59 protein-coding genes (1 of these 59 cut by a window edge) are annotated in these 55462 nt (G+C 60.6%); 44 read left to right on the forward strand and 15 right to left on the reverse strand.

Annotation, left to right across the window (positions count from 1 at the left end):
- Positions 1-195 precede the first annotated feature (195 nt).
- From rpsJ to bfr, 30 genes are all read left to right on the forward strand, one after another.
- On the forward strand, positions 196-507 hold the full coding sequence (gene rpsJ, locus HX881_RS07925) for a 30S ribosomal protein S10 (RefSeq protein ID WP_003186070.1): 312 nt from the start codon (positions 196-198) through the stop codon (positions 505-507).
- An 80-nt stretch (positions 508-587) separates the two neighbouring features.
- Complete coding sequence (gene rplC / locus HX881_RS07930) at positions 588-1223, forward strand: 50S ribosomal protein L3 (protein ID WP_017123246.1); 636 nt, start codon at positions 588-590, stop codon at positions 1221-1223.
- 12 nt (positions 1224-1235) lie between these two features.
- On the forward strand, positions 1236-1838 hold the full coding sequence (gene rplD, locus HX881_RS07935; RefSeq protein WP_042934176.1) for a 50S ribosomal protein L4: 603 nt from the start codon (positions 1236-1238) through the stop codon (positions 1836-1838).
- Positions 1835-2134 carry a 50S ribosomal protein L23 gene (rplW, locus tag HX881_RS07940; RefSeq protein ID WP_002555488.1) on the forward strand — a complete coding sequence of 100 codons (300 nt, stop codon included), beginning with the start codon at positions 1835-1837 and terminating at the stop codon, positions 2132-2134. Before rplD ends, rplW begins: the two co-directional genes overlap by 4 nt.
- 14 nt (positions 2135-2148) lie before the next feature.
- Positions 2149-2973: a 50S ribosomal protein L2 gene (gene rplB, locus HX881_RS07945; protein WP_003317104.1), complete on the forward strand. Its 825-nt coding sequence runs from the start codon at positions 2149-2151 to the stop codon at positions 2971-2973.
- Positions 2974-2989: 16 nt separating this feature from the next.
- Positions 2990-3265, forward strand: a complete 276-nt coding sequence (rpsS, locus tag HX881_RS07950; protein ID WP_002555486.1) for a 30S ribosomal protein S19 — start codon at positions 2990-2992, stop codon at positions 3263-3265.
- Positions 3266-3276: 11 nt separating this feature from the next.
- Positions 3277-3609, forward strand: a complete 333-nt coding sequence (rplV, locus tag HX881_RS07955; protein WP_003103908.1) for a 50S ribosomal protein L22 — start codon at positions 3277-3279, stop codon at positions 3607-3609.
- A gap of 13 nt (positions 3610-3622) precedes the next feature.
- Complete coding sequence (rpsC, locus tag HX881_RS07960) at positions 3623-4309, forward strand: 30S ribosomal protein S3 (RefSeq protein ID WP_007924192.1); 687 nt, start codon at positions 3623-3625, stop codon at positions 4307-4309.
- Positions 4310-4321: 12 nt separating this feature from the next.
- Entirely contained in the window at positions 4322-4735 is a 414-nt protein-coding gene (gene rplP, locus HX881_RS07965) for a 50S ribosomal protein L16 (protein ID WP_003228729.1), read from the forward strand.
- A complete protein-coding gene (gene rpmC, locus HX881_RS07970; RefSeq protein WP_002555481.1) occupies positions 4735-4926 on the forward strand; it encodes a 50S ribosomal protein L29 in 192 nt (63 codons plus the stop codon). Before rplP ends, rpmC begins: the two co-directional genes overlap by 1 nt.
- A 2-nt stretch (positions 4927-4928) precedes the next feature.
- Positions 4929-5195, forward strand: coding sequence for a 30S ribosomal protein S17 (gene rpsQ / locus HX881_RS07975; RefSeq protein WP_003176419.1), 267 nt, complete (start codon positions 4929-4931; stop codon positions 5193-5195).
- Between the two features lie 23 nt (positions 5196-5218).
- Positions 5219-5587: a 50S ribosomal protein L14 gene (gene rplN / locus HX881_RS07980; protein ID WP_002555479.1), complete on the forward strand. Its 369-nt coding sequence runs from the start codon at positions 5219-5221 to the stop codon at positions 5585-5587.
- 11 nt (positions 5588-5598) lie between these two features.
- Entirely contained in the window at positions 5599-5913 is a 315-nt protein-coding gene (gene rplX / locus HX881_RS07985) for a 50S ribosomal protein L24 (protein ID WP_007896770.1), read from the forward strand.
- 20 nt (positions 5914-5933) lie between these two features.
- A complete protein-coding gene (rplE, locus tag HX881_RS07990) occupies positions 5934-6473 on the forward strand; it encodes a 50S ribosomal protein L5 (RefSeq protein ID WP_017123249.1) in 540 nt (179 codons plus the stop codon).
- A gap of 13 nt (positions 6474-6486) precedes the next feature.
- Positions 6487-6792: a 30S ribosomal protein S14 gene (gene rpsN, locus HX881_RS07995; RefSeq protein ID WP_017123250.1), complete on the forward strand. Its 306-nt coding sequence runs from the start codon at positions 6487-6489 to the stop codon at positions 6790-6792.
- Between the two features lie 212 nt (positions 6793-7004).
- On the forward strand, positions 7005-7397 hold the full coding sequence (rpsH, locus tag HX881_RS08000) for a 30S ribosomal protein S8 (protein WP_007955638.1): 393 nt from the start codon (positions 7005-7007) through the stop codon (positions 7395-7397).
- A 12-nt stretch (positions 7398-7409) separates the two neighbouring features.
- Positions 7410-7943 (forward strand): 50S ribosomal protein L6, encoded by a 534-nt coding sequence (gene rplF, locus HX881_RS08005; protein ID WP_007896774.1) that lies wholly within the window; start codon positions 7410-7412, stop codon positions 7941-7943.
- Positions 7944-7953: 10 nt separating this feature from the next.
- Entirely contained in the window at positions 7954-8304 is a 351-nt protein-coding gene (rplR, locus tag HX881_RS08010) for a 50S ribosomal protein L18 (RefSeq protein ID WP_010443919.1), read from the forward strand.
- A 3-nt stretch (positions 8305-8307) separates the two neighbouring features.
- Positions 8308-8808: a 30S ribosomal protein S5 gene (rpsE, locus tag HX881_RS08015; protein ID WP_010443918.1), complete on the forward strand. Its 501-nt coding sequence runs from the start codon at positions 8308-8310 to the stop codon at positions 8806-8808.
- Positions 8809-8810: 2 nt separating this feature from the next.
- Positions 8811-8987 carry a 50S ribosomal protein L30 gene (gene rpmD, locus HX881_RS08020; protein WP_003176408.1) on the forward strand — a complete coding sequence of 59 codons (177 nt, stop codon included), beginning with the start codon at positions 8811-8813 and terminating at the stop codon, positions 8985-8987.
- A gap of 3 nt (positions 8988-8990) precedes the next feature.
- Positions 8991-9425, forward strand: a complete 435-nt coding sequence (rplO, locus tag HX881_RS08025) for a 50S ribosomal protein L15 (protein WP_007924183.1) — start codon at positions 8991-8993, stop codon at positions 9423-9425.
- Positions 9426-10754 carry a preprotein translocase subunit SecY gene (gene secY / locus HX881_RS08030; RefSeq protein ID WP_017123252.1) on the forward strand — a complete coding sequence of 443 codons (1329 nt, stop codon included), beginning with the start codon at positions 9426-9428 and terminating at the stop codon, positions 10752-10754. It abuts the gene before it with no gap.
- Between the two features lie 28 nt (positions 10755-10782).
- Positions 10783-10899 carry a 50S ribosomal protein L36 gene (gene rpmJ, locus HX881_RS08035; RefSeq protein WP_002555468.1) on the forward strand — a complete coding sequence of 39 codons (117 nt, stop codon included), beginning with the start codon at positions 10783-10785 and terminating at the stop codon, positions 10897-10899.
- Positions 10900-11028: 129 nt separating this feature from the next.
- A complete protein-coding gene (rpsM, locus tag HX881_RS08040) occupies positions 11029-11385 on the forward strand; it encodes a 30S ribosomal protein S13 (RefSeq protein WP_003186020.1) in 357 nt (118 codons plus the stop codon).
- A 30-nt stretch (positions 11386-11415) separates the two neighbouring features.
- Positions 11416-11805: a 30S ribosomal protein S11 gene (rpsK, locus tag HX881_RS08045; protein WP_007924177.1), complete on the forward strand. Its 390-nt coding sequence runs from the start codon at positions 11416-11418 to the stop codon at positions 11803-11805.
- A gap of 18 nt (positions 11806-11823) precedes the next feature.
- On the forward strand, positions 11824-12444 hold the full coding sequence (gene rpsD, locus HX881_RS08050; protein ID WP_017123253.1) for a 30S ribosomal protein S4: 621 nt from the start codon (positions 11824-11826) through the stop codon (positions 12442-12444).
- Between the two features lie 22 nt (positions 12445-12466).
- On the forward strand, positions 12467-13468 hold the full coding sequence (locus HX881_RS08055) for a DNA-directed RNA polymerase subunit alpha (RefSeq protein WP_003176403.1): 1002 nt from the start codon (positions 12467-12469) through the stop codon (positions 13466-13468).
- A gap of 42 nt (positions 13469-13510) precedes the next feature.
- Positions 13511-13897 carry a 50S ribosomal protein L17 gene (gene rplQ / locus HX881_RS08060; RefSeq protein WP_017123254.1) on the forward strand — a complete coding sequence of 129 codons (387 nt, stop codon included), beginning with the start codon at positions 13511-13513 and terminating at the stop codon, positions 13895-13897.
- Positions 13898-14088: 191 nt separating this feature from the next.
- Entirely contained in the window at positions 14089-15537 is a 1449-nt protein-coding gene (locus HX881_RS08065) for a catalase (protein ID WP_017123255.1), read from the forward strand.
- 156 nt (positions 15538-15693) lie between these two features.
- Complete coding sequence (gene bfr / locus HX881_RS08070) at positions 15694-16158, forward strand: bacterioferritin (RefSeq protein WP_017123256.1); 465 nt, start codon at positions 15694-15696, stop codon at positions 16156-16158.
- 180 nt (positions 16159-16338) lie between these two features.
- Here the strand turns inward: bfr and uvrA are convergent, their stop codons facing one another.
- On the reverse strand, positions 16339-19173 hold the full coding sequence (gene uvrA / locus HX881_RS08075; RefSeq protein ID WP_177083861.1) for an excinuclease ABC subunit UvrA: 2835 nt from the start codon (positions 19171-19173) through the stop codon (positions 16339-16341).
- Between the two features lie 190 nt (positions 19174-19363).
- Between uvrA and HX881_RS08080 the strand changes: the two genes are divergently transcribed.
- From HX881_RS08080 to HX881_RS08100, 5 genes are all read left to right on the forward strand, one after another.
- Positions 19364-20761, forward strand: coding sequence for an MFS transporter (locus tag HX881_RS08080; RefSeq protein WP_017123258.1), 1398 nt, complete (start codon positions 19364-19366; stop codon positions 20759-20761).
- Between the two features lie 9 nt (positions 20762-20770).
- Positions 20771-21295 (forward strand): single-stranded DNA-binding protein, encoded by a 525-nt coding sequence (locus HX881_RS08085; protein WP_017123259.1) that lies wholly within the window; start codon positions 20771-20773, stop codon positions 21293-21295.
- 153 nt (positions 21296-21448) lie between these two features.
- Positions 21449-22546, forward strand: coding sequence for a site-specific integrase (locus HX881_RS08090; RefSeq protein ID WP_246356475.1), 1098 nt, complete (start codon positions 21449-21451; stop codon positions 22544-22546).
- A gap of 327 nt (positions 22547-22873) precedes the next feature.
- A complete protein-coding gene (locus HX881_RS08095) occupies positions 22874-25471 on the forward strand; it encodes an AAA family ATPase (RefSeq protein WP_177083865.1) in 2598 nt (865 codons plus the stop codon).
- A 643-nt stretch (positions 25472-26114) separates the two neighbouring features.
- The gene (locus HX881_RS08100) at positions 26115-26585 is read left to right on the forward strand and encodes a hypothetical protein (protein WP_177083867.1); all 471 of its coding nucleotides are present in this window, start codon (positions 26115-26117) and stop codon (positions 26583-26585) included.
- Between the two features lie 1973 nt (positions 26586-28558).
- Here HX881_RS08100 and HX881_RS08105 read toward each other — a convergent pair.
- Positions 28559-28849, reverse strand: a complete 291-nt coding sequence (locus HX881_RS08105) for a hypothetical protein (RefSeq protein WP_017123260.1) — start codon at positions 28847-28849, stop codon at positions 28559-28561.
- A gap of 102 nt (positions 28850-28951) precedes the next feature.
- Between HX881_RS08105 and HX881_RS08110 the strand changes: the two genes are divergently transcribed.
- Entirely contained in the window at positions 28952-29914 is a 963-nt protein-coding gene (locus tag HX881_RS08110) for a GlxA family transcriptional regulator (RefSeq protein WP_177083868.1), read from the forward strand.
- 79 nt (positions 29915-29993) lie between these two features.
- On the opposite strand, the gene HX881_RS08115 is transcribed toward HX881_RS08110, so the two are convergent.
- Positions 29994-30866 carry a hypothetical protein gene (locus HX881_RS08115; protein ID WP_246356476.1) on the reverse strand — a complete coding sequence of 291 codons (873 nt, stop codon included), beginning with the start codon at positions 30864-30866 and terminating at the stop codon, positions 29994-29996.
- 74 nt (positions 30867-30940) lie between these two features.
- A complete protein-coding gene (locus tag HX881_RS08120) occupies positions 30941-32830 on the reverse strand; it encodes an MAC/perforin domain-containing protein (RefSeq protein WP_017123263.1) in 1890 nt (629 codons plus the stop codon).
- 285 nt (positions 32831-33115) lie between these two features.
- Between HX881_RS08120 and HX881_RS08125 the strand changes: the two genes are divergently transcribed.
- Positions 33116-36442 carry an ATP-binding protein gene (locus HX881_RS08125; protein WP_177083870.1) on the forward strand — a complete coding sequence of 1109 codons (3327 nt, stop codon included), beginning with the start codon at positions 33116-33118 and terminating at the stop codon, positions 36440-36442.
- A gap of 8 nt (positions 36443-36450) precedes the next feature.
- Here the strand turns inward: HX881_RS08125 and HX881_RS08130 are convergent, their stop codons facing one another.
- Positions 36451-37371: a LysR family transcriptional regulator gene (locus HX881_RS08130; protein WP_177083872.1), complete on the reverse strand. Its 921-nt coding sequence runs from the start codon at positions 37369-37371 to the stop codon at positions 36451-36453.
- Positions 37372-37477: 106 nt separating this feature from the next.
- Here HX881_RS08130 and HX881_RS08135 point away from each other — a divergent pair, with 106 nt between their 5' ends.
- Positions 37478-37690 carry a tautomerase family protein gene (locus HX881_RS08135; protein WP_017123266.1) on the forward strand — a complete coding sequence of 71 codons (213 nt, stop codon included), beginning with the start codon at positions 37478-37480 and terminating at the stop codon, positions 37688-37690.
- 89 nt (positions 37691-37779) lie between these two features.
- Here the strand turns inward: HX881_RS08135 and HX881_RS08140 are convergent, their stop codons facing one another.
- Positions 37780-38991, reverse strand: a complete 1212-nt coding sequence (locus tag HX881_RS08140; protein WP_017123267.1) for an MFS transporter — start codon at positions 38989-38991, stop codon at positions 37780-37782.
- 271 nt (positions 38992-39262) lie between these two features.
- On the opposite strand from HX881_RS08140, the gene HX881_RS08145 reads away from it, so the two are divergent.
- Positions 39263-41341 (forward strand): mechanosensitive ion channel family protein, encoded by a 2079-nt coding sequence (locus HX881_RS08145; protein WP_177083875.1) that lies wholly within the window; start codon positions 39263-39265, stop codon positions 41339-41341.
- A gap of 11 nt (positions 41342-41352) precedes the next feature.
- Here the strand turns inward: HX881_RS08145 and HX881_RS08150 are convergent, their stop codons facing one another.
- Positions 41353-45654 (reverse strand): DEAD/DEAH box helicase, encoded by a 4302-nt coding sequence (locus tag HX881_RS08150; RefSeq protein WP_177083877.1) that lies wholly within the window; start codon positions 45652-45654, stop codon positions 41353-41355.
- Between the two features lie 181 nt (positions 45655-45835).
- Between HX881_RS08150 and HX881_RS08155 the strand changes: the two genes are divergently transcribed.
- Together HX881_RS08155 and HX881_RS08160 are read left to right on the forward strand one after the other, a co-directional pair.
- Entirely contained in the window at positions 45836-46720 is an 885-nt protein-coding gene (locus HX881_RS08155; protein ID WP_083875227.1) for a sugar nucleotide-binding protein, read from the forward strand.
- The gene (locus tag HX881_RS08160) at positions 46713-47642 is read left to right on the forward strand and encodes an NAD-dependent epimerase/dehydratase family protein (protein ID WP_177083879.1); all 930 of its coding nucleotides are present in this window, start codon (positions 46713-46715) and stop codon (positions 47640-47642) included. The genes HX881_RS08155 and HX881_RS08160 overlap by 8 nt, the downstream gene beginning before the upstream one ends.
- Positions 47643-47704: 62 nt before the next feature.
- Here the strand turns inward: HX881_RS08160 and HX881_RS08165 are convergent, their stop codons facing one another.
- The 5 genes from HX881_RS08165 to HX881_RS08185 all read right to left on the reverse strand — a co-directional run bounded on the left by HX881_RS08165 (position 47705) and on the right by HX881_RS08185 (position 51744).
- Positions 47705-48403 carry an OmpW/AlkL family protein gene (locus HX881_RS08165; protein WP_017123271.1) on the reverse strand — a complete coding sequence of 233 codons (699 nt, stop codon included), beginning with the start codon at positions 48401-48403 and terminating at the stop codon, positions 47705-47707.
- A gap of 95 nt (positions 48404-48498) precedes the next feature.
- Positions 48499-49032 carry a DUF3299 domain-containing protein gene (locus HX881_RS08170; protein WP_017123272.1) on the reverse strand — a complete coding sequence of 178 codons (534 nt, stop codon included), beginning with the start codon at positions 49030-49032 and terminating at the stop codon, positions 48499-48501.
- A gap of 11 nt (positions 49033-49043) precedes the next feature.
- Positions 49044-50309: an ABC transporter permease gene (locus HX881_RS08175; RefSeq protein WP_017123273.1), complete on the reverse strand. Its 1266-nt coding sequence runs from the start codon at positions 50307-50309 to the stop codon at positions 49044-49046.
- A gap of 1 nt (position 50310) precedes the next feature.
- Positions 50311-51021 carry an ABC transporter ATP-binding protein gene (locus HX881_RS08180; RefSeq protein ID WP_177083881.1) on the reverse strand — a complete coding sequence of 237 codons (711 nt, stop codon included), beginning with the start codon at positions 51019-51021 and terminating at the stop codon, positions 50311-50313.
- A 129-nt stretch (positions 51022-51150) separates the two neighbouring features.
- Positions 51151-51744 carry a DUF2796 domain-containing protein gene (locus HX881_RS08185; RefSeq protein WP_177083883.1) on the reverse strand — a complete coding sequence of 198 codons (594 nt, stop codon included), beginning with the start codon at positions 51742-51744 and terminating at the stop codon, positions 51151-51153.
- 147 nt (positions 51745-51891) lie between these two features.
- Here HX881_RS08185 and HX881_RS08190 point away from each other — a divergent pair, with 147 nt between their 5' ends.
- Complete coding sequence (locus tag HX881_RS08190) at positions 51892-52236, forward strand: hypothetical protein (RefSeq protein ID WP_042934366.1); 345 nt, start codon at positions 51892-51894, stop codon at positions 52234-52236.
- Between the two features lie 175 nt (positions 52237-52411).
- Here HX881_RS08190 and trxA read toward each other — a convergent pair whose 3' ends face one another.
- From trxA to HX881_RS08205, 3 genes are all read right to left on the reverse strand, one after another.
- On the reverse strand, positions 52412-53284 hold the full coding sequence (trxA, locus tag HX881_RS08195; RefSeq protein ID WP_177083885.1) for a thioredoxin: 873 nt from the start codon (positions 53282-53284) through the stop codon (positions 52412-52414).
- A gap of 74 nt (positions 53285-53358) precedes the next feature.
- Positions 53359-54015: a class I SAM-dependent methyltransferase gene (locus HX881_RS08200; RefSeq protein WP_177083886.1), complete on the reverse strand. Its 657-nt coding sequence runs from the start codon at positions 54013-54015 to the stop codon at positions 53359-53361.
- A complete protein-coding gene (locus tag HX881_RS08205) occupies positions 54012-54467 on the reverse strand; it encodes a YbaY family lipoprotein (protein WP_042934186.1) in 456 nt (151 codons plus the stop codon). Before HX881_RS08205 ends, HX881_RS08200 begins: the two co-directional genes overlap by 4 nt.
- 139 nt (positions 54468-54606) lie before the next feature.
- Between HX881_RS08205 and nrdR the strand changes: the two genes are divergently transcribed.
- Positions 54607-55071: a transcriptional regulator NrdR gene (gene nrdR, locus HX881_RS08210; protein WP_177083888.1), complete on the forward strand. Its 465-nt coding sequence runs from the start codon at positions 54607-54609 to the stop codon at positions 55069-55071.
- Positions 55068-55462, forward strand: the beginning of a protein-coding gene (ribD, locus tag HX881_RS08215; protein WP_177083890.1) for a bifunctional diaminohydroxyphosphoribosylaminopyrimidine deaminase/5-amino-6-(5-phosphoribosylamino)uracil reductase RibD. It continues 745 nt past the right edge of the window; the window shows 395 of its 1140 coding nt (coding positions 1-395); it begins with the start codon at positions 55068-55070; its stop codon lies off the right edge, out of view. Before nrdR ends, ribD begins: the two co-directional genes overlap by 4 nt.

A 55462-nucleotide genomic window follows, 5' to 3' on the forward strand; every position in this document is an offset into this window, starting at 1 on the left:
CCGTCGGCGCCGGCGTCGTAGCCAAAATCATCGAGTAAGCTTCTCATTGAGATAGCTTCGATGCTTTGAAAAAGCCCCCGCCTAGCGGGGGCTTTTTTATTAGGTTGACACCTATCAGGGGCGTCTATAGAATTGCGCCTCCTTTTAACGGGCGTATTGCGCCCGGTGGGAATAGCAGCCGGAGTCTGAAATCCAATGCAAAATCAGCAAATCCGTATCAGGTTGAAGGCTTTTGACCATCGCCTGATCGACCAATCCACCCAGGAAATCGTGGAAACCGCGAAACGTACTGGTGCTCAAGTGCGTGGTCCAATTCCACTGCCTACCCGTAAAGAGCGGTTCACCGTTCTGGTCTCCCCGCACGTCAACAAAGACGCGCGTGACCAGTACGAGATCCGTACTCATAAGCGTGTCCTGGACATCGTCCAGCCAACGGATAAAACCGTTGATGCGCTGATGAAGCTTGATCTTGCGGCAGGTGTGGAAGTGCAGATCAGCCTCGGCTAAGACTCGGTCTTAGTCGTGTAACGCTCTGAAATGGGCGGCCATAGCGGGTGAAAGCCCCGTACACTCATGAGGTTTACAACATGACTATTGGTGTAGTCGGTCGTAAATGCGGTATGACCCGTATTTTCACCGAAGAAGGTGTCTCCATTCCGGTCACGGTCATTGAGATCGAACCGAATCGCGTCACCCAGTTCAAGACTGAAGAAACTGATGGCTACCGTGCAGTGCAAGTTACTGTCGGCGAGCGTCGTGCTTCGCGTGTTACAGCCGCTCAGGCTGGCCACTTCGCCAAGGCGAACGTTGCCGCTGGTCGTACCGTAATGGAATTCCGCCTTGAAGAAGGCGAGTACCAGGCCGGCGATCTGATCAACACTGAAATCTTCGCCGCTGGTCAACTGGTTGATGTAACCGGTCAGTCCAAGGGTAAAGGCTTCCAGGGTACGATCAAGCGTTGGAATTTCCGCGGGCAAGATAACACCCACGGTAACTCCGTATCCCACCGCGTTCCAGGCTCTATCGGCCAGTGCCAGACTCCTGGTCGTGTATTCAAGGGCAAAAAAATGTCCGGTCATATGGGCGCTGAGCGCGTGACCGTGCAGTCCCTGGAAGTAGTGCGCGTGGACGCTGAACGCAATCTGTTGTTGGTCAAGGGCGCTGTTCCTGGCGCTACTGGCGGCAACCTGGTTGTACGTCCAGCAGCCAAGGCTCGCGGTTAAGGGGAAGCTGACATGCAATTAAATGTAAATGACGCTCAAGCGATCGAAGTTTCCGAACTGACATTTGGCGGCGATTTCAACGAGACGCTGGTTCACCAAGCAGTCGTGGCCTACATGGCCGGCGGCCGTCAGGGTAGCAAGCAGCAAAAGACCCGTTCCGACGTTTCCGGTGGCGGCAAGCGCCCATGGCGTCAGAAAGGTACTGGCCGTGCTCGTGCCGGTACTATCCGTAGCCCAATCTGGCGCGGCGGCGGCACCACTTTCGCAGCTCGTCCTCAGGATCACTCCCAGAAGCTGAACAAGAAGATGTATCGCGCAGCAATGCGTTCCATCCTTGCTGAGCTGGTGCGTACTGATCGTCTGGTCGTTGTTCAGGATTTCGCTGTTGAAACCCCGAAAACCAAAGACCTGCTGAGCAAACTGAACAACATGAGCCTGACCGACGTTCTGATCGTGTCGGATGCTGTTGATCAGAACCTGTACCTGGCTGCTCGCAACCTGCCACACGTTGATGTCCGTGACGTGCAAGGTTCCGATCCAGTTAGTCTGATCGCATACGACAAGGTGTTGATCACCGTGTCGGCCGTGAAGAAATTCGAGGAGCTGCTGGGATGAACCAGGAACGCGTATTTAAAGTTCTGCTTGGCCCGCACGTTTCCGAGAAGGCTACGGTTCTGGCAGACAAAAAAGGTCAGTTCGTTTTCAAGGTTGCTACTGACGCAACCAAGCTGGAAATCAAGAAGGCCGTCGAAAGCCTGTTCAGCGTGAAAGTAGAGCGTGTGACTACCCTGAATGTTCTGGGTAAAAGCAAGCGCACTGCTCGCGGTCTGGGCAAGCGTAATGACTGGAAGAAGGCAGTTATCTCCCTTCAGCCAGGCCAAGATCTCGATTTCAGCAGCAGTGCTGAGTAAGGAAGGGGTGCATCATGGCAATCGTTAAATGCAAACCGACTTCCCCTGGCCGCCGTTTTGTGGTCAAGGTGGTCAACCAGGAGCTGCATAAAGGCGCTCCTCACGCACCGCTGCTCGAGAAAAAATCGAAGTCTGGTGGTCGTAACAACAATGGCCGTATTACCACTCGTCACATCGGTGGTGGTCATAAGCAGCATTATCGTCTGGTCGACTTCCGTCGCAACGACAAAGATGGCATCGCTGCCACTGTCGAGCGTATCGAATACGATCCAAACCGTACTGCTCACATCGCACTGCTGCTGTACGCAGACGGCGAGCGTCGCTACATCATCGCCCCTAAAGGCGTGAGTGCTGGTGACCAGCTGATCGCGGGCGCTCTGGCTCCAATCAAGCCAGGTAACGCTCTGCAACTGCGCAACATCCCAGTGGGTTCCACCGTACACGGCATCGAACTGAAGCCAGGTAAAGGTGCACAGATCGCTCGTTCCGCTGGTGCTTCGGCTCAGCTGATCGCTCGTGAAGGTGTCTACGTGACCCTGCGTCTGCGTTCCGGTGAAATGCGTAAAGTGCTGTCGGAATGCCGTGCAACGCTGGGCGAAGTCTCGAACTCCGAGCACAGCCTGCGTTCCCTGGGTAAAGCCGGTGCCAAGCGCTGGCGTGGCGTTCGCCCAACCGTTCGTGGTGTTGCCATGAACCCGGTTGACCACCCACATGGTGGTGGTGAAGGTCGTACCTCTGGTGGTCGTCATCCGGTATCGCCGTGGGGCTTCCCGACTAAGGGCGCGAAGACTCGTGGTAATAAGCGTACCGACAAAATGATCGTCCGTCGTCGCAAGTAAATAGAGGGATACGACAGTGCCACGTTCTCTGAAAAAAGGTCCTTTTATCGATCTTCACCTACTGAAGAAGATCGAAGTGGCGGCGGAAAAGAACGATCGCAAACCAGTGAAAACCTGGTCGCGCCGTTCGATGATCCTGCCACAAATGGTCGGTCTGACCATCGCAGTACACAACGGTCGTCAGCACGTCCCAGTTCTCGTGAACGAAGACATGGTCGGCCACAAACTGGGCGAGTTCGCCGGTACCCGCACTTATCGCGGGCACGTGGCAGACAAGAAAGCCAAGCGTTAAGGGGTTAGGAAATGGAAGTAGCCGCTAAGTTGTCGGGCGCTCGAATCTCCGCCCAGAAAGCCCGCTTGGTCGCCGACCAGATCCGCGGGAAGAAGGTGGGCGAAGCGCTCAACCTGTTGGCTTTCAGCAGTAAGAAAGCCGCCGAGATCATGAAAAAAGTGCTGGAGTCGGCCGTAGCCAACGCCGAGCATAACGAAGGCGCAGACGTTGATGACCTGAAGGTCAGCACCGTTTTCGTCAACGAAGGGCGTTCGCTGAAGCGTATCATGCCGCGTGCCAAAGGCCGTGCTGATCGCATCGTCAAGCGGTCTTGCCATATCACTGTCAAGGTTGCTGACAAGTAACGGAGTCGAAGAGATGGGTCAGAAAGTACATCCCATTGGCATTCGCCTGGGAATCGTCAAGGAGCACACCTCCGTCTGGTACGCAGACGGTCGGACTTATGCGGACTATTTGCTCGCAGATCTGAATGTGCGTGAGTACCTCCAAGACAAACTAAAAAGCGCGTCCGTAAGCCGTATCGATATCCATCGTCCGGCCCAAACTGCACGCATCACCATCCACACCGCTCGTCCAGGTATCGTTATCGGGAAGAAGGGTGAAGATGTTGAGAAACTGCGTCAGGACCTGACCAAGCAAATGGGTGTGCCTGTGCACATCAATATCGAAGAGATCCGCAAGCCGGAGCTCGACGGTATGCTGGTTGCGCAGAGCGTAGCTCAGCAGCTGGAGCGTCGTGTAATGTTCCGTCGCGCTATGAAGCGTGCCGTACAGAACGCAATGCGCATTGGTGCCAAGGGCATCAAAATCCAAGTGAGCGGTCGTCTCGGCGGTGCTGAAATCGCACGTACTGAATGGTATCGCGAAGGTCGTGTGCCACTGCACACCCTGCGTGCCGATATCGACTATGCCACCTACGAAGCTCACACCACCTACGGTGTGATCGGTGTGAAGGTTTGGATCTTCAAAGGCGAAGTAATTGGTGGTCGCCAAGAAGAACTGAAACCACAAGCACCAGCGCCTCGTAAAAAAGCTGCTAAGTAAGGGGTACGCCAAATGTTGCAACCAAAGCGTACGAAGTTCCGCAAGCAGATGACCGGCCACAACCGTGGTCTGGCACTGCGCGGTAGCAAAGTCAGCTTCGGCGAGTTCGCGCTGAAGTCTGTTGCTCGTGGTCGTCTCACCGCTCGTCAGATCGAGTCAGCACGTCGTGCTCTGACCCGTCACGTAAAACGTGGCGGCAAGATCTGGATCCGTGTATTCCCGGACAAGCCTATTTCCAAGAAGCCACTCGAAGTTCGGATGGGTAAAGGTAAGGGTAACGTGGAGTACTGGGTTGCCCAGATTCAGCCAGGCAAAGTCCTGTATGAAATCGAGGGTGTTTCTGAAGAGCTGGCGCGTGAGGCTTTCGCCCTGGCTGCTGCAAAGCTGCCGCTCGCCACCTCCTTTGTTAAACGGACGGTGATGTGATGAAAGCGAATGAACTTCGTGAAAAATCCGCACAGCAGCTGAACGAGCAACTGCTCGGCCTGCTGCGCGACCAGTTCAATCTGCGCATGCAGAAAGCAACTGGCCAGTTGGGGCAGTCTCATCTGCTCTCGCAAGTTAAGCGTGACATCGCTCGCGTGAAGACTGTGCTCAACCAGCAGGCAGGTAAGTGATCATGGCTGAAGCCGAAAAGACTGTCCGTACGCTGACTGGCCGTGTTGTCAGCGACAAGATGGACAAAACCATCACCGTTCTGATCGAGCGTCGCGTAAAGCACCCGATCTACGGTAAATACGTTAAGCGTTCGACTAAGCTGCACGCGCACGACGAAACCAATCAGTGCCATATCGGCGACAAAGTCACTATTCGTGAAACTCGTCCGCTGGCCAAGACCAAGTCTTGGGCACTGGTTGATGTTCTCGAACGCGCTGTGGAAGTCTAAGGACTAGGGGTCGGAGAAATTATATGATTCAGACTCAATCCATGCTCGATGTGGCCGATAACAGCGGCGCTCGCCGCGTTATGTGCATCAAGGTGCTGGGTGGCTCCCATCGTCGTTACGCTGGTATCGGTGACATCATCAAAGTTACCGTCAAGGAAGCAATTCCTCGCGGTAAGGTGAAAAAAGGCCAGGTGATGACTGCTGTTGTAGTCCGCACCCGTCACGGCGTACGTCGTGCTGACGGCTCCATTATCCGCTTTGATGGCAACGCTGCTGTTCTGTTGAACAACAAGCAAGAGCCGATCGGCACCCGTATCTTTGGGCCAGTGACCCGTGAACTTCGTACCGAGAAGTTCATGAAGATCGTCTCGCTCGCCCCAGAAGTGCTGTAAGGAGATCCGACATGCAAAAGATTCGTCGTGACGACGAGATCATCGTGATCGCCGGCAAAGACAAAGGTAAGCGCGGTAAGGTGCTTAAGGTTCTCGCTGACGACCGTCTGGTCGTTGGTGGCTTGAACCTGGTCAAGCGTCATACCAAGCCTAACCCGATGTCGGGCGTACAGGGCGGTATCGTCGAGAAAGAAGCGCCACTGCACGCTTCCAACGTCGCCATTTTCAACGGCGAAACCAACAAGGCTGACCGCGTTGGTTTCAAAGTAGAAGACGGCAAAAAAATTCGTGTCTTCAAGTCGACCCAAAAAGCGGTTGATGCTTGAACACTGCTAGGTAGAAGACCATGGCACGACTGAAAGAGATTTACCGGAAGGAAATCGCTCCGAAGCTTAAGGAAGAACTTAAGCTGGCGAACGTGATGGAAGTTCCGCGCATTACCAAGATCACCCTGAACATGGGTCTGGGCGAAGCGATCGGCGACAAGAAAGTCATCGAGCACGCTGTTGCTGACCTGGAAAAGATCACCGGCCAGAAGGTCGTCGTGACTCACGCTCGCAAATCCATCGCAGGCTTCAAAGTCCGCGAAGGTTGGCCGATCGGTGTCAAGGTGACCCTGCGTCGCGATCGTATGTATGAGTTCCTGGATCGTCTGCTGTCGATCTCCCTGCCTCGGGTTCGCGACTTCCGCGGCCTGAATGCCAAGTCCTTCGATGGTCGTGGCAACTACAGCATGGGCGTGAAAGAGCAGATCATTTTCCCGGAAATCGATTACGACAAGATCGATGCTCTGCGCGGTCTGGACATTACCCTGACCACCACTGCCAAATCGGATGAAGAAGGTCGCGCACTGCTGCGTGCTTTCAAATTCCCGTTCCGCAACTGATTGGAGTAGGAAAATGGCCAAGAAGAGCATGAAAAACCGTGAGCTGAAGCGTCAGCTCACCGTTGCCAAGTACGCCGTCAAGCGTGCAGCGCTCAAAGCAATCATCGTTGATCTGAACGCAAGTCCAGAAGCGCGTTGGGAAGCTTCCGTAGCCCTGCAGAAGCAGCCACGTGACGCAAGCGCCTCGCGCATGCGTAACCGCTGCCGCATCACCGGTCGTCCGCACGGCGTTTACCGCAAGTTCGGCCTCGGCCGTAACAAGCTGCGTGAAGCTGCAATGCGTGGTGACGTACCAGGTCTGGTCAAAGCCAGCTGGTAAGCCATACCGCCCAAGTCACTGCGGTCGGGGTCGCAAGAACCTGACCGCCGGTGACCTTGAGTATGAATCAAGCCCCTTTTGGGGCTTGATTCATTTCTGGTGTGTGTCTAGAATGACCGGCTCGCCTGAGCCCGCACTTTTTGCGTGCGGAGTACCTCGGCGACAGTTGCAGCCGCAAGGCTCATTTTTTTTGTATCAGGAGCGTCTAGCCCATGAGTATGCAGGACCCGTTAGCGGACATGCTAACTCGAATCCGTAATGCCCAGATGGCTGAAAAGTCCGTCGTAAGCATGCCGTCTTCCACGCTGAAGGTGGCTGTAGCAAAAGTCCTGAAGGACGAAGGTTACATCGCGGGTTTTCAGATCACCACCGACGCCAAGCCGTCGCTGTCCATCGAGCTGAAGTACTTCGAAGGCCGTCCGGTCATCGAGGAAGTGAAGCGCGTTAGCCGTCCAGGCCTGCGTCAGTACAAGTCCGTCGAAGACCTGCCGAAAGTTCGTGGCGGTCTGGGCGTGTCTATCGTCTCCACCAACAAGGGTGTGATGACTGATCGTGCTGCGCGCGCTGCCGGTGTCGGCGGCGAAGTTCTTTGCACTGTGTTCTAAGGGGGGATAAGCATGTCTCGCGTCGCTAAGAACCCCGTTAAGCTGCCAGCTGGTGTCGAAGTAAAATTCGCCGGCCAACAGCTTTCGGTGAAGGGTGCCAAGGGCACTCTCGAACTGAACATCCATTCGTCCGTTGAGATTGTTGAAGAAGCTGGTGAGCTGCGTTTCGCTGCTCGCAACGGCGATCAACAGACTCGCGCAATGGCTGGTACCACTCGTGCGTTGGTAAACAACATGGTCCAAGGCGTAAGCCAAGGCTTCGAGCGCAAGCTCCAGCTGGTCGGTGTTGGTTACAAGGCGCAAGCAAAAGGCACAGTGCTGAACCTGGCTCTTGGCTTCTCGCACCCAGTGGATTACGAACTGCCGGAAGGCATCACCGCTGAGACTCCTAGCCAGACCGATATCCTGATCAGGGGCATCGACAAGCAGCTGGTAGGTCAAGTGGCCGCCGAGATCCGCGACTTCCGTCCACCAGAGCCGTACAAAGGCAAAGGTGTGCGCTACGCGGACGAAGTCGTCCGTCGTAAAGAAGCCAAGAAGAAGTAGGGCATAGCAAATGACCGACAAAAAAGTTACTCGACTGCGTCGCGCTCGCAAAGCACGCCTGAAAATGCACGAACTCGAAGTCGTGCGTCTCTGCGTGTTCCGCTCTTCGCAGCACATCTACGCCCAGGTCATTTCGGCCGACGGCAACAAAGTCCTGGCAAGTGCCTCGACTTTGGATAAAGAACTGCGTGATGGTGCCACCGGCAACATCGACGCGGCCACTAAGGTTGGCCAGCTGGTCGCTTCGCGTGCTAAAGCCGCAGGCGTCTCGCAGGTGGCTTTCGACCGCTCTGGCTTCAAGTACCACGGCCGCGTCAAGGCGCTGGCTGATGCTGCTCGTGAAGCTGGGCTGGAGTTCTAAGTTATGTCAAATAACGACCAAAAGCGCGACGAAGGCTACATCGAGAAGCTGGTTCAAGTTAACCGCGTAGCCAAAACCGTTAAAGGCGGCCGTATCTTCACTTTCACCGCGTTGACCGTGGTAGGTGATGGTAAGGGCCGTGTAGGCTTCGGCCGTGGCAAGTCGCGTGAAGTGCCTGCTGCGATCCAGAAGGCTATGGAAGCTGCTCGCCGCAACATGATCCAGGTGGACCTGAACGGCACCACTCTGCAGTACGCCATGAAGTCCGCCCACGGCGCTTCCAAGGTTTACATGCAGCCTGCTTCTGAAGGTACCGGTATCATCGCTGGCGGCGCTATGCGTGCTGTCCTCGAAGTTGCTGGCGTTCAGAACGTTCTGGCCAAGTGCTACGGTTCGACCAACCCGGTAAACGTGGTTCACGCCACTTTCAAGGGTTTGAAGGCCATGCAGTCCCCTGAGTCCATTGCTGCCAAGCGCGGCAAAACTGCAGCGGAGATCCTGTGATCATGGCAACCGTAAAAGTAACGCTGATCAAAAGCATGACCGGCCGCATCCCTAACCACAAACTGTGCGTTAAGGGTCTGGGTCTGCGTCGCATCGGTCACACTGTAGAAGTCCAGGATACTCCCGAGAATCGCGGGATGATCAACAAGGCTTACTACATGCTGCGTGTCGAGGGTTAATCGATGAAACTCAATGATCTGAGTCCAGCGCCGGGTTCCCGTCGCGAAAAGCATCGTCCGGGCCGTGGTATCGGTAGTGGTTTGGGTAAGACTGGTGGCCGTGGTCACAAAGGTCAGACTTCCCGCTCCGGTGGCACCATCGCTCCAGGCTTTGAAGGCGGTCAACAGCCGCTGCATCGTCGCCTGCCGAAGTTCGGTTTCGTTTCCCTGAAAGCCATGGACCGCGCAGAAGTGCGTCTGTCCGAGCTGGCCAAGGTGGAAGGCGACATCGTTACCGTGCAGTCCCTGAAAGATGCCAACGTGATCAACCAGAACGTACAGCGTGTGAAAATCATGCTGTCGGGCGAAGTGACTCGCGCTGTAACTATCAAGGGCATCGCCGCCACCAAGGGTGCGCGTGCGGCTATCGAAGCAGCTGGCGGCAAGTTCGAGGAATAAATGGCTAAGCAAGGTGCTCTCTCAGCGCTCAGCAAAGGCGGGTTATCCGAGCTCTGGGCTCGACTGCGTTTTCTATTCCTGGCGATTATCGTCTACCGGATAGGCGCACACATCCCAGTTCCAGGTATCAACCCGGACCGGCTGGCGGACCTGTTTCGACAGAATGAGGGGACCATTCTTAGCTTGTTCAACATGTTTTCCGGCGGCGCGCTGGAACGGATGAGCATTTTTGCACTGGGGATCATGCCGTACATCTCGGCATCGATCATCATGCAACTGATGACCGCCGTCAGCCCGCAGCTGGAGCAGTTGAAGAAGGAAGGTGAGGCTGGTCGTCGCAAGATCAGCCAATACACCCGCTATGGCACCGTCGTCCTGGCCCTTGTTCAAGCCATTGGCATGTCCATTGGTCTGGCTGGTCAGGGCGTCGCTTTTACTGGTGACTTCGGCTTCCATTTCGTTGCAGTGTCCACCTTCGTGGCCGGTGCGATGTTCATGATGTGGCTGGGTGAGCAGATTACAGAGCGCGGTGTGGGTAACGGTATCTCGATGTTGATTTTTTCGGGTATCGTCGCCGGTCTTCCGAGAGCGATCGGGCAGTCTTTCGAGTCTGCACGTCAGGGTGATATCAACATCTTCGCCCTGGTTGCCATCGGTTTGCTGGCAGTAGCGATTATCGGTTTCGTGGTGTTCATTGAGCGTGGCCAGCGTCGTATTGCTGTTCACTACGCCAAGCGTCAGCAGGGCCGCAAGGTTTTCGCTGCACAGACAAGCCACTTGCCGCTGAAAGTGAATATGGCCGGTGTAATTCCTGCTATCTTCGCGAGCAGCATTTTGCTGTTCCCGGCTTCGTTGGGTGCCTGGTTCGGTCAGTCTGAAGGTATGGGCTGGTTGCAGGACATCTCGCAGTCGATCGCTCCTGGTCAGCCGTTGAATATTCTGCTGTTTAGTGCAGGGATTATTTTCTTCTGCTTCTTCTATACGGCGTTGATGTTCAATCCGAAAGACGTAGCGGAAAACCTGAAGAAGTCCGGTGCCTTTATTCCGGGTATCCGTCCAGGCGAGCAGTCGGCGCGCTACATTGATGGCGTTCTGACCCGTTTGACCATGTTCGGTGCTCTTTATATGACGGCCGTGTGCCTGCTGCCCCAGTTCCTGGTGGTTGCAGCAAACGTTCCGTTCTACCTTGGCGGGACCTCGTTGCTGATCGTGGTCGTGGTTGTGATGGACTTTATGTCCCAAGTGCAATCGCACCTCGTTTCGCACCAGTACGAATCCCTGATGAAGAAAGCCAACCTGAAGGGCTACGGCAGCGGCATGCTGCGCTGAAGCACCCATAAGGTTCGAGGAGTTGGTGATGAAAGTTCGTGCATCGGTGAAAAAGCTGTGCCGTAACTGCAAGATTATTCGCCGCGAAGGTGTGGTTCGAGTAATTTGCAGCGCGGAACCGCGTCACAAACAGCGCCAAGGCTGAGTGTGATCTGCTTGAAGCCCAGCAGCTAGTGCGCTGCTGGGTTGATTATTTGTTATTACAGCGATATTATCTCGCGCCCTATTTCTTGGCTTCCGGGGCGTAGGTAGCTGTCAATTGGAGTCCCACTGAATGGCCCGTATTGCAGGCGTTAACATTCCAGATAACAAGCACACTGTTATCTCGCTGACCTACATCTATGGTGTTGGTCGCACTACTGCACAGAAAATTTGTGCAGTGACTGGGGTCAACCCAGCCGCAAAGATCAAGGATCTGAGCGACGAGCAGATTGAACAGCTGCGTGGCGAAGTGGCGAAGTTCACCACTGAAGGTGACCTGCGTCGCGAAATCAACATGAAAATCAAACGCTTGATGGACCTGGGCTGCTACCGCGGTCTGCGCCATCGTCGTGGTCTGCCAGTACGCGGTCAGCGTACCAAGACCAACGCGCGTACTCGCAAAGGTCCGCGTAAGCCGATCCGCAAGTAATCGCACCAGCGAATCGACAGGAATCTAGTCATGGCAAAACCTGCTGCTCGTCCTCGTAAGAAAATCAAAAAGACAGTGGTTGATGGCATCGCCCACATCCACGCGTCTTTCAACAACACCATCGTGACCATCACCGACCGTCAAGGTAACGCTCTTTCCTGGGCTACCTCCGGTGGTTCGGGTTTCCGCGGTTCCCGCAAGTCCACCCCGTTTGCTGCTCAGGTAGCTGCTGAACGTGCTGGTCAAGCTGCGCTGGAATACGGCCTGAAAAACCTCGACGTCAACGTCAAAGGTCCAGGTCCAGGTCGTGAGTCCGCTGTCCGTGCATTGAACGGCTGTGGCTATAAGATCGCCAGCATCACCGACGTGACGCCAATCCCGCACAACGGGTGCCGTCCGCCGAAGAAGCGCCGCGTGTAATCCAGGAGATTGTAAAGAATGGCTCGTTACATTGGTCCAAAATGCAAACTGGCTCGTCGCGAAGGCACCGATCTCTTCCTGAAGAGCGGCGTGCGCGCTATCGAATCCAAGTGCAACATCGAAGCAGCACCTGGTATCCACGGCCAACGCCGCGGTCGCCAGTCCGACTACGGCACCCAACTGCGTGAAAAGCAGAAGGTCCGTCGTATTTATGGCGTTCTTGAGCGTCAGTTCAGCGGCTACTACAAAGAAGCTGCCGGCCGTAAAGGCGCAACCGGTGAAAACCTGCTGCAACTGCTCGAATGCCGTCTGGACAACGTTGTATACCGTATGGGTTTTGGCTCGACTCGTGCCGAATCCCGTCAACTGGTATCGCACAAGTCGATCAGCGTTAACGGCAAAACCGTCAACGTCCCGTCCTACCAGGTTCGTGCTGGTGACGTGGTAGCTATTCGTGAGAAAGCTAAGAATCAACTGCGCATTGTCCAGGCTCTCGATCTGTGTGCCCAGCGTGGCCGCGTAGAATGGGTAGAAGTGGACACTGAGAAAAAGTCGGGCGTTTTCAAGAACGTTCCTGCTCGCAGTGACCTCTCCGCCGACATCAACGAAAGCCTGATTGTCGAGCTCTACTCCAAGTAAGGGCTAGAAAATAGGTGCATCCATGCAGATTTCGGTAAATGAGTTCCTGACACCCCGTCACATTGACGTGCAGGTTGTCAGTCCAACCCGCGCTAAAATCACTCTCGAGCCTCTCGAGCGTGGTTTTGGCCACACCCTGGGCAACGCGCTGCGCCGCATCCTGTTGTCCTCAATGCCAGGCTGTGCAGTAGTCGAGGCCGAGATTGACGGTGTGCTCCACGAGTACAGCGCCATCGAAGGTGTACAGGAAGACGTCATTGAAATCCTGTTGAACCTTAAAGGTCTGGCTATCAAGCTGCACGGCCGTGACGAAGTTACGCTGACCTTGTCGAAGAAGGGTTCGGGGGTGGTTACCGCTGCCGATATTCAGCTGGATCATGATGTCGAGATCGTTAATCCCGATCACGTAATCGCCAACCTGGCGTCTAACGGCGCCTTGAACATGAAGCTCACCGTAGCTCGTGGTCGTGGTTATGAACCAGCAGACTCGCGTCAGAGCGATGAAGACGAAAGCCGCAGCATCGGTCGCTTGCAGCTCGACTCTTCGTTCAGCCCGGTTCGTCGTATCGCCTACGTGGTGGAGAACGCCCGTGTCGAGCAGCGTACCAACCTGGACAAACTGGTTATTGATCTGGAAACCAACGGTACTCTGGATCCTGAAGAGGCTATCCGCCGCGCTGCAACCATCCTGCAACAGCAGTTGGCTGCGTTCGTCGACCTCAAGGGTGACAGTGAGCCAGTGGTTATCGAGCAGGAAGACGAGATCGATCCGATCCTGCTTCGCCCGGTTGACGATCTGGAACTGACTGTACGTTCGGCTAACTGCCTTAAGGCGGAAAACATCTACTACATCGGCGACCTGATTCAGCGTACCGAAGTAGAGCTGTTGAAGACTCCGAACCTGGGCAAGAAATCCTTGACTGAAATCAAGGACGTTCTGGCCTCCCGCGGTCTGTCCCTCGGCATGCGCCTCGACAACTGGCCGCCTGCAAGTCTTAAGAAGGACGACAAGGCGACTGCCTGATCGTCGTAATCACCGAACGTAGTGTTTGGTAAGGAATGAACCATGCGTCATCGTAAAAGTGGTCGTCACCTGAGCCGCACCAGCTCGCACCGCAAGGCCATGTTTCAAAACATGGCGGTGTCGCTGTTCGAGCACGAGCTGATCAAAACGACTCTGCCAAAAGCCAAAGAACTGCGCCGCGTTGCCGAGCCGCTGATCACTCTGGCCAAAGTAGACAGCCTGGCTAACCGCCGTCTGGCTTTCGACCGTACTCGTTCGAAAGCTATCGTTGGTAAGCTCTTCAACGACCTGGGCAAGCGTTACGCTACCCGTGAGGGTGGCTACCTGCGCATCCTCAAGTGCGGTTTCCGCGCTGGCGACAACGCGCCTATGGCGTACGTCGAGTTGGTTGATCGTGCTACTGCCGGCGAAGCTGTATCCGCCGAGTAAGACGTCAGTCTGAAACGAAGAACCGGGCCTAGCGCCCGGTTTTTTGTGCCTGCTAATAAGTGATTGCAGTTCGATAGGCCTTTCCTATCGCTTGGCATCATTTAATGAATTTGTACCTGTCATCTTCATGGTCAATACTCCTCTTCAGCCGATTAGCCGGCAGCACCAAGACCGAGAGAGGAAGGATGAGCATGAGCCAGAACAAAACGCTTACTACCGCCAGCGGCGCCCCCGTTGCCGATAACCAGAATTCCCGTTCCGCCGGCCCGCGTGGCCCGCTGCTGCTCGACGACTTTCACCTGATCGAGAAGCTTGCCCACTTCAACCGCGAAAACATTCCTGAGCGCCGCGTGCATGCCAAAGGCTCGGGCGCGTACGGGACCTTTACCGTTTCCAGGGACATCACCCAGTACACCAGCGCCAAGCTGTTCGAGTCCGTGGGCAAACAGACTCCGACTTTCCTGCGCTTCTCCACTGTGGGTGGCGAGCGTGGTTCGGCCGATACCGAGCGTGATCCACGTGGTTTCGCCCTGAAGTTCTACACCGAGGAAGGCAACTGGGACATCGTGGGTAACAACACCCCCGTGTTCTTCATTCGCGACCCGCTGAAATTCCCTGATTTTATCCACACCCAGAAGCGCCTGCCGCAAAGCAACCTGAAGAGCGCGCAGATGATGTGGGACTTCTGGTCGCACTCGCCCGAGGCGCTGCACCAGGTCACCATCCTGTTCTCCGACCGTGGGATCCCGGATGGCTACCGTCACATGCACGGCTTCGGCAGCCACACCTACAGCCTGATCAACGCCAAGGGCGAGCGTCACTGGGTGAAATGGCACTACAAGACCAAGCAGGGCATCAAGAACCTGGCGCCGGCCGATGCCGCGCGTCTGGCGGGTACTGATCCGGACTACGCCCAGCGTGACCTGTTCAACGCTATCGAGCGTGGTGACTTCCCGAAATGGAGCGTGTGCATCCAGATCATGACCGAAGCCCAGGCCGCGGCACATTACGAGAATCCGTTCGACGTGACCAAGACCTGGTCGCAGAAAGAGTTCCCGCTGATCGAGGTGGGTGAGCTGGAACTGAACCGCAATCCGCTGAACTACTTCGCCGAAGTCGAGCAGGCGGCATTCGGTCCGAGCAATATGGTGCCAGGTGTCGGCCTGTCGCCGGACCGCATGCTGCAAGGTCGTGTCTTCGCCTACGCTGATGCCCACCGCTACCGTGTCGGTACCAATCACCAGCAGTTGCCGGTGAACGCGCCACGCAGCCCGGTCAACAGCTACCAGCGCGACGGCTCCATGGCCTTTGGCAGCAACGGTGGCGCTGCGCCGAACTACGAGCCCAACAGCTACGCCGATGCGCCGAAACAGGCCCCTCGCTACGCTGAGCCGGCCCTGGCCCTGAGCGGTGCGGCGGATCGCTACGACCATCGCGAAGATAGCGACTACTTCAGCCACGCCGGTGCGCTGTTCCGCCTGATGAACGATGAGCAGAAAACCCTGCTGATCAACAACATTGCCGGCGCGATGGCAGGCGTTTCCGACGATGTGGTGCAGCGTCAGCTGCAGTACTTCTTCAAGGCCGACCCGGCTTACGGAGAAGGTGTCGCGAAGGCGCTGGGCGTAGTGCTCAAGTAAGTCTAAACGAGAAGCAGAACCGCCCTCATTTGGGCGGTTTTTCGCTTCCGTTCGACGATTTTTCTCTGCTATTTCTCACTTTTCTACTGTTTTTACAGTGACCTTCCGGTCAGCTTGGTTCAAACTACAGACTTTCAAGCAGGGAGATGTAGGGCGATGCAAGGTCACCCGGACGTAATCGATTACCTCAACACGTTGCTGACCGGTGAACTGGCGGCTCGTGATCAATATTTCATCCATTCGCGGATGTATGAGGACTGGGGCTTCAGCAAGCTCTACGAGCGCATCAATCACGAAATGGAAGAAGAGGCGCAACACGCCGATGCCTTGATCCGTCGGATCCTGATGCTCGAAGGCACGCCACGCATGCGCCCCGACGACCTCGACACCGGCACCACCGTGCCCGAGATGCTCGCCAGCGATTTGCGCCTGGAGTACAAGGTGCGTGCCGCGCTGTGCAAGGGCATCAAGCTCTGCGAGCAGCACAAGGACTACGTGACCCGCGAAATCCTGCGCGTGCAGTTGGCCGACACCGAAGAAGATCACACCTACTGGCTGGAGAAGCAGTTGGGCCTGATCCAGTCCATCGGGTTGGAGAATTACCTGCAATCGCAGTTCTGAGAATGGCCGCTGCTGTGCAGCGGATCGCCGGCAAGCCGGCTCCTACAGTTTGGCGTTCACCGCAGAGGTGTCGCCATACCTGATCCTTGTAGGAGCCGGCTTGCTGGCGATAACGATTTCAGCCTCAATAAAAAAGCCCCTGTCACCACTTGATGACAGGGGCTTTTTCATTTCACCGCTTTACGCCCGGTCGCGCAGCAACAGCGGCTTCAGATAATGCCCGGTATGGGATTGCGACATCTCTGCGACCTGCTCCGGTGTCCCCACGGCAATGATCTGCCCGCCCTTCGAACCACCTTCAGGCCCAAGGTCCACCAGCCAGTCGGCGGTCTTGATCACATCCAGGTTGTGCTCGATCACCACCACGGTATTGCCGTGGTCGCGCAGGCGGTGCAGTACGTCCAGCAGTTGCTGGATATCCGCGAAGTGCAGGCCGGTGGTCGGCTCGTCGAGGATATACAGGGTCTTGCCGGTGTCACGCTTGGACAGCTCGCGCGACAGCTTGACCCGCTGCGCCTCGCCGCCGGACAGGGTGGTCGCCGACTGTCCCAGCTTGATGTACGACAGGCCCACGTCCATCAGTGTCTGCAGCTTGCGCGCCAGGGCCGGCACCGCGTCGAAGAACTCCCGGGCCTCCTCGATGGTCATCTCCAGCACTTCGTGGATGCTCTTGCCCTTGTACTTGATCTCCAGGGTTTCGCGGTTGTAGCGCTTGCTCTTGCAGACATCGCAAGGGACGTAGATGTCCGGCAGGAAGTGCATCTCCACCTTGATCAGGCCGTCACCCTGGCAGGCCTCGCAGCGCCCGCCCTTGACGTTGAACGAGAAGCGCCCCGGACCGTAACCCCTGGAGCGGGACTCCGGCACGCCGGCGAACAGCTCGCGGATCGGCGTGAACAGGCCGGTGTAGGTTGCCGGGTTCGAGCGCGGGGTACGGCCGATCGGGCTCTGGTCGATATCCACCACCTTGTCCAGGTGCTGCAGGCCGTTGATGCTGTCGTGGGCCGCGGCTTCCAGTGTCGTCGCGCCATTGAGGGCGGTGGCACTGAGGGGGAACAGGGTGTTGTTGATCAGCGTCGACTTGCCCGAGCCGGACACACCGGTCACGCAGGTCAGCAGGCCGATCGGAATCTCCAGGTCGACATTGCGCAGGTTGTTGCCGCGGGCACCCTTGAGGGTCAGCGACAGCTTCTTGTTGCGCGGTGTGCGTTTGGCCGGCACTGCGATCTTCACCCGGCCCGACAGGTACTTGCCGGTGAGGGAGTCCGGATGCGCCATGACTTCGGCCGCGGTGCCCTGGGCGACGATATGCCCGCCATGCACACCGGCACCCGGGCCGATGTCCACCACGTAGTCCGCCAGGCGAATGGCGTCCTCGTCGTGTTCGACGACGATCACCGTGTTGCCGATGTCGCGCAGGTGCTTCAGGGTGCCCAGCAGGCGGTCGTTGTCGCGCTGGTGCAGGCCGATGGACGGTTCGTCGAGGATGTACATCACCCCGACCAGGCCGGCGCCGATCTGGCTGGCCAGGCGGATACGCTGGGCTTCGCCGCCGGACAGGGTGTCGGCACTGCGGTCGAGGGTCAGGTAGTCGAGGCCGACGTTGACCAGGAACTGCAGGCGCTCGCGGATTTCCTTGAGGATCTTGTCGGCGATTTCACCGCGTCGCCCGGTCAGTTTCAGCGTGCCGAAGTAGTCGGTGGCATCGCCGATCGGCAGGTTGGTGACGGCGGGCAGGGTCTTCTCGCCGACCCACACATGCCGCGCCTCGCGACGCAGGCGGGTACCACGGCAATCCGGGCACGGCTGGGTGCTGAGGAACTTGGCCAGTTCCTCGCGCACGGTGGCCGACTCGGTTTCGCGGTAGCGCCGCTCCAGGTTCGGCACGATGCCTTCGAACGGATGCGAGCGCTTGACGATATCGCCCCGGTCGTTGAGGTACTTGAAGTCGACATTCTGGCTGCCACTACCCTGCAGCAGCAGCTTCTGCTGGTCCGCCGGCAAGGTGTTGAACGGCACTTCCAGGCTGAAACCGTAGTGGGACGCCAGCGACCCGAGCATCTGGAAGTAATAGACGTTGCGCCGGTCCCAGCCGCGTATCGCCCCTTCGGCCAGGGTCAGTTCGCCATTGACCAGGCGCTTGATGTCGAAAAACTGCTTCACCCCCAGGCCGTCACAGGTCGGGCAGGCGCCTGCCGGGTTGTTGAAGGAGAACAGCTTGGGCTCCAGTTCGCTGATGGCATGGCCGCAGATCGGACAGGCGAAGCGCGCGGAGAAGATCATCTCCTCGCCCGGTTCGTCATCCATCGGTGCCACCAGGGCGATGCCGTCCGCCAGCTTCAGCGCGGTCTCGAAGGACTCGGCCAGGCGTTGCTGCAGATCGCCACGAACCTTGAAGCGGTCGACCACCACATCAATGGAGTGCTTCTTCTGTTTATCGAGCTTGGGCACTTCGTCCAGCTCGCAGAGCCGGCCGTTGACCCGTGCCCGGACAAAGCCCTGGGCCCGCAGCTCCTCGAACACCGACAGGTGCTCGCCCTTGCGTTCGCGGATCACCGGCGCCAGCAGCATCAGCTTGGCACCCTCCGGCTGGGCGAGGACCAGGTCGACCATCTGGCTGACGGTCTGCGCCTCCAGCGGGATATCGTGGTCGGGGCAGCGCGGCGTACCCACGCGGGCGTACAGCAGGCGCAGGTAGTCGTAGATCTCGGTGATGGTGCCGACCGTCGAACGCGGGTTGTGCGAGGTCGATTTCTGCTCGATGGAGATCGCCGGCGACAGGCCTTCGATGGTATCGACGTCCGGTTTTTCCATCATCGACAGGAATTGCCGGGCGTAGGCCGACAGCGACTCGACATAGCGGCGCTGGCCTTCGGCGTACAGGGTATCGAACGCCAGGGAAGACTTGCCGGACCCGGACAGGCCGGTGATCACGATCAGCTTGTCCCGGGGCAGGGTCAGGTCGATATTCTTCAGGTTGTGGGTTCGAGCCCCACGAATCAGGATCTTGTCCAAAGTGGCCTCGCACGGCGGGCGGTAAACGCAGGAGTATAAGGCTAAATACTGGATGGATGCACACTATTGCAGCACAGCATTGCAGGCTTGCATGACAGGATGCTGAACGAGTTCGCGACAAAGCGTCGCCCTATACCCCCTCAAACGATGGGACTGATAGAATCGCCGCCGGTTCACACGAGGTTTTTCCATGCACGATCCCCACAGCGAACGCATGAGTGGCGGCGAGACCCGCGCGGCAGGTGGTCTGGCCCTGGTGTTCGCATTCCGCATGCTCGGCATGTTCATGGTCTTGCCGGTCCTGGCGACCTACGGGATGGATCTCGCCGGCGCGACCCCTGCACTGATCGGCCTGGCCATCGGCGCCTACGGCCTGACCCAGGCACTGTTCCAGATCCCGTTCGGGATCATTTCCGACCGTATCGGCCGGCGCCCGGTGATCTACCTGGGATTGATCGTGTTTGCCCTCGGCAGCGTGCTGGCGGCCAATGCCGACTCGATCTGGGGCGTGATCGCCGGCCGGGTCCTGCAAGGTGCCGGGGCGATTTCCGCGGCGGTCATGGCCCTGCTCTCCGACCTCACCCGTGAACAGCACCGGACCAAGGCCATGGCCATGATCGGCATGACCATCGGCCTGTCGTTTGCCGTGGCGATGGTCGTCGGCCCGCTGCTGACCCGTGCCTTCGGTCTCTCGGGGCTGTTCCTCGCGACCGGCGGGATGGCGCTGGTGGGCATCCTGATCGTCGCCTTCATGGTGCCCAAGGCCATCGGGCCGTTGCAGCACCGTGAGTCCGGCGTGGCGCGCCAGGCGCTGATGCCGACGCTCAAGCACCCGGACCTGCTGCGCCTGGACCTGGGGATCTTCGTATTGCACGCGATGCTGATGTCCAGCTTCGTCGCCTTGCCCCTGGCGCTGGTGGAAAAGGCCGGCCTGCCCAAGGAGCAACACTGGTGGGTGTACTTGACCGCCTTGCTGATTTCTTTCTTCGCGATGATCCCGTTCATCATCTACGGCGAGAAGAAACGCAAAATGAAACGAGTTTTACTCGGCGCCGTGACGACCTTGATGCTCACTGAGCTATTCTTCTGGGAGTTCGGCAACAGCCTGCGGGCCCTGGTGATCGGTACGGTGGTGTTCTTCATCGCGTTCAACCTGCTGGAAGCTTCGCTGCCGTCGCTGATCAGCAAGGTTTCACCGGCCGGTGGCAAGGGCACGGCGATGGGGGTTTACTCCACCAGCCAGTTCCTTGGCTCGGCTCTCGGCGGTATTCTGGGGGGCTGGATGTTCCAGCATGGCGGTTTGTCGGCGGTATTCCTTGGATGCGCCGGTCTGGCTGCCCTCTGGCTGGCCTTTGCTGTTACCATGCGTGAACCTCCCTACGTGACCAGCCTGCGCGTGCCGTTATCGCCCGAAGCGATCCGCGAAGCCGGTCTGGTCGAGCGCCTGTTGGCCGTCGTAGGGGTAACGGATGCAGTGGTGGTGGCCGAAGAGGCCGCCATTTACATCAAATTGGACACCGAATTGTTGGATCGCACGACCCTTGAGCGCCTGGTCAATGAGCCTGCGTCGCAAGCGTGCGAAGCCTAGGAGAACGTTATGGCCCGTGGGGTTAACAAAGTCATATTGGTCGGCACTTGCGGCCAGGATCCTGAAGTTCGCTACCTGCCTAACGGCAACGCCGTGACCAACCTGAGTCTGGCGACCAGCGAACAATGGACCGACAAGCAGACCGGCCAGAAAGTCGAAAAGACCGAGTGGCACCGTGTCTCGATGTTCGGCAAGGTCGCCGAGATCGCCGGTGAATACCTGCGCAAAGGTTCGCAGGTCTACATCGAAGGCAAGCTGCAGACCCGCGAATGGGAAAAAGACGGTATCAAGCGCTACACCACCGAGATCATCGTCGACATGCAGGGCACCATGCAGCTGCTGGGCGGCCGTCCACAACAGGGCGACCAACAAGGCGGTGGCTACGATCAGTCCGCGCCACGCCAGCAAGCCCCTCGCCAGCAGGCGCCGCGTCCACAGCAGTCGGCTCCGCAGCAGTCGCGCCCGGCTCCACAGCAGGCCGCACCGCAGCCGGCTCCGGACTTCGACAGCTTCGATGACGATATTCCGTTCTAGAGAGTACCTTTGCGAAATTTGTAAATTTTTCTTTGAGAAACCCCGCATTTGCGGGGTTTCTTCGTTTTTGGGATGTAAAAAATTACGTGCTAGATTTTGTTTTGGTGCACACCATGTAAGAAATTAAATTATGGAGGTGTGATGGACATATCGATGCGTAGATTCGTGGCTGCCGATGGCGAGCGATTTGCGGTGTTGGTCGATGGTTCAGGTATGCCTCTTTACTACCCCACTCTTTTCACCGCATGGCATCTGCGGTCGCGCTCTGTGGCCGCCAATTCGATTGCGAATGCGTTGAACGCGATCAAGGCCCTGTACGCCTGGGAGGCTCAACTGGGCATTGATCTCATGTCGCTATTTTCGCAAGGCGAGTTTCTTGACGAAGAGCGAGTGAGGGGGCTCAGCGACTTCTTGCAGTTTGCTCTCGCTCCCGAGCACCGAGATAAAAGGGTTGTCCCGATCACTCGACGGCCGAAGACGGTCGGCACCACTAATCACTATTTCAGGTTGACCTTTGTGGCCGACTATTTGGGCTTTCTGGCCAAGCGGCTATGCCCATCCAGTCGGGGTGATAGAGAAATCAAGCTGATGGTGGAGTCGATCAGGGCTAACCGTCCCAGCAAGCCCAACAAATCAGTATCGGACAAGGACGAACGATATCTGGACGAGGCCGTTGTGGAGGCATTGGAACAGGCGCTTAGGCCTGGCTCGGAACACAATCCGGCCAAGGATCAGGCAGTGCAGGTGCGCAATGCATTGATGTTCATGATTCTTCGCCTGACTGGGCTTCGTCGGGGGGAGCTTCTGAACCGCAAGGTCGATGACGTGGATTTCGCCAAAAACACTCTGCGCGTGGTGAGACGTCCTGATTCGAGGGGCGATTCACGGGCCCATCAGCCTACGGCCAAGAATCGTCAGCGAACCATTCCACTCGCGCCGGAACTCATCACCCGGATTTACGAATATGTGCTTCGCTATCGGAATAAATTGCCTGGGGCGAAGAGGCATGGGTACTTGTTTGTGACCCACAAGGAAGGCCCGACTCAAGGTCGCCCGCTCTCGATCTGTGGATGTTGGGCGTCGCCTCTATCATCGAGGACTCTGGCATCCATGCGCATGCTCGAATCAAGAGCGCGTTCAGTGATAGAAAGACCCAGCAGAAGGCGGGTTTCAAGCCCACGAAGCGTCCGGAAAGCCTGGCAATTGCGGAACATCGCATCCATCGTCTGGAAAATGAGAACCAGCGTCTGAAGGCTGAGAATAACCGGCTGCTGGAGCGCTTCGTTCGGTGGCAGTACAACGCTCAAAAGCGTGGCCTTTCCCAGACGGTGCTTGATGCCCCTCTGCCGGAGATTGATCGAGATTCTGCGGAGAAAGGTAAAGCAAGTCGATAACGAAATATAACGTAGATGCGTTCCTGGCCAAGGGGATGGAAAGGCCAATCTGGATTTCCGGCACGGCTGCAGATCCAGGACTGCGGTCACCTTTGCAGAAGGCGGCGAGTTCATTTTATAGTGGCTAAAAGCCATGGTGCGGCTATCTTTTCGAATTGCGCATCGACAGAAGTGGAGAACAGGGATGTCTGATCTAGCGAATGAAGCGGTTGAAGTCAGTGACTTCGAAAAGTGGCTGAATGACCGTAATGGTTGGCTTCAGACAGCCGCCAAACAGCTCATCGATAACAAACGCTTGCCGAATGAGGGCGAGCTTGCAGAGCTGGTTCGACTCTGCAAGCTGGAGGCGGCCAAGCAGGGTGATCCTGGGTTCCTGAAGGTGGCTCCTGGTGCATTTTCGGCTGGGGCGGTGCAACGGGTTGTGCGGGTCGAAGAGGTAACCCAAGTCTTCGGGGTTAACGCGATTAAACCTGGTGCATCTCTACCATTCGGAATGGGCAGTTTGACTGTCATCTACGGGCAAAATGGTTCGGGGAAAAGTGGTTTTGCTCGTCTGCTCAAACAGCTTTGTGGATCTCGTTCACGGGACGAAATCCGCCCGAACGTATTCAGCGATGAAGAGCATGCTTGCAGTGCTCAATGCCGAATCACGATTGATGGCAATTCCCGAGATATCAATTGGCATCCTGGTGCCGAGCCCCATGCGATGCTCAAGTACGCCCAAGTATTTGATTCGAAAGCCGCAACTCAGTACATGGGGCGCACTGAGTCAAGCTATGAGCCGAGCAGCATGCGGTTCATCTCCATGCTCATTCAGATTTCGGGCATGGTTTCTGATGAGCTGGGGCGAGAGAAGGAAAAGCTCGTTAGTGCCCTTCCACAGTTCCCAGGTGATCTCTCAGATACCGCTGAGAAGACCTGGTTCTCCTCCCTCAAAGCCTCCGCTTCTGCTGAGAAGGTCGAGGCGTATTGCCTGTATGGAAAAGATTTGGACGACGAGCGGGTCAAGGCTGAGGCTCTGCTCGCGGAAAAAGACATCGCGGGTCGCTTGGTTACGATTGGCAAGGAAAGTGTTGCCACCGAAAGCATCAAGCAGGCAATGAAACTGTTGAAAGAAGGCCTCACCGACGAGAAGGCTGATGAGCTGTCGAAGGCAAAAGTATCGGCGGTTGCGGCGAGAAAGGCGGCCAACGAAGTTGCGCAGCAGGCATTCGCGAATGCTCCTCTCCAAGGCGTTGGTGAGACGGCCTGGAAACTTATGTGGGAGCAGGCGCGCGCCTATTCCGTCGCTCATGCATACCATGGTCACGAATTTCCCGTTACTTCAGACGGTGCGCACTGCGTGCTCTGTCAGCAAGAGCTTACGGCTGAGGGCGCCACTCGGCTCAAAAGCTTCGAGGCTTTCGTCACCGCGGGCCTCGAGACTGCGGCGAAAACTGCGGAGGCCGCCAGTGCGGCACTGATCGCGAAGGTAATTCAGGTGCCTTCGATTGAAGACTGGATTGCGCGCCTGGCTCAGTTGCAGTTCGACGAAGCCACGGCCCGTGCCTGGTATGAGTCGTTGAAGTCTAGGCGAGCACAGTTTGTGGAATGCGCTGCCGTGGGAGATATCTCTGCGTTCGATTGGGCTCCTATCGATCAGGCACTGGAAAAACGAGCTACCGACTTGCTTGCTGAGAAGACCAGCCTCGCCCAGCTGCAGCAGGATGGGCAGCGGCAGCAGGTCGAGAAGCGAGTGAAGCAACTCAAGGCGCTTCAGTGGCTGTCCCAGAACAAGCCGGCGATTCTCGCAGAGCGTGAGCGGCTAGTAGCTGTCGATCTGCTGGATAAAGCTACTAAGTTAACGGCCACCAATTCGTTGACAACCAAGCGCACCGAGCTTGGGCGTACCGAGCTTGATGCTGGATATCAGGCCCGCTTTGATGCGGAGTTGAAGTCTCTTGGTGGACGACGGTTGCCAGTTGTGCCGCAGAGTAGGGCTCAAGGAAAAGGAGTTATCACATTTGGGCTCGCCCTTGTCGGTGCTCGGGCTGGTTTCACTCCTGATGTCGTACTCAGTGAAGGCGAAACCCGCATTGTTGCACTGGCGGCATTCCTGGCCGACACAACGGGTTCGAACCAGCTTGCCCCCTTCATCTTTGACGACCCGATTTCGTCTTTAGATCAGGATTTCGAGGAGAGGGTTGTTACCCGGCTTGTCGAGTTGGCGAAGACCAGGCAGGTCATCATCTTCACTCACCGCCTCTCGTTGATTGCACTCGTTGAGGCTGTAATCAAAAAACACGGTGAGAATCCGGCTAACGAGAAAATTACCCACACCGTGCAGTCGCTTCGACGGCTGGATAAGGTTTCGGGAATTCTGGCGCAACACAGTCTGCGGGACGCCAAGCCCGACAAGGCGCTTAATGCGGTTAGAGATCACGTCATCCCCAGGCTCAAAAAGCATCAGGCCGATGCCGACGCCGACGGTTATGACCTCACCGTGAAGAGCGCCTGCAGTGATTTTCGGATCGTCTTGGAACGAACAGTGGAGCTCATCCTTTTGAATGACGTAGTTATTCGTTTCAGACGGGACGTCATGACTAAAGGGAAGCTAAGAGGTGTTGCCAAGGTGATTGCAGAGGACTGCGATTTAATCGACCGGTTAATGACCAAGTATTCAGTGTACGAGCACTCGCAGTCAGATGAGCTACCTCAGGTTCCGGTCGAACTCGATGAGTTCGAGCGGGATGTATTGGAACTCATTGCATGGATGGACGAGTTCAAAGGTCGAGCCAGTTGATGCCAAATGACGAGCGGCCCTCAGTGAATGGGTCGCTTGCGAGGGCTCGTGCAGTTGGTAGTGCTCTCTATCTGCTTCATCATTTTCGACTGAAATTGTACCTTTCTGGCTGATCGGTTGCCTGTCTCGTAAGGAGAACCAAGAGGTCTGAATGAACTCTTAGGGCTACAATATATAGCGTTCATTAGCCGGGGTTACGGCATGTTCAGAACACATCCGCAGGCAGAGGTGAAAGGAGTCCTAGCATTCGGCGATGGTCTACGGGTCTGGCGCTATGTAAAGCAGGCCATCCAATGTCCTTGGCTCTATGTCTGCTGTACAGAGACTAACGGAGAGGCAACCCTCAGCACCATGCTGATGGTTGCAGACATGTCATTGTTCGAAACCATGCTGGCCCAGCAGACCGAGGGCCAATGTGTAGAGCGCGTGCTGCTTGTTAGCCCAGGGCATCTCAATCGAAGCTCTGGCTGGCTGATGGAAGGGCTTGTGGAGTTATGCGAGGCGATTGGCCCGGCGTGCGAGCACCTGGCCTATGTTTACAGGCTAGAAGGGGGCAGTACCTATTGGGATGGATACGTTCAAAATCCTCAACATACTCCTCTGCGAGTGATTTACTCTCGGAGCTGATAGTGCGGGGGCAGCTATGGAGCTAGAGCAACAGGATGAAGTGTTCGTTCTTCAACTAATCGCTGCTATCTATTCGCGGAGCCCACGGCAGATTTCTGAAGAGGTGCTAGCCGACCTCGCAAAGCAAGTTTGGTATGGAGAACTGGATCTAGTGGCACTGCTTAGGAGGCACTTGGTTCAATCAGGCACAACCGATGAGCAAAGACGGCGCCTGCTCTACGTTGTAGATCGACTGACTTGCTACCCCTGCATGCTGCGCTCGAAGGCCGCTCTGCTGCGGGAAGTCTTGAAGGAATGGGCTGAGTTGAAACCCTCACAACCAACCCTCAATGCTGTCGAACTTGCTGTCCGGCACATGCTGGACAAGAAGGCCTTCGAATGGGGGCTGGAAGAAGATATCACGCCGCAGATGAAGTCAGTGCTACGGTATCAGACTCGTAATTATGCAGCGTCTTTGGGAAGGTTGACTGGATATTCTGAGCCTTAAGGGGCTTCTCAGCTATACTACTTCGTTCTTCGCTTAGCTAAACGCGGCCGGTCTTAAGAGGAAAGTTTTCGGTAACAACTGCTAAGCTCATCAAATAGTTCCTCCCTAGCAGTCAGTACCTTGGTTCTCCAAGCCTGTGCTTGCTCTTCCGTTAACGGCGTTGAGTCTCTATGTACCTCGCGACGAAGAGAGGTTGTTAGTTCGCCATATATGCGGGCCTTATTTTGTGCTGATTTATATCCGAGGAGCAATAGCTTTGCTTCTGCATTGCTCATTTATTTGAATGAAGAAAAAAGCTCAGTTATGCAGGACTCGAGATCATCTATCCGAGCGTCCGGCATAGTCCTCTGTGTTCGTTTATATCTTCCCCATTCAACAATAAAAGCCCAGTATTTCAGAGCGACATGTGTAAAAAGCTCGATTTGCTCAGCGGTTTGTTTGAATACTTCAAATTCTCTGTTTATACGTGCTTCTCGAGTTCGCGGGCGTGCTGGTGGCGACTCAGTAAAAAAAACGAAATTCCTGCGATGAGTGCGCCTAGCCCTATCTTGACCGCTGAGTCCAATACCTCTAGTGCCGTCATGCTACTGATTTTCCTTAGCCAAAAATGAAGTTGCCTTGCTGTCCGCTAAATGCAAGTCTGTTCAATTGTAAAGGCTGCTTTGAATCGCCCCTGGTTTAGTAGACATCACCTAGCCTCATTACGAGGCCCAAATTGGACGCACCATGAGTCGGAAACGTTATCCGATGAATTCAAAATTGAAGCGGTCAAGCAGGCGATCGAGAAATGCAAGGCTAAGGCGTTGATGTGGATCTGCACACCTGCATTTTTGTGAGCTGCTTGGTGCTGGCCTACCTAAGTATGCTGACGCCTGACGATGGGCAGAAGGCTTTTATTTCTCGAGCTTTTTGGCAACCGCAATAGATATTGCGGTTGTGACCGCCACCATGCCGAGCGAGCTAACGTTCGATATGATGCCTTTCGTGCATTCTGGGCAAAGCTCATCATCATACAGCTTGCCGTTCTTGACATAGTGATCGCAACCAGGTGCTCGACAGACATACATCGTTTCCTTGCAGCTAGGGCATTCACATTTGTCTCGCCTAAAGGTGTTTTCCTCGATAACGGTCCCGTTCACTAGTTCTTGACAGTAGGGGCAAATCCCTTTGGCTTTGATGGCCATGGTCACTTTTTCCCATAGGTACTGACAGCGCCGCACGCTGGATTTGAACAATGGTTATTAAAAACTGTGAACTTACTGCATAGGCCGCAAAGTTTCCCTTTCCCCCCTTTGCCTTCGTTGGCTGGCCGGCGAGCGACGAAGCCACATTTGCTGCATTCGCGCTTCATCTCGTTGCCATGGAAGGTTAGGCGACTACATTGTGGACACATCTTCCCTGCCATTTGGCGACTCCTACTGCGTGTGTGTATGTGTGTATGTGTGTATGTGCGTATGTGTGTGTGTGTGTGTGTGTGTGTGTGGATCATATGATGCCGATGCGCCACCATCAAGCGTCTAATGCCAAGCTTGGCAAGCGGAGCGCGCAGATTGATGCTCGGAGGCATTAGAATAAAGGCCCGAAGGGCAAGACCCGGCGAGCTTCTGGCGAATGCTGGTTCACGACCCCACCGGGTTGCCCAGACCAAAGGTTTTGAGCGACTCATCGGGTCGCTCAAGAGGGTGCTCCGTGGGGCGGCCGAGCGAGATGAGTGATGTTGATCTCGCGTATTTCACTCAAAACTTTACGGAATTCTTTACGTTTTTCTGTTGTGCGGTGGATAAGGTCATGGGAAATGGCTGCTACTACGGGTTTTAACTAGTTAAAATTAGCTGTAGGTGTTCATTCCCGTTCTAAGCACGATTCTTTCGTCGCCTGAAACAGACAAACCCGCAGATGAACTCTGCGGGTTTGTCGTTTCTGGCGGGGTATTTCCACGTGCCTCAGCCGGCCTCGCAGAAGCCTGCTGTTTCCTACTGCCCCTGAATCAACAACCCCAGCGGCGCCAGCGGACCGACCTGGATAAACTCGAAGGTCATCAGCCCGGCCACGGTCAGCGGCAGTGCGTTGACCGCCGCCCTGGCCTGGTCGAGTGCTTCCACGTTCATCAGGAAGACCACCCCGGGCCGGTCTTCACGGAACCAGAACTGTTCGATCTGGCCGCCGAGGTAGAGCTTGAGCGTGGCCGGGACTTCGCTGGGCAAATGCTGTTGCTTCTGCTCCTGGGTGAGTTCGTTGATCGAGCCGATCGCGAAAACTTTCATCAGTGACTTCCTCGTTGATAGCGATGTTTGGAGCGCTCAATCTAGGCTTGCGAAGCCGCAACTGGTATCGTCGTAAATGACAACTTTATGGTCATTCACGCCATGCGAATTTCTGTGCTCGCCCTCGAGGGCGTCTTCGATACCGGGCTGACCGTGCTACTGGATGCGTTCAGCCTGGCCAACAAGTTTTCCGCGGGGCAGGGGGCAGGCCCGGTGTTCGACGTATCGCTTGTGGGCGTGCGCAAGAAGGTCCGTACCGGCCAGGGGCTGCTGGTGCCGGTCCAGGTCATCGCCGCCGACCCGACGCCGGACTGGGTGATTGTCCCGGCCCTTGGCACCGGAACCCCCGAGGTCCTGGTGCCGGCCCTCGAACGGGCGGATGTGCAAGCGGCCAAGGCGCAATTGCTGAAATGGCATGCCGGGGGCGCGCTACTGGCGGCGTCCTGTATCGGTACCTTTCTTCTCGCGGATATCGGCCTGCTCGATCATCGCGAGGCCACTACCACCTGGTGGTTGGCCCCGCTGTTCCGGCAGCGTTACCCGAAGGTCCTGCTCGACGAGTCGCGCATGCTGGTGCCCACCGATGTCGGTGTCACGGCCGGGGCCGCCATGGGCCATCTCGATCTTGCGTTGTGGCTGATCCGCCGGGCCAGCCCGGAACTGGCGGAAATGGTCTCGCGTTATCTGCTGGCGGATATCCGCACCCTGCAGGCGCCGTACATCATTCCCAATCACCTGGCCCAGGCGGACCCGTTGATCCTGCGTTTCGAACGCTGGGCGCGCGACCATCTCAAGACCGGGTTTTCGCTACAGGACGCCGCCAGCGCCCTGGCGACCAGCCCGCGCACCTTGCAACGGCGCTGCGAAGCGGTGCTCGGCAAGTCGCCCTTGTCCTATTTCCAGGACCTGCGCGTCGAGCGGGCGCAATCACTGCTCCACGGCAGCGGCCTTGACCTCGAGGCCATTGCCAGCGAGGTCGGCTATGTGGATGGGGCGACGCTGCGGACCTTGTTGCGCCAGCGCCTCGGACGCGGAGTCCGGGACCTGCGCGCCAACCTGCGCTAGCGGCTGACGCGCCGGACGAGGATCCTGGCCGCGGCCTTTCAGCGAACTCACCGGCCTCTCCGCTGGCAAGCCAGGCTCCTTACCCTTCGGTGGTGGGATACCCCGGCGGCAACTCGTGCCGGGTCGGAGTCTTCTCTTCATGGTAATGCGGCCTGCCCACTTCGGAGGCCATCAGCTCAGGGTTGGCCAGGATGGTTTCGGTCAGCAGGCAGTCTTCGCCGTCCTTGAACCAGCAGGCCAGCGCCGAGTTGCGGTTGCCGTGCATATCGACGATTTTCAGCCGCCGCTCGGCCTCGGTGGTGGGTGGGCTGGGAAAGGTCTTGGGCGGCAGCACCAGGGCTTCGCCCGGCTTGACCCACAGGTCCGCCAGGCAGATCTCGTTCACGTAGGGGCGCCAGCGCGCCACGCTGATCACCAGCGGCAGCCGTGTGTAGCGGGAAAAGAACACGTGGGCGAAGTTGTGGTATTCCAGGTCGGTCGGGTTGTAGGTCAGCAGCTCGCGCTGGCGCGCCGGCCCGAGGTAGGGCGATTGGTGACCGGCCCACTTGCCGTAGGTGTACTGCCCCAGCATCAGCTTTTCGTATTCGAAGCGGATGCATTCGCCGTTCTTGAGCAGGGTCATGCCGAAGGCCTGGGCGGTTTCTTCCGTGGCCCACAGTGGTTCGTAGTACACCTCCCTGGCGTGGAAATCGAACTCCTTGATCTCATAGGAACCGGTGGCAGTCGGCACCTTGCGGGTTTCCCAACTGATGCCGGTGTACTTTTTGCCCCTTTCCAGTTCGGGTCTGTCGGGCGCGGGCGGGATCCTTCTGCCGCGGGCCTCGCGACAGGGGAGCGCGAGGCCCTGGTCGTTGTACAGGAAAGGGAAGGTACGGGTGTCGAGCGGCGATTCGGCGCCATCCTCGATAAAGGGAACGCTGTTGAAAAACTGCATCATGGAGAGACCGCTCATGTCAGGGGCTGCTAAAAGGACCAGTGGAACCAAGGGGCGCTCCGGCAAGTGTGCCGGAGCGACCGTGACAGCCCTTAACGATGCGGCTGTTGCTGCTCGCGCAACCAGTCCATGCCATGGGGCTCGCGCCATTTGCGGACCGCCGCGCGTTTCTCGACCTGGGTCAGGCACAGGCTGCGCATATGGTAGTACACCATCAGCAGGTGAAAGATGTCGCCGCCGCGGCGGTCCCAGATCACATCATCTTCCTGCCGGCCCGGCTTGACGGGGTGAAGCCGGCAATCGCCCTGGTCGAGCATGCCCTGCAGGCAACTGCCGGTCTCGTAGTTGATCAGCAGGATCGGGTTATTGATTTCCGGATAGGGTTTTTCCAGCTCCGGCATGTACCAGAATTGCCCGGGATTGCCCGTGTCCGGAGCCTGCATGACCACCCGGGTCTTGTTCTGCGGGTCGACGGCCAGCGCCGGGTGATCGCCGGTGTTGTTGCGTATCAGGTAGAGGACGGTTTGCGTGTCCTCGATGGTCCTGCCGGTCTGTACCAGCTTCACCCTGCCGAAGGAGTCATGGGACAGGCGCGCGCTGATTTTCACCCGTGGGTTGAGGTCATAGCCCGGCTTGCCGAAGCCGGCGATCAGGCCATCGACTCCCGGCACTTCCAGGTCGTTGCCCGCCAGTGCATAGGTCAGGCCGGCCTGTGGGTTGGGCTGCATATGCTTGGTCAGGGTTTCCCAGCGCTTGAGGGCCTTTTCGCTGGCGCCGTTGTCCAGCAGCGCTTCGCGCATGGCGCGGCTCGGGTAGTAGTTGCCATGGCGCGGCCAGCGCTCCGTGGTCAGCAACAGTTTGTGTCCGCTCTTCTGTTTCAGCAGCAGCGCCAGGGCATCCCAGAACTGTTCGAAGGCGGTGGGGCTGGCGTCGGCAGCGGGTGGGTAGTGGAAGCTCTCGCTGGTGTTCTTGCTCTTGTTGTCGACGAACACCGTGCGCAAGGCCGGACCGTTGGCCGCGGCATTGAGCGAAGACTGGCGCGTGGCCCGACCGATGACGATCACCGAGTCGGCCCAGTTCGCGTCAATTTCCGCCTTGTAGCTGGTGTACCACTGGTAGGCCTCTTCCAGGGCGTTGCGGGTCGGCCCCTCCTTGACGAAGAGAAACACCGGCGCCAGCTTCAGTTCGACGACCCGTGGGCTGTCAGGCAGGGAATTGCGCCAGGCGGCGAAATCGGCGCTGTAGTCACGTGGCGTGAGCGAGTTGAAGCTGATGGAGTGAGTACCGCCGGAGGTGGTCAGCCGGCTGTTGCGATTGGCCAGGTGGCGCTTGACCTCTTCCTTGATCTCGGTGGAGGCGGTGGCGCTGACAAACGCACCGTACTCCGCCTCGACCATCGCCTTGAGGCTGGTCTTGCTGCTGAGGTAGCTCTTGGACGCGGTCATGGCATAGTTCAGCGAGCCGCCGACGAGCACTTCGTTGACGATATCGGCGCCGAAGTCGACGAAGAAGTTGAAGAACGTCTTGGGATCGGCCTGATCGAAGGTCTGGGGCAGTTCCTTGACGCGGTTCTTGAACACCTCGGTGGCATTGTCCGGATTGACCGCCAGGGTCAGTTTCCACAAGCGCACGGTGTGGCTGTAGATGGCGGCTTCGCGCTCTTCAAGCTGGGAGATATCGCTGCCGAAGGTGGCCTTGAAGCCGGCGGAGAAGGCACCGTAGCTGCCCTTGGCCTCGATGCTCGACTGGGTGTGCTTTTCATACTCGTCATGGGAGGAAAAGCTTTCCGTGAAATAGTCTTCCTTGCTCATCGGATCCAGCGTGACGTGCTGGCCGATGCTGTAGGACTTGTTGTCATGGGTCACCGTACGCTTGGCGCTTTCGGTATCCCCGACTTTCTGGCATTCCTTGCTTTCGCTGGCCCAGTCCAGTTTGTTCAAACCACGTCCCAGCAACTGTGAACCACCGATGTCATTGCTCATCGTCTTCTCCCTTCGGCCCGGTTGTATTGATTGGTTCCAACTGACGGGAACCAGTATCGGAAGAGCGGGGCGGAGGAGACAGTTCAGAGCAGTGTCAGTCCGGTATCAGTTCGGTATCAGTTAAATCACCAAACAGTCGGTTCAGCCAGTGATCGCGGCCAGGATGCTGGGGTACACTCGACCGGCTGCCAGGCCATCACGGCCCGGCATTCGCTGATCTCGACATCCGTTTGTGCGGTTATTGGCGTGCCTGCCCAGGGTGACGGGGCGGCCGGGGCTATCGACATGGATTCCAGGAACCCTTCATTTTCCGCCACGGCCAGGACTGAGCCGGCGATTTCCGACGGCCGCGTGTTGCTCGATGGCGGCTTGTTGAAAGGTCTGCGCAAACAGCATGGCCTGAGCCAGGAAACCCTCGCCGAAGCCTGCCTGAACCGTCACCTGTGTGTGTCCATCGCGTCCATCAAGCGGGCCGAGACGGGCAAGCCCGTGCTGTATCGCACCGCTCGCCACCTGGCCAGCGCCTTCGACGTCGATGTCAGTGCCCTGCTCGGGCAATCGGTGGCGACGGCACTGGACGAGATCGAGCAGGCCATTGGCGAATTCCACGACAGCGTATTTCCGGCGCAGGCGGCGGATTATGCGGTCATTCGTTATGTGCTGGAATTGTGCTTCGTCACCGACCCACTCTCCGATACCACAGCCTCGGCGCTGCTCTTTGCCGAAGAAATCCAACGCTTGATCCGGCAGTTCGGCGGTGTGCCGGTCGAGGGTGCTCCGGGTCTGGTCATCGCCCGGTTCGGTTCGCCACAGGCCTATCGCAGTGACAGCGAACGCGCTTTGCTGTGTGCCCTGGCGCTGAGCCGCGAGCAGTTTGTGCGGGCAGGACACGGTATCGCGCTGCGGCTGGTTCGCGAGCGTCGCGACGTCGAGGCGCTGCCGGCCGAGGCGCTGGCCCTGATTCACCATGGGTTTCCCGTGCAACATGGCAATGCCCCGGTGCATGTCGCGCAGAACCTGGTCGAGCAACTGTCGTCGCGGTTCGAGTTCGCCGCGGGTGATGCCGCGTTTCCCGCCTATCGGCGATGCCAGCGCCAGCGCAGCCTCGATGAGAACGCACCGCGGCCGCTGGTGGGCCGGGCGATAGAAGTGCTGCAGTTCAAGGGGGTGATCGAAGCCACCCAGGAGTGCCAGGACGGTCATGTGGTCTACCTGCGTGGCATGGCCGGCATCGGCAAGACGCGGCTGGTCAGCGAGTTTTTCGAGATGGCCCGGCAGGGCGGTTTTGCCTGCCATCGCGGCGATGTGCTGGATTTCGGCATGGACCACGGCCTCTGGCCCCTCGGGCAACTGGTGTGCAGCCTGCTGGCGCCGGGGACGTCGGCACCCATGAGCGGGACGGCGCTGGAAGCGGCGGCGATGGGCTTGAAACTGTCAGCCGAGCAACTGATGTTCCTGCAGATGCTGACGGGCCTGCATCCCGCCGGCGAGTCGTTCAAGGCGCAACAGGCGCTGTATGCGGCGATGAGCAGTGAGGCACGCACGCAAGGCCTGTTCAACGGGTTGCTGCACTTGCTGCTGCGGATCGCGGTGCAGCAACCCTTGCTGATTGCCATGGAGGACCTGCACTGGGGCGACGCGACATTTTTCGCCATGCTCGGCAAGTTGCTCAATGCCACCGACGAGGCTCCGATCGTCTGGCTGCTGACCTCCCGCCCCGAGGGCGATCCGCTGGAAAGCCAGCTGCGCCCGCACTGCGCCAATCCCATGAGCCTGCTCGATATCGCGCCGATCCGCACCCGCGAGGCGGCCGTGCTGGCGGAGCAGTTTCCCGAGATCGATCCGGCCTATCGCGCCGACTGCGTGACGCGGGCCCAGGGCAATCCGTTGTACCTCACGCAATTGCTGTCGAGCCAGGAGGGCGTGCTTCCGGACAGCCTGCGGCATCTGGTGCAGACCCGGGTGGACCGGTTTGCCCCGGAACAGCGCCGGGCCCTGCATTACGCCGCCGTGCTCGGCAATCGCTTCGAACTGGCGCTCTGGCGCGAGGCGCTGGGCAAGCCCGACTACGTCCCCGACGTGCAGTGGCGCCAGAGCCTGTTGCGAGAGGTCGAGCCGGGCAGCTACATGTTTGTCCACGATCTGGTCATGCACTGTCTCTACGACGCGATGCCGCAGGCCCTGCGCGAACAATTGCACCGCGCGGTGGCAACGCTCTACCGCCATCGCGACCCCATCCTGCATGCCCAGCATCTGCTGCGCGCCGACGCGCCGGAGGCCTTCGACGCGCTACTGGTGGCGATGCGCGAAAAGCTCCAGGCCTGCCAGTACGACAGCGTCCTTGCCCTGGGACAGCAGGCGGCCAGTCGGGGCGAGCGGGCCGCGAGCAGCTTCGACCTGGCCTTGCTCCGCGCCCAGGCATGCTCGGGCCTGGGCCGGACGCTCGAGGCGCGTGACAGTTTCCAGCAGGCACTGACACTGGCCGCCCGGGACGAAGAACGGATCGAAGCGGCGCTGGGACTGGCAGCGGTACTGAACACCCTCGATTGCCTGGACGAAGAAGAGCACCTGATCGAACAGACCCTGCCCGTCGCCCGGGAGCAGCAGGCACATACGGCACTGGCCCGGCTGTATCACCTGCGCGGCAACATCTATTTCCCGCGGGGCGACTATGCCGAGTGTCGTCGCCTGCACGAAGAGTCCCTGTCCTTTGCCCGCATCGGCCTGCACCTCGAAACCCAGGCCAAGGCCCTCAGCGGCATCGGCGATTCCTACTATGCCCAGGGCAGCATGCAGACCGCCTACGAGGTCTTTGATCAGTGTGTGCGCCTGTGCGAGCGTCATGAGCTGGTGCAAGTGGAGGCGGGCAATCGCAGTGCGCGGGGTTCGGCGCAGTTCTACCTGGGCCACTCGGAACCGGCCCTGCGCGACGCGATGCAGGCCATCGAGAGCAGTCGCCGGATCGGCAACCACCGGGCGGAAGTGTTTTCCCGCCTGACCGCCGCCTGGGTGCTGTCGGCGGCCGGCCGCGATGGCGAAGCGGGGCAGGCGTTGTCCGCAGCCCTTGAGCTGGCGCGTAACCTCGGTGCCAGTCGTTTCGAGGCGATTCTCCTGGAAGGGCTGGCGCGGGTGGCGCTGCGCCAGGGCGAGCGGGGACGGGCGCAGGGCTTGATCATGGAGGCGGTGGAGCGGGTCGAGCGTTTTGGCCTGCAACGCTATATCGGCCCCTGGGTCTACGGCAGCCTGGCATTGATGCTCGACGACGAGGTTCTCAAACGCCAGGCGTTGGAGCGGGGCGAGGCCCTGCTCGACCAGGCGTGCCTGGCGCACAATGTCCTGCAGTTCCGTGTGAGCGCCGCCGAAATCTGCCTGCTGGCGGGCGATATCGAACAGGCGATCAGTCATGGACAGCGGATGGCGGTTCTTCCCGAGTCGGTTTCCTGTGCCTGGATCCGACACCATGTGCGCCTGATCGGCGCGGCAGGGCACTGGCTGCGGAATGGCGATCGTTCGAGCGCCGAGTTGCTGCGTGCCATCCGCCGCGAAGCCGAGCAGCTCGGCTTTGCCGCGACCATGCCCGAGCTGCTGGCGGTTCTCGACCGGTCTGCCTGAACGCCGGCTCAGGTTTTCCAGTTCGCCCGCTGTTCCAGCAGGAAATCGACGAACGCCTTGAGCCGCTGCGGTACATGTCGGCCATGGGGATAGAGCAGGGTGAAGGGGCGCGAGCGTCCGGTGTAGGGCTTGAGTACTTCCACCAGCGTACCCTCGGCGAGTTCCTGCTCGACGATAAAACGGTAGGTCTGGAACAGGCCGGCGCCATGCCTGGCCAGGGTCACGCCACCGAGTACGTCCTCCGAGCAGCAATAGCCGCTGTCCGCCAGCACTTCCCGGTCCTTGCCGTCTTCCTTGAACAGCCAGGCGATCCGTCGACCGCTGCTGGGCAGCTCGAACTGGATGCACTCGTGCTGTTGCAGGTCCTCCAGGCACTGGGGTGTTCCGGCCCGCCGCAGGTAGTCGGGGCTGGCGACCATCACCAGCGCCGCGTCCTCCAGGTGCCGGGCAATCAGCCCGGAGTCGGGCAGCACGCGGACGCGGATCGCCAGGTCATACCCTTCCTCGACGAAATCGATATTGCGGTTGCTGATATGGGTCTCGACCTTCACCGCCGGGTAGCGGGCGCGGAACGCCGGCAGCAGTGGCAGGATCCGGTGGTGCGCATAGGTGGTGGGGATGCTGATGCGCAGGGTGCCGGCGGGTTCCTGCTGCTTGCCCATGACCTCGCGCTGGGCCTCCGACAGTTGGGTCAGCGCCTGCCGGCACTGTTCGAAATAAGCGCGGCCGCCTTCGGTCAGGCGCACGCTGCGGGTGGTACGGGTAAACAGCCGCACCCCCAGGCGTTCCTCCATCCGCGAGATCGACCGGCTCACCGCCGCCGGCGTGACCCCGGCCACCGAGGCGGCGGCGGTGAAGCTGCCGGCTTCGGCGGCCAGGCAGAACAGCTCGATGCTGCCAAGGAGGATGTCATCGAATTGTCTACGCATGATTGATTACACCGAGGATCAAATAAAGGTCGGGGCTCGATATTGCCCCGACCGCGGTTGATCAATACAGTGAGTTCAACGTGGACGCAATCCCTTGGAGAACAACATGCCTTTTGTCAGTGTGCGCATCACCCGTACGGGCGTGACCCGGGAGCAGAAAGCCCAGGTCATCGCCGAAATCACCGAGACCCTGGAGCGGGTGCTCGGCAAGGCTCCGGACCTGACCCATGTGGTGATCGAGGAAATCGATACCGACAACTGGGGGCACGGCGGCTTGAGTCTCACCGAGATCCTCAAGTCCGAATCCAACCCCCTGTAGGAGCCGGCTTGCCGGCGATCCAGGCAACGCGGTCCGGCAGGAGATCGTGTCGATACCATCGCCAGCAAGCCGGCTCCCATGGGGCGAACTCAGTGTCCGCCCACCACCCGTGCCGAACCTGGCGCGGGTTCGGCATACACCGGCCCCAGGCGATCGAGGCGGCCGCTCCAGGCGGTCAGCGCCAGGGCGACCAGTACCACCAGCCCGCCGATCCAGGCGGTATGAATCAGACCCAGATGGGCGACGATCAGGCCGCCGGCCCAGGCGCCGCCGGCGATACCCAGGTTGAACGCGGCGATATTCAAGCCTGACGCCACATCCACCGCTTGCGGCGTGTGATGCTCTGCCTGGCGGACCACATACACTTGCAGGCCTGGCACGTTGCCGAAGGCGACCGCACCCCAGACCAGCACTGTAGCCAAGGCCAGCCACGGGTTGCTGGCGGTGAAGGTGAGGACGAACAGCACGGCGGCCAGCAGCAGGAAGATCAGTTTCAGCGCGCCGATCGGGCCACGCTTGTCGGCCAGCTTGCCGCCCCAGATATTGCCCACGGCGACCGAGATGCCATACACCAGCAGCACCAGGCTGACGGTCCCGGCGCTGAAGCCGGAGATGTCCTGGAGAATCGGCGCGAGGAAGGTGAAGGCGATGAACGAACCGCCGTAACCCACCGCCGTCATCGCATACACCAGCAACAGGCGTGGCTGTTTCAGCACCTGCAATTGTTGCAGCAGCGACGCTGGCTTGCTGTGGGCAATGTTTTTCGGCACGTAGATCAGGCTGCCGATAAAGGCGATCACACCCAGGGCCGAGACCGCCAGGAAGGTTTCCCGCCAGCCGAAATGCTGGCCGATGAAAGTCCCCAGGGGCACGCCGGTGACCAGCGCTACGGTCAGGCCGGTAAACATGATCGCAATCGCGCTGGCGGCTTTTTCCTTGGGCACCAGGCTGGTGGCGATGGTCGAGCCGATGGAGAAGAACACGCCGTGGGCCAGGCCGGTGACGATCCGCGCAATGATCAGCGATTCATAACTCGGCGCCTGCCAGGCCAGCAGGTTGCCGAGGGTGAACAGCACCATCAGCGACAACAGCAGCAACTTGCGCGGGACCTTGCCGGTGAGGGCGGTGAGCACCGGGGCGCCGATGGCGACACCCAGGGCATACAGGCTGACCAGCAGGCCGGCGGATGGCAGGCTGACCCCGAGGTCGGTGCCGATGGTGGGTAACAGGCCAACGATGACGAACTCGGTCGTCCCGATGGCGAAGGCGCTTAGGGTCAGCGCGAGCAAGGCAATGGGCATGGCTGCAAACTCCGGTGGGTTTAAATCAGGAGCGCAGTGTCGTTGTTTCACTTGTGCGGAAAAATACAGGTATCGGCACAACATATTTGAACTGAATGCAAATATCCCCTGGTTGATCGCTCCCATGCGCGGCGTGTGATGACCGCCGTGATACCGGGTGGCGGGGAATCTTCATCTACTTCGAAGCGAACTTTGCTGATGCCCAGGGACTCAGTTTCTTACAGAGACTGCCGAAGAGGGCCCATCCGTGTTCCGGTTCAAGCTGGCAATCATGCTTTCGATTTTTCTGTTGTCCGTCAGTTGCGGTGTGGGCGCTGCGCCAGCCGCCGCGCCACCGACCCAGGCCTCACCGCCGCCGCTGGTGCAGGGTGGCCTGCTCGGGGCCCTGAGCTCCAGCATCGAGGACGTGCAGGACAAACTCGACCTCAACGACAACCTGCTGGACGCCTGGCGCCTGCGCGCCGACCGGGCCGCCGATGAAATGGATCGGCTGGTCAGCCAGACCGTCGACCGCTCGCCCTGGAGCGTCGCCGCGGATTTCATCCTGCTGTCCCTGACCTGGATCGGCAGCTTTGCCGGGCTGGCGCTCCTCGGCCGACTCGCTGCCCGCCGGTTCAATCGCCATCGCCTGTTGCAGTCCCGCGAGCGCAGCCAATCGCTGGTGGGGTATGTGCTGCCCTACATGCTACCGGCGCTGATCAGCCTGCCGCTGACCCTCTACGCCAGCCACTTCCTGCCGACCTCCGTCGGCCGCGCGCTGGCGCTGTGCCTGGCCTATGCCACCAGCAGCGGCGTGTTCTCCACCGCGCTGCTGCTGTCCCTGAGTGTGCTGTTCGATGTCGGCCACAAGCGCCGTGCGGTTCGCATCATCCGTGACTACAGCCCGCGTCCGCTGTTTCTGATCGGCTTCCTCGCGGCCCTCAGCGATGCCCTGACCAGCCCGCAGATCGCCCGCCAGCTGGGCGGCAATATCACCAGCAGCGTGGCGGTGTTCACCGGCCTGTTCGCCTCGATCCTGTTCGGCGTGCTGGTGTTCCGCCTGCGGCGTCCGGTGGCGCACCTGATCCGCAACCGTTCGCTGGCCCAGCGCCTGGGCCAGCCGGCGCTGCAGGAATCGCTGCGGATCTTTTCCGGCCTGTGGTACTGGCCGATCCTGCTGATGGTGCTGGTGTCGGCGATCAACCTGATCGGCGCTGGCGAGGACAGCCAGAAAGCCCTGCGCTGCGCCTTGCTGACCACCGTGCTGCTGATCGCCACGGTGTTTCTCAGCACCATTTTCCAGCACCTGTTCAAGGCCCGCGGAGCCCTGGCGATCCAGCGCAGCAGCGTCTACAAGGAACGCCTGCTGAGCCTGCTGCATGCGCTGTTGCGGATTGCCCTGGCCGTGACCTTCATCGAATTGCTCGGGCGGATCTGGGGGCTGTCGCTGTATGAGTTCGCCGTGCAGAACACCGTGGGCCGGGCCATCAGTGACGCCCTCAGCCGTATCGGCCTGATCCTGCTGGCCACCTGGCTGCTGTGGGTGGTGCTCGACACGGCGATCCAGGAGGCCTTGAAGCCGCCGATCAACCGCCGCTCCTCGAAGCAGCCGAGCATGCGGGTCAAGACCATCCTGCCGCTGCTGCGCAATGCGGTGAAGATCATCCTGGTGGTGATCTGCACCATCACCACCATGGCCAACCTGGGGATCAATGTCGCGCCGCTGCTGGCCGGTGCCGGGGTGGTCGGGCTGGCGATCGGCTTCGGCTCCCAGCAACTGGTGCAGGATGTGATCACCGGCTTGTTCATCATCATCGAGGACACCCTGTCCATCGGCGACTGGGTGGTGCTCGATTCCGGCCATGCCGGCACGGTCGAAGGCCTGACCATCCGCACCCTGCGCCTGCGCGACGGCAAGGGCTTCGTGCATTCGGTGCCGTTCGGCCAGATCAAGGCGGTCACCAACCAGTCGCGGCAATTCGCCTTTGCGTTCTTCTCGGTACAGTTCACCTACGACACCGATGTCGACAAGGCCAGCGCGCTGATTCGCGAAGCGGGGCGCTCGATCAGCGAGGACAGCTTTCTCAAGTTCAACCTGCAAGGCCCGCTGGAGGTGTTCGGCGTGGATCGCATGGACCTCAATGGCGTGGTCCTGACGGCACAGTTCCGCACCGTGTCGGGTGGGCAGTACAGCGTCAGCCGGGCGTTCAACGAGCGCCTGAAGAAACTGGTGGACCAGAGCCCGTGGGTGCATTTCGCGCAGACTTATCCACAGCAGGTGATGCTGCCGAACCGCGCGCCGGTGATGGAAGACGAGCCGCAGGTACCTCCGGCAGAGGCTGCGCCGGTGGTCTTGTCGCGGCCTCAATAGCCGCCGGATGATCAGTGGCGGATCAGTTTCTGCCGGACCTCGGCCGCCGCCTGCTGCTCCAGCTCCAGCCAGAACAACGGCTTGCCGGCGATTTCAGCCGCTACGGGCACGCCATCGCGATACACCAGCCGATTGCCCGCCAGCGCCGGAACCTTGCTGCCCGGCAACAGCGTGCCGGCGAGGTTCAACGGGTCGGCGCCACACACCGCGACGAGGCTGCCATCCAGGGGCCGGCGACGTACCTCGCGCAGCAGCGGGATGGCTTCGGGCAAGGCGAACTGTTCGCCGGCCAGGCCGCTGACAAAACGTCCGCCGCGAATCTCGCCACGGGCTTCCAGGCGATGCAGGGTGCGTAGCAACTCGCGCCAGCTCGGCAGCCATTCCGCTTCCCGTTCCAGCAGACGCCAGAACACCACGCCATAACGACGCAGCAAGGTCATGGCAACCTGCTCAAGGGTGTCCTCCGGCAGTCGCTCGGAGCCGGTCGCCTGCGTCGAAGGCCGGCGCAGCAGCGCCCAGCGTCCGGCGTCGTCCATTCCGCCGACAAAGGCCCCGCGCCCGCGGCGGCCGGGACGCTGCTGGCGTTTGCTGGCCGGGGTGATCAACGCCCGCAGCCCGGCGAAACTGTCGGCATTCACCAGGCCGGCGCCCACCAGTTCCTGCAACGCCGTCTCCAGCTCGGTGGGCAACAGATGGGCTTCGTGCAGCAGTTCATCGAAGAACAGCGCGCCGTGCTCGCTCAAGGCCGTATGGACTTTCAAGGTTCGCGGCGACAGTTCCTCGATGGCCGTCTGCTGCGCCAGGCTGCTCCATAGTTGCAGCCGATTGCGGGGCAACAACACGATCGGGGTGCTGCGCAACGTGGTGCTGGCAGCCTTGTTGCGCGCGTTCAGGCGTGTCCAGACCAGCTTGCCCGAGCGACACAGGTCATCCAGCCAGGTCGACGAATAATCCTTCAGGCGCGCGCTCAGCAGATCACTGTCCCAGGCTCCGGCGGCGGCCGCATAACCTTCGAGCTGGCTGACAATCATCGGCAACGCGGCGTTGCCCTGGGCCTGGCTGGTACTGGACAGGTGCTGCCAGTCGAACAGGAAACGCATGAAGTCCTGGAGGGCCACGGGTTCGATCTCCCGCCGCAGGCGCTTGACCGTATAGCGGTGAATGCGCGCCAGCAGATGCCGTTCGCACCATTGCTCCGATGTCGCCCCGGGGGTGAATTGTCCCCGCAGCACATAACCTTCACTTTCCAGTTTCGCCAGGGCCTGGGCCAGTTGAGCTTCGTTCAGCGCCAAGGGCGCGGCGATCTCGCCCAGCGACAGCGGGCCAAAGCCGCTGAGGCGGGCACGCAGCACTTCGACGGCGGCAGCGTCCGCCTCCCAGGCCTGGTCGAAATCCGCCAGTGGCAGCAACGGCGGTTGCGCAATGGCCTGTGGATAAAGCGCCAGCAGGCAGGTCAGGCGCTCCAGGGCGACCCACAAACCGTGGCCGTCGACTCGCAGGCAGGTGGCGCGCCCGCTGGCGGCCAGGGCCTCGAGCCAGCCCGGCCAGTGCTCATTGGCCTCGGCCTCGACTGCGCCGATCACGGCGAGACTCATCAGCGCCTCATGCATTTCATCCGTGCCGTTGGGCTGTGGCCAGGCTTCCGCGCGCACCGCGGCAATGGCCTCGTTGTCCAGCGCGCCGAGATCGTCGGTACTGCTCGGATCGCTCCAGCGGCGATTGAGCACGGCCTGGGTCCGCCGCTCTTCCAGCGGTGCATCGTCGAGAAAGGTATAGGGTTTGGCGCTGAGGATTTCCGCCGCCAGCGGCGATGGCGCCGGCAGGTCGCGGGCGATCAGGCGTACCTCTCCGGCCTCCATGCGCCGCAGCAGGGCCAGCCAGCCTTCGCTGTCCATGGCTTCGTGCAGGCAATCGTCGAGGGTCTGCTCCACCAGCGGATGGTCGGGAATCTCGCGCTCGCCGGCGAGGTTTTCCAGGCAGGCGATCTGGTCCGGAAAGACACAGGCCGTCAGGTCCTCGCCTTTCATCCGCTGGATCTGCGGCGGCACCTTGCGCCCGCCGACAAAGCGCGGCAGCGCCAGCGCGACCCCGGCATTCCAGCGCCAGCGCACGCCGAACAGCGGCGCGTCGAGCACCGCCTGGACGAGGATCTGCTCGGCACTGTTGCTGCGCAGATAACGCCACACTTCCTCCAGGGCAAAGCTGTGGCTGGTGGAGAGCGACAGGACAATGGCGTCCTCGCTCGCGGCGGCCTGCAATTCGAAATTGAAGGTACGGCAGAAACGCTTGCGCAGGGCCAGGCCCCAGGCGCGGTTGACCCGGCTGCCGAACGGTGTGTGGATGATCAACTGGGTGCCGCCGGACTCGTCGAAGAACCGCTCCATCACCAGGGTGTCGCGGGACGGCAGGGCGCCCAGGGCCAGGCGGGCGCGGGCGAGGTATTCGACGATCTGTTCGGCGCCGGCCGGCTCCAGGCCTATGCTGTCGCGCAGCCAGTCGAGGCTGGGCTGCAAGTCACCGGGCGTGGCCCCCAGCAGTTGATCCAGATGCCCGTGCAGGCGTGCCACGGCGAAGGACAGTTCGTTGCTGCGTCCCGGCGCTTCGCCGAGCCAGAAAGGAATGCTCGGCGGCTGGCCATGGGCATCCTCGACCCGCACCTTGCCGGTTTCGACCCGCAGGATCCGGTAGGAGCTGTTGCCCAGCTGGAACACGTCGCCGGCAATGCTTTCCACCGCGAAGTCTTCATGGACGCTGCCGATATTCAGCGCCTGGGGTTCCAGCAGCACGGCGTAGTCGGCGTTGTCCGGAATCGTCCCGCCACTGGTGAGTGCCGTCAGCTGACTGCCGCGACGCCCGCGCAGGGTACGGGTCAGCGCGTCCCGATGGAGGTAGGCGCTGCGCAGTCCCTGACGACTGTTGAACCCCTCGGCGAGCATCTGCAGCAATGCCTGGTAATGGGCTTCGTCGAAGCCGGCATAGGGGCTGGCGCGGCGGATCATGTCCAGCAGCGCGGCTTCCTGCCACTCCTGGCAACTGACCTCGGCGACGATCTGCTGCGCCAGCACATCCAGCGGCGCCCGGGGAATCAGCAGGGTGTCCAGTTCGCCCCGGCGCACGCAATCGAGCAGGGCGGCACATTCGATCAGGTCATCACGCGAGGTCGGGAACAGGCGGCCCTTGGGGGTTCCATCGATCTGGTGACCGGAGCGACCCACTCTTTGCAGGAAGGCCGAAATGGACCCTGGCGAACCGATCTGGCAGACCAGTTCGACCTCGCCGATATCGATGCCCAGTTCCAGCGAAGCGGTGGCGATCAGTACTTGCAACTCGCCGCGCTTGAGCCGTTGCTCGGCCTCCAGGCGCTGCTCCTTGGCGAGACTGCCGTGGTGGGCGGCGACCGCTGCCTTGCCCAGGCGCTCGCTCACGTGGCGGGCCAGTCGTTCGGCCAGGCGCCGGGTGTTGACGAACACCAGGGTGGTGCGATGTTCCCGGGCCAGTTCGGCGAGTCGTTCGTAGACCAGCTCCCAGACGTCATTCGCCATCACCGGGCCCAACGGCACCGGCGGCACTTCGATGCCGAGGTCCCGTGGGCGGGCATGGCCGATATCGATGATCTCGCAGGGGCGTTCGTTGCCCGCGAGAAAACGCGACACCGCGTCGATGGGCTTTTGCGTGGCGGACAGGCCGATGCGCAACAACGGCTCGCGGCACAGCGCCTGCAGGCGTTCGAGGCTCAGGGCCAGATGGCTGCCGCGCTTGCTGGCGGCGATGGCGTGGATTTCGTCGATGATCACCGTACGGGTGGTGGCGAGCATGCGCCGCCCGGAGTCGGAGCCGAGCAGCACGTACAGCGATTCCGGGGTGGTGACCAGGATATGCGGTGCGCTCTTGCGCATCTGCGTGCGGTCTTTCTGCGGTGTATCGCCGGTCCGCACCGCGGTGCTGATCTGCAATGGCGGCAGACCCTGCTGTTCGAGCTCGGCGGTGATGCCGGCCAGCGGTTCCTGCAGGTTGATGCGGATATCGTTGGACAGCGCCTTGAGCGGCGAGACATAGACGACGAAGGTTTCGTCCGGCAGCTTGCCGCCCTGGTCCAGGCCCTGTCGCACCAGCTCATCGATGACCGCGAGAAAGGCCGTGAGGGTCTTGCCGGAGCCGGTGGGCGCGGCGATCAGCGTCGAGCGGCGCTGGCGGATCAACGGCCAGGCACGCGCCTGGGCGGCGGTGACGCCCGGGAAGGTCCTGCGAAACCAGGCACTGACGGCCGGATGGAACGCCGCCAGAGCGCCGGGGGCTGGTTCGGGAAGGTTCATACCCTACTTTATGCGGGCGATGCGGATAAAGTGCAAGGCTGTGGGGACCGCAAGGCACTTTCCCCGTGACGGTTGCATCCGAAACCCGCAAAATGCAACGATTGTGGTTATTGCCAACGGGAAAACCTCGGTTTTGCCGCCAACCTCCATCGTTCTGAACAGACCTGGGCCTGCTGAATCTATGCGAATGCGCCTTATGTTGTTGGGCGGCGGGAATGCCCTCGGGCAGGCGCTGATTCGCCTGGGAGCAGAGGAAGACATCGGTTTCCTCGCCCCCCGCCCGCCGCAAGACGGCTGGGATGCCGCGAGCCTGACGCAACTGCTCGACGACACCCGTCCCGATGCGTTGATCAACCTTGCTTACTATTTCGACTGGTTCCAGGCGGAGGCGGTGAGCGAAACCCGCCTGTCCAGCCAGGAATCCGCGGTCGAGCGCCTGGCCGAACTGTGCCAGCATCACAATATCGTCCTGGTGCAGCCCTCCAGCTACCGGGTGTTCGACGGTTCGCGGGCGACCGCCTACAGCGAAAAAGACGAACCGGTTCCCCTCGGCCTGCGCGGCCAGGCGCTGTGGCGTATCGAGCAGAGCGTGCGCGCGACCTGCCCGCAACATGTGCTGCTACGTTTCGGCTGGCTGCTGGACGACAGCATCGACGGCGCGCTGGGGCGTTTCCTTGCCCGCGCCGAGCGCCCCGAAGAATTGCTGATGGCCGATGACCGGCGCGGCAACCCGACACCGGTGGACGATGCGGCGCGGGTGATCATCTCGGTGCTCAAGCAGCTCGATTGCGCAGCGCCGTTGTGGGGCACCTATCACTATGCCGGCCATGAGGCGACCACGCCGCTGGCACTGGGACAGGCGATCCTCGGCGAAGCCCGCAATTTCCATGCGCTGGCGATCGAGGCACCGACCGCCCAGGCCCACGCGGCCCGCCCGGATGCCGCCGAAGAGCCGCAGCATGCGGTGCTGGCCTGCAAGAAAATCCTTCACACCTTCGGCATCAAGCCCCGCGCCTGGCGCGCCGGACTGCCGGCTTTACTGGACAGGTTCTATCGTCATGGCTGATGCGCCGATTCTGATCACCGGCGGGGCCGGCTTCATCGGCTCCAACCTTGCCGAGCGGCTGCTGGCCAAGGGTTACTCGATCCGCGTGCTGGACGACCTGTCCACCGGCAAGCGCGGCAACCTGACCCTGGACGACCCGCGGGTCGAGCTGATCGAAGGTGATGTGGCCGATGCCGCACTGGTCGCCCGGGCCATGCTCGGTTGCCAGGCGGTGGTGCACCTGGCGGCGGTGGCGTCGGTGCAAGCCTCGGTGGACGATCCGGTGCGCACGCACCAGAGCAATTTCATCGGCAGCCTGAATGTCTGCGAAGCCATGCGCGAGGCCGGCGTGAAGCGGGTGATCTTCGCCTCCAGCGCAGCGGTCTACGGCAACAACGGCGAAGGTGAGTCGATCGACGAGGACACGCCCAAGGCGCCGCTGACGCCCTATGCCTCGGACAAGCTGGCCAGCGAATACTACTTCGACTTCTACCGCCGCCAGCATGGCCTGGAACCGGTGATCTTCCGTTTCTTCAATGTCTTCGGGCCGCGCCAGGATCCGTCCTCGCCGTATTCCGGGGTCATCAGCATCTTCAGCGAGCGCGCCGAGAAAGGTCTGCCGATCACTGTGTTCGGCGATGGCGAGCAGACCCGCGACTTCATCTATGTCGGCGACCTGGTGCAGGTCCTGGTGCAGGCGCTCGAGGCGCCGCAGGTGCAGGAGGGCGCGATCAACGTCGGCCTGAACCGCTCCACCACCCTCAACCAGATGCTGCAGGCCCTGGGCGAAGTCGTCGGTCCCTTGCCGCCGGTGACATTCGCCCCGGCCCGCTCCGGCGATATCCGCCATTCCCGGGCGAACAACCGGCGCCTGCTGGAGCGCTTCGCCTTCCCCGAGCCGACGCCGATGAGCGTGGGACTGGCGCGGTTGCTGGGGCGCTGAGAGCTGGCGCGGGTAATGAAAAAGGCGCCTCTCGAGGCGCCTTTTTTCATTCCGGGGTGGGCTTAGAACTTGTAGCCCAGGCCGACCATGTAGACCATCGGGTCCACGTCGACATTGACCTTGGCACGGGTGCCGCCGGCCACGGCATTGTTGTCCACGTAGGCGGTGGTGTCGATGTCGATGTAGCGGACCTGGGCGTTGATCATCACGTTGTCGGTGAGCATGTAGTCGGCACCGACCTGCCAGGCCACGCCCCAGGAATTCTTCGCGCGGAAATTGTCGAAGCCGGCGGCATTGGCTTCGCTGCCGACGTGCTCGTCGTAGATCCAGGTGTAGTTGATGCCTGCACCGACATAGGGCTGGAACGCCGACTTGTTGTCGAGCGGGTAGTACACCACGCTCAGGGTCGGCGGCAGGTGCTTGAGGGTGCCGAGCTTGCCGTTGGCGGCGCCGAGGGCGGTATTCTTGAGTTTCACGTCGTGTTCGAACGGGGTGGCGGCCAGCAGTTCGAGGCCGACGTGATCGGTGAGCATGTAGGCGAAGTTCAGGCCCAGCTGGGTGTCGCTGCTCATGGTCGCCTTGCCGCCGAGGTCGGCGCCGGCCAGCGGGCCGCGGTCGACCTTGACGCTGGAACTGTCGGCTTTCGGATTGACCGTGATCGCCCCGGCGCGAACGATGATGTCACCGGCATCGTGGGCATGGGCGAGCGGGGCGGCGAGGGCGAGCGCGACGAGGGACGCGCTGAGCAGGGACTTGTGCATGGGAGGCTCCAGAGGACGTTTCGAATTCACTGGAGCCAATGGTAAAGAGCGAGCTGATCCGGTCTTTGACTCAGCTCAATGAAAGGCGAGTTGCCTTATTCCGGCAACTCGTACACGTAGATCTTCTGCGCCTCCATGCTATAGCCGGCATCCGCCAGCTCGCTGGTGCTCGGCTTGACCTGCAACTCGCCCTCGATCCAGTACGGCTGGTACAGCTCGTCGAGCTTGACCCCCAGCTCGCTGGTCACATGCACGATCTGGTTCGACGGCGGTGGCGGCACATGGATGCAGGCGCCGAAATACGGCACCAGCAGGAACTCGGTGGTGCGGCCTTCCTCACTCACTTCCAGCGGCACGATATAACCCGGCAGGCGCACATGCTGACCATCGAGGGCCTTGACCACCGGGGCATTCGGCAGGTCCTGCCTGGCCGCCGGGGCGGCCTCGGGGTCCATGTTGCCCAACTGCGACAGGTCATGCAGCGGGCGCATGTCCGGGACTTCCGGCGGTGCGTCCGGCGGAATCATCTCCTGCCAGGCCAGCTCCCGCGGCTCGTCCTTGGCCCATGAGGGCAGGGGCGCGAGCAACAGCAGCGCCAGCAGCAGGTGGGACAACACAGGCTTTTTCATCGCACAGACACTCATAAACGGATGGACAGGCCATCGGCCAGGGATTGTCGATAGGCGCGCCAGGCCGGCACGCTACCCATCAACAGGGCGGCGACGAGGATACCGCCGAGCAGCGTCCATTCATATTCGCTTGGCCAGGACAGCGGCAGGTACAGCCCGTAGTTCGACTGCACATAACCCTGGGCCAGGGCGATGCACAGGTACAGCAGGCCCACCCCGGCGACCACCCCGGACAACGCCAGGGCAAAGGCTTCCAGCACCAGCAGGCTGGCGATATGCCAAGGCCGCGCGCCTACCGAACGCAGGATCGCCATCTCCCGGCGACGCTCGTTGAGGCTGGTGAGGATCGCCGTGAGCATGCCGATCAGGCCGGTCAGCACCACGAACAGTGAGACCACGAACAAGGCCTTTTCCGCCGTGCCCATCAGACTCCAGAGCTCCTGCAAGGCCACGCCCGGCAGGATCGCCAGCATCGGCTCGCCCCGGAACTCGTTGATCTCGCGCTGTACGGCGAAGGTTGCGATCTTGCTCTTGAGGCCGAGCATGAAGGCCGTGATCGCCTGGGGCGTGAGGTCCATGTTGCGCGCCTGGTCGGCGCTGATCCGCCCGGCGCCGCGGGCCGGTACGCCGTTGTGCCAGTCGATGTGGATCGCTTCCATGCCGCCGAGGCTGATATGCAGCGTGCGGTCCACCGGCGTCCCGGTGCGCTTGAGAATGCCGACCACGGTGAACGGCTTGTCATCGTGCTTGACCAGGCTGATGGCCGCGACGCCATGGGCCAGCACCAGCTTGTCGCCGAGCTTGTAGTGCAGGGCGTCGGCGACTTCGGCGCCGAGCACCACTTCGAACGGATCGCTGGCGAAGGCGCGGCCGGTGGCCAGTTCCAGGCTCTGCTGGTGACCGTACTGATAATGCTCGAAATAGGACTCGTTGGTGCCCATCACCCGGTAGCCGCGATGGGAGTCGCCGAGGGAGATCGGGATGGCCCATTTCACCTGCGGATTGCTGGCGAAATGCTCGTAGCTGTCCCAGCGGATGTTGTTGGTGGCGTTGCCGATGCGGAACACCGAATACAGCAGCAGGTTCACCGAGCCCGAGCGGGCGCCGACGATCAGGTCGGTGCCGCTGATGGTGCTGGCGAAGCTGGCGCGGGCTTCGGTGCGCACGCGCTCCACGGCCAGCAGCAGACAGACCGAAAGGGCGATGGCAAAGGCCGTGAGAATGGCGGTAAAGCGGCGGTTGGCCAGGCTGGCCAGGGCCAGTCGTAACAGATACATCTCAAACCTCCGCGGGCGCGGCCGCGCGATTCAGTTCGGCCAGGGACAGGTGACGATCGAACAGCGGTGCCAGGCTCTGGTCATGGCTGACGAACAGCAGGCTGGAACCGGCTTCCCGGCACTCGGCGAACAACAGGCGGATAAAGGCTTCGCGGGCGTCGTAGTCGAGGGCCGAGGTCGGTTCGTCGGCGATCACCAGTTCCGGCTGGCCGATCAGTGCGCGGGCGGCGGCGACCCGTTGTTGCTGGCCGATGGACAGGGAGTCGGCACGCCGTTCCAGCAATGCCGGGTCCTTCAGGCCGAGGTGAGCGAGCAGGGTTGCCGCGGCCTGGTCGATGCTGCCGTGGCGCTGGCTGGCGCGGCTGGCGCGCAGTCTGGAAAAATGGCAGGGCAGTTCGACGTTCTCGCGCACCGAGAGAAACGGCAGCAGGTTGAACTGCTGGAAAATGTAGCCGGTGTGATCGACGCGAAAGCGGTCGCGGGCGCCGGCTCCGAGTTCGGTCAGTTCCTGGCCGAGCAGGCGGATGCTGCCCCGGCTGGGCTTCTGCACGCCGCCCAGCAGGCCGAGCAGGGTGGTCTTGCCGCTGCCGCTGGGGCCCTTGAGAAACAGGGTCTCGCCGGGCTCCAGGCGGAACGCGGGAATGTCCAGCAACTGCGGGTGACCGGGCCAGTTGAAGCCCAGGTCGGACAGTTCGATAAGTGCTTGGGTCATGGGAGCCGATTCATGTGGGGCATACCCCTGTGGGAGCGGGCTTGTCCGCGAAGCGTGGTCATGCGGTATCACACGGGAACCGGGTCACCTTCTTCGCGGGCAAGCCCGCTCCCACAGGATTCATGGATGTCAGAACTTCAGGGTGGCGGCCTTCGGCGTCGCATCCACGCCCTGCTGGCCGCTTGGCGAGATGAGTTGTACCTGAATTTTCTGGGTCGCGGGGAAGGTCTTGAAGACCTGGGTCAGGTCGAGCTGCTTGAGGGCCTGCGGGGTGCTGCAGGTGAACTGGTAGTGGGCGTGGATTTCGCTGTGGTCGTGATGATGTTCGTGCTCGTCGGTGCCCTTGGCGTGGTCGTCGTCATCGTCATCATGGTTGGCGTCTTCCGGGGCCGGATCACCGAACAGCGGACTTTCCAGTTCCTGGTTGGCGACCACGCAACCGGCCTCCCCGGGCAGGTTGAACAGTGCCAGCGGCTTGTCGAGCAGGGCGCGCACGGCGGCGACCCTGGCCTTGTCGGCGTCGCTGGCGGCCGCGTGCTCGAAGCCCACGAGGTTCATCGCCGGGCTTTGCAGTTCCAGCTCCAGGGTCTGTGCGTCGAGGGCTGCGTTCAAGCGGCCGACACCATGTTCGTGGGCGCCGAGGCTGCCATGTTCTTTTTCATGGGCCTGGGCGGCGACCAGGGGCAGCAAGGCAAAAGGCAGGGCGAGAAGCAGGCGGCGCATAGCGTTTCTCCGGAAACGACGAGAGGGTGTTTTGTTATGTGATCTTATAACAATTTATCGCGCTTGCGGCCACTCGCTTGGCGATCCGGCTGACCCATGGGAGCATGCGCGCAGGACTATTCGGTCAAGGGTATCGAGGACGGTTTTATGGTGCGGATTCGCGGAACCATCGGCGAGTGGCCGGTGGATTTGACAGTGGAGCTGGATGACGGCGATTGGGCCCGGCTTGGCGCGCAGTTGCAGGTGGAGACGCCGCAGGAGCCGGTGGTGGCGGCCAGGCCGGTGAGCCAGGACGATGCGCTCTGGCAGTTGACCAGGGATCTGGTGCGTCAGGCCGGGCAGATCAGCGGACCGGAGTTGCTGGAACAACTGGAAGGCTTGACGGGCAGCACCGCGGCCGCCAAGCGGCTGCTGGTGCGCCTGCGGCATTGCGCCGAGGTCAAAGTGCTGAGCGGCGCTGATTCACCGCTCTACAGCTGGGTCGGGGTTTGACCGGCAGACACGGACCTCGCCTCGTCGAGCGCCGCAGTAGCATGGGACAGAGATCCTGTGGGAGCCGGCTTGCTGGCGATGAGGATAACGCGGTCTGACGGATGCACCGCGGCGCCTGCATCGCCGGCAAGCCGGCTCCTACACAATCTGGCGGTGTCCAGTTTTCGCACAGAACCTAGTACAACGCCGCGAACAACTTGCGCCGGTAGGTGGTCACCAGCGGATGGTCGTTGCCCAGCAGGTCGAACACTTGTAACAGGGTCTTGTGGGGCAGGCCTTCGCTGTAGCCGCGGTTGCGGGTGAACAGCTTGAGCAGGGCATCCAGCGCGGCGTCGTACTGCTGGCGGGCCAGTTGCTGGATCGCCAGTTGGTAGACCGCCTCGTCGTCTTGCGGATCCTGCGCCAGGCGGGCTTTCAACTCGGCGGCATCCGGCAGGTCGGCGGCCTGGCGCAGGAACGTCAGCTGGGCCTTGGCGCCGGCCAGGGCGGCCTTGTGTTCGTCGCCCTTGACCGCCTCGAGCACGCTTTGCGCTTCGCCCAGCTCACCCCGTTCGGCGAGGCAGCGGGCATACAGGATCAGCGCCTTGGCGTTGCTGTTGTCTTCGCCCAGCAGCGTCACCAGGACCGCTTCGGCGTCGGCGATCCGGCCTTCGGCGAACAGCGCCTGGGCCTGCTCGAACGGATCGGCCGCGGCCGGCGGTGGCATCTGTACATGGGGTTCGAGCATGGCGCGTACCGCCGACTCCGGCTGGGCCCCGGCGAAGCCGTCCACCGGCTGGCCGTCCTTGAACAGCACCACGGTCGGCAGGCTGCGGATACCGAAGCGGGCGACGATGTCCTGCTCGGCGTCACAGTCGACCTTGGCCAGCAGCAGTTCGCCCTGATAGCTCTCGGCGATCTGTTGCAGCATCGGCATCAGCGCCTTGCAGGGCGCACACCATTCGGCCCAGAAATCCACCAGCACCGGTTTGTGGAACGAGTTCTGGATCACCGCCTGGTCGAAGTTCAGGGCGGTGGCGTCGAAGATGTAGGGCGTGTCCTGAGTCATCGGGAATCTCGAAGAGCGGGGAATGGTGCAACTATAAGGCCTGGGGCGGGTTGGCCGAAAGCGGCGGTTGCGCCTCAGGGCCGGCTGGCGTGGTACAGGCTGACCTGGCGAAACTCGTGCGGCTCCATCAGGTCCGGCAGGGTCAGGGCTTCGAGCATTTCCAGGCGCCGGTACAACGGGTGACGGAAGTCCCGTACCCGTGAGTCGGCCACCAGCGTTTCGCGGCCACGGCTGAGGAACTGATCCAGCAGTGGCAGGTTTTCCCGGTCATAGAGGACGTCGGCGACCAGGATCAGGTCGAAGCGGTCGCTCTCGGCGAAAAAGTCCGCGGAATAACTCAGCTCCACGCCATTGAGCGCGGCATTCGCCCGGCACGCGGCCAGCGCCAGCGGATCGAGGTCGCAGGCCACCACTTCCAGTGCCCCTGCCCTGGCCGCGGCAATCGCCGCCACGCCGGAGCCGGCACCGAAATCCAGCACCCGCTTGCCGGCCACCCAGTGGGGGCGTTCAGCCAGGTAGCGGGCCAGGGCCAGGCCGCTGGCCCAGCAGAAACTCCAGTAGGGTGGCTCGTGCAGGATCCGCAGGGTCTCTTCCGAGCTGAAGGCGCGGTCCATGTTTCCGGCGTCGATCAGCCACAACTGCAGGTCGGTCTGCGGCAGAGGGCAGGCCACCAGTCGCGCATCCCCCAGCAGCCCGCTCAGTGACTGTTGCAGGTTGAGCGGTGGATTCATGGTGCGCCGACGAATTGCAGTTGGCCCATGGCCTGGGTGGTCGGCTGGGTCACCGATACGGAGGGCAGGTGCAGGATCAGTTGCCCGGACTGGCTGGCCCGGCCGCGCAGTTCGACGCGGCTGTTCGGCGGAAACACCTCCGGATTGAAGCGCAGGCGGAACGGCAGCGCCTGGCCGGTGCCATTGATCTTGCTGCTGGCCAGCAATTGTTGCGGACGACCACGCTCATCGATCACCAGCAGGGCCAGTTCGACCTCGGCATTGGCCGGCACGCCGAGCAGGGTGCCGCTCAGTTCACGCTGGAACGCCGGCAGCGGGCCGAGTTCTTCGTAGGGACTGACCGGTTTTTGCGTCTGGACCTGGGGGACGGGTGCCGGCACGGGCTTGGGGGCGCTGCCGCAAGCGACAAGCAGGCCGGCGAGACTGAGCAAAACAAGCGGTCGTACTGACATCTACAGCTCCAACTGAGGCAGAAAACGGCGGTTCTGATGGGATAACGTTAGTCTGCCGACTGTATACCGCAAACCCTATGGCTTGTCTTGCCACGGGGATGCGCTACCATGGCCCTCCCATTTTTTGTTGCCTGCCACCATGCACTGTCCCTTCTGCGGTGCCAACGACACCAAAGTCATCGACTCGCGTCTGGTCGCCGAGGGCGAACAGGTGCGCCGCCGGCGTGAATGCCTGGCCTGCGGTGAGCGTTTCACCACCTTTGAAACCGCCGAACTGGTTTTGCCGCGCCTGATCAAGCAGGACGGCAGTCGCCAGCCCTTCGACGAAGAAAAACTCCGCGCCGGTATGCAGCGGGCCCTGGAAAAGCGCCCGGTGAGTGTCGAGCGCCTGGAAGCCGCGCTGGTGCACATCAAGCACAAGCTGCGGGCGACCGGCGAGCGCGAGATCAAGTCGCTGATCGTCGGCGAACTGGTGATGGCCGAGTTGCAGAAACTCGACGAAGTCGCCTACATCCGTTTCGCCTCGGTTTATCGTCGTTTCCAGGACCTCAACGAGTTCCGTGAAGAGATCGACCGCCTCGCCCGGGAGCCCGCCAAGGAATGAGTCTTTCCAGCGAACAGGCGGTGCTCGACGCCCACTACATGGCCCGCGCCCTGGAGCTGGCCCGCAAGGGGCGCTACTCGACGCACCCGAACCCGCGGGTGGGTTGCGTGATCGTGCGCGACGGCGTGGTGGTCGGCGAAGGCTGGCACGTGCGTGCCGGTGAGCCTCATGCCGAAGTGCATGCCTTGCGCGAGGCGGGCGAAAACGCCCGTGGCGCGACGGCCTACGTGACGCTGGAACCGTGCAGCCACTTCGGGCGTACGCCGCCGTGCGCCGATGCGCTGGTCAAGGCCGGCGTGGGCCGGGTGGTCGCGGCCATGCAGGATCCGAATCCGGAAGTCGCCGGGCGCGGCCTCAAGCGCCTGGCCGACGCCGGGATCGCGGTGCACAG

Origin of the sequence: Pseudomonas gingeri, from assembly GCF_013386115.1 — a bacterium.
GTDB classification, from domain to species: Bacteria; Pseudomonadota; Gammaproteobacteria; order Pseudomonadales; family Pseudomonadaceae; genus Aquipseudomonas; species Aquipseudomonas gingeri.

Bases quoted from the DNA above. Each gene is read 5' to 3' on its own strand.
- rpsJ (WP_003186070.1), top strand. From the start codon at position 196: ATGCAAAATCAGCAAATCCGTATCAGGTTGAAGGCTTTTGACCATCGC.
- rplC (WP_017123246.1), top strand. From the start codon at position 588: ATGACTATTGGTGTAGTCGGTCGTAAATGCGGTATGACCCGTATTTTC.
- rplD (WP_042934176.1), top strand. From the start codon at position 1,236: ATGCAATTAAATGTAAATGACGCTCAAGCGATCGAAGTTTCCGAACTG.
- rplW (WP_002555488.1), top strand. From the start codon at position 1,835: ATGAACCAGGAACGCGTATTTAAAGTTCTGCTTGGCCCGCACGTTTCC.
- rplB (WP_003317104.1), top strand. From the start codon at position 2,149: ATGGCAATCGTTAAATGCAAACCGACTTCCCCTGGCCGCCGTTTTGTG.
- rplV (WP_003103908.1), top strand. From the start codon at position 3,277: ATGGAAGTAGCCGCTAAGTTGTCGGGCGCTCGAATCTCCGCCCAGAAA.
- rpsC (WP_007924192.1), top strand. From the start codon at position 3,623: ATGGGTCAGAAAGTACATCCCATTGGCATTCGCCTGGGAATCGTCAAG.
- rplP (WP_003228729.1), top strand. From the start codon at position 4,322: ATGTTGCAACCAAAGCGTACGAAGTTCCGCAAGCAGATGACCGGCCAC.
- rpmC (WP_002555481.1), top strand. From the start codon at position 4,735: ATGAAAGCGAATGAACTTCGTGAAAAATCCGCACAGCAGCTGAACGAG.
- rpsQ (WP_003176419.1), top strand. From the start codon at position 4,929: ATGGCTGAAGCCGAAAAGACTGTCCGTACGCTGACTGGCCGTGTTGTC.
- rplN (WP_002555479.1), top strand. From the start codon at position 5,219: ATGATTCAGACTCAATCCATGCTCGATGTGGCCGATAACAGCGGCGCT.
- rplX (WP_007896770.1), top strand. From the start codon at position 5,599: ATGCAAAAGATTCGTCGTGACGACGAGATCATCGTGATCGCCGGCAAA.
- rplE (WP_017123249.1), top strand. From the start codon at position 5,934: ATGGCACGACTGAAAGAGATTTACCGGAAGGAAATCGCTCCGAAGCTT.
- rpsN (WP_017123250.1), top strand. From the start codon at position 6,487: ATGGCCAAGAAGAGCATGAAAAACCGTGAGCTGAAGCGTCAGCTCACC.
- rpsH (WP_007955638.1), top strand. From the start codon at position 7,005: ATGAGTATGCAGGACCCGTTAGCGGACATGCTAACTCGAATCCGTAAT.
- rplF (WP_007896774.1), top strand. From the start codon at position 7,410: ATGTCTCGCGTCGCTAAGAACCCCGTTAAGCTGCCAGCTGGTGTCGAA.
- rplR (WP_010443919.1), top strand. From the start codon at position 7,954: ATGACCGACAAAAAAGTTACTCGACTGCGTCGCGCTCGCAAAGCACGC.
- rpsE (WP_010443918.1), top strand. From the start codon at position 8,308: ATGTCAAATAACGACCAAAAGCGCGACGAAGGCTACATCGAGAAGCTG.
- rpmD (WP_003176408.1), top strand. From the start codon at position 8,811: ATGGCAACCGTAAAAGTAACGCTGATCAAAAGCATGACCGGCCGCATC.
- rplO (WP_007924183.1), top strand. From the start codon at position 8,991: ATGAAACTCAATGATCTGAGTCCAGCGCCGGGTTCCCGTCGCGAAAAG.
- secY (WP_017123252.1), top strand. From the start codon at position 9,426: ATGGCTAAGCAAGGTGCTCTCTCAGCGCTCAGCAAAGGCGGGTTATCC.
- rpmJ (WP_002555468.1), top strand. From the start codon at position 10,783: ATGAAAGTTCGTGCATCGGTGAAAAAGCTGTGCCGTAACTGCAAGATT.
- rpsM (WP_003186020.1), top strand. From the start codon at position 11,029: ATGGCCCGTATTGCAGGCGTTAACATTCCAGATAACAAGCACACTGTT.
- rpsK (WP_007924177.1), top strand. From the start codon at position 11,416: ATGGCAAAACCTGCTGCTCGTCCTCGTAAGAAAATCAAAAAGACAGTG.
- rpsD (WP_017123253.1), top strand. From the start codon at position 11,824: ATGGCTCGTTACATTGGTCCAAAATGCAAACTGGCTCGTCGCGAAGGC.
- HX881_RS08055 (WP_003176403.1), top strand. From the start codon at position 12,467: ATGCAGATTTCGGTAAATGAGTTCCTGACACCCCGTCACATTGACGTG.
- rplQ (WP_017123254.1), top strand. From the start codon at position 13,511: ATGCGTCATCGTAAAAGTGGTCGTCACCTGAGCCGCACCAGCTCGCAC.
- HX881_RS08065 (WP_017123255.1), top strand. From the start codon at position 14,089: ATGAGCCAGAACAAAACGCTTACTACCGCCAGCGGCGCCCCCGTTGCC.
- bfr (WP_017123256.1), top strand. From the start codon at position 15,694: ATGCAAGGTCACCCGGACGTAATCGATTACCTCAACACGTTGCTGACC.
- HX881_RS08080 (WP_017123258.1), top strand. From the start codon at position 19,364: ATGCACGATCCCCACAGCGAACGCATGAGTGGCGGCGAGACCCGCGCG.
- HX881_RS08085 (WP_017123259.1), top strand. From the start codon at position 20,771: ATGGCCCGTGGGGTTAACAAAGTCATATTGGTCGGCACTTGCGGCCAG.
- HX881_RS08090 (WP_246356475.1), top strand. From the start codon at position 21,449: ATGCGTAGATTCGTGGCTGCCGATGGCGAGCGATTTGCGGTGTTGGTC.
- HX881_RS08095 (WP_177083865.1), top strand. From the start codon at position 22,874: ATGTCTGATCTAGCGAATGAAGCGGTTGAAGTCAGTGACTTCGAAAAG.
- HX881_RS08100 (WP_177083867.1), top strand. From the start codon at position 26,115: ATGGAGCTAGAGCAACAGGATGAAGTGTTCGTTCTTCAACTAATCGCT.
- HX881_RS08105 (WP_017123260.1), bottom strand. From the start codon at position 28,849: ATGAAAGTTTTCGCGATCGGCTCGATCAACGAACTCACCCAGGAGCAG.
- HX881_RS08110 (WP_177083868.1), top strand. From the start codon at position 28,952: ATGCGAATTTCTGTGCTCGCCCTCGAGGGCGTCTTCGATACCGGGCTG.
- HX881_RS08115 (WP_246356476.1), bottom strand. From the start codon at position 30,866: ATGAGCGGTCTCTCCATGATGCAGTTTTTCAACAGCGTTCCCTTTATC.
- HX881_RS08120 (WP_017123263.1), bottom strand. From the start codon at position 32,830: ATGAGCAATGACATCGGTGGTTCACAGTTGCTGGGACGTGGTTTGAAC.
- HX881_RS08125 (WP_177083870.1), top strand. From the start codon at position 33,116: ATGGATTCCAGGAACCCTTCATTTTCCGCCACGGCCAGGACTGAGCCG.
- HX881_RS08130 (WP_177083872.1), bottom strand. From the start codon at position 37,371: ATGCGTAGACAATTCGATGACATCCTCCTTGGCAGCATCGAGCTGTTC.
- HX881_RS08135 (WP_017123266.1), top strand. From the start codon at position 37,478: ATGCCTTTTGTCAGTGTGCGCATCACCCGTACGGGCGTGACCCGGGAG.
- HX881_RS08140 (WP_017123267.1), bottom strand. From the start codon at position 38,991: ATGCCCATTGCCTTGCTCGCGCTGACCCTAAGCGCCTTCGCCATCGGG.
- HX881_RS08145 (WP_177083875.1), top strand. From the start codon at position 39,263: ATGCTTTCGATTTTTCTGTTGTCCGTCAGTTGCGGTGTGGGCGCTGCG.
- HX881_RS08150 (WP_177083877.1), bottom strand. From the start codon at position 45,654: ATGAACCTTCCCGAACCAGCCCCCGGCGCTCTGGCGGCGTTCCATCCG.
- HX881_RS08155 (WP_083875227.1), top strand. From the start codon at position 45,836: ATGCGAATGCGCCTTATGTTGTTGGGCGGCGGGAATGCCCTCGGGCAG.
- HX881_RS08160 (WP_177083879.1), top strand. From the start codon at position 46,713: ATGGCTGATGCGCCGATTCTGATCACCGGCGGGGCCGGCTTCATCGGC.
- HX881_RS08165 (WP_017123271.1), bottom strand. From the start codon at position 48,403: ATGCACAAGTCCCTGCTCAGCGCGTCCCTCGTCGCGCTCGCCCTCGCC.
- HX881_RS08170 (WP_017123272.1), bottom strand. From the start codon at position 49,032: ATGAAAAAGCCTGTGTTGTCCCACCTGCTGCTGGCGCTGCTGTTGCTC.
- HX881_RS08175 (WP_017123273.1), bottom strand. From the start codon at position 50,309: ATGTATCTGTTACGACTGGCCCTGGCCAGCCTGGCCAACCGCCGCTTT.
- HX881_RS08180 (WP_177083881.1), bottom strand. From the start codon at position 51,021: ATGACCCAAGCACTTATCGAACTGTCCGACCTGGGCTTCAACTGGCCC.
- HX881_RS08185 (WP_177083883.1), bottom strand. From the start codon at position 51,744: ATGCGCCGCCTGCTTCTCGCCCTGCCTTTTGCCTTGCTGCCCCTGGTC.
- HX881_RS08190 (WP_042934366.1), top strand. From the start codon at position 51,892: ATGGTGCGGATTCGCGGAACCATCGGCGAGTGGCCGGTGGATTTGACA.
- trxA (WP_177083885.1), bottom strand. From the start codon at position 53,284: ATGACTCAGGACACGCCCTACATCTTCGACGCCACCGCCCTGAACTTC.
- HX881_RS08200 (WP_177083886.1), bottom strand. From the start codon at position 54,015: ATGAATCCACCGCTCAACCTGCAACAGTCACTGAGCGGGCTGCTGGGG.
- HX881_RS08205 (WP_042934186.1), bottom strand. From the start codon at position 54,467: ATGTCAGTACGACCGCTTGTTTTGCTCAGTCTCGCCGGCCTGCTTGTC.
- nrdR (WP_177083888.1), top strand. From the start codon at position 54,607: ATGCACTGTCCCTTCTGCGGTGCCAACGACACCAAAGTCATCGACTCG.